46 protein-coding genes, 1 rRNA gene and 1 pseudogene are annotated in these 47,898 nt (G+C 74.4%); 35 read left to right on the forward strand and 13 right to left on the reverse strand.

Features of this window, described 5'->3' with window-relative positions; genetic code table 11:
• Window positions 1–2,393: trypsin-like peptidase domain-containing protein (locus BUB17_RS26990; RefSeq protein WP_175561422.1), on the reverse strand; the 2,393-nt coding region annotated here is incomplete at its 3' end.
• A gap of 61 nt (window positions 2,394–2,454) precedes the next feature.
• Window positions 2,455–2,874 carry a trypco2 family protein gene (locus BUB17_RS19370; RefSeq protein ID WP_072920327.1) on the reverse strand — a complete coding sequence of 140 codons (420 nt, stop codon included), beginning with the start codon at window positions 2,872–2,874 and terminating at the stop codon, window positions 2,455–2,457.
• A 418-nt stretch (window positions 2,875–3,292) separates the two neighbouring features.
• On the opposite strand from BUB17_RS19370, the gene BUB17_RS19375 reads away from it, so the two are divergent.
• Together BUB17_RS19375 and whiG are read left to right on the forward strand one after the other, a co-directional pair.
• Entirely contained in the window at window positions 3,293–4,228 is a 936-nt protein-coding gene (locus BUB17_RS19375) for a tyrosine recombinase XerC (protein ID WP_072920328.1), read from the forward strand.
• A 116-nt stretch (window positions 4,229–4,344) separates the two neighbouring features.
• The gene (gene whiG, locus BUB17_RS19380) at window positions 4,345–5,145 is read left to right on the forward strand and encodes an RNA polymerase sigma factor WhiG (protein WP_072920329.1); all 801 of its coding nucleotides are present in this window, start codon (window positions 4,345–4,347) and stop codon (window positions 5,143–5,145) included.
• A gap of 100 nt (window positions 5,146–5,245) precedes the next feature.
• Here whiG and BUB17_RS19385 read toward each other — a convergent pair whose 3' ends face one another.
• A complete protein-coding gene (locus BUB17_RS19385; protein WP_072920330.1) occupies window positions 5,246–5,755 on the reverse strand; it encodes a M23 family metallopeptidase in 510 nt (169 codons plus the stop codon).
• A 303-nt stretch (window positions 5,756–6,058) separates the two neighbouring features.
• On the opposite strand from BUB17_RS19385, the gene rpsB reads away from it, so the two are divergent.
• The 5 genes from rpsB to BUB17_RS19410 all read left to right on the forward strand — a co-directional run bounded on the left by rpsB (window position 6,059) and on the right by BUB17_RS19410 (window position 10,605).
• Window positions 6,059–7,033: a 30S ribosomal protein S2 gene (gene rpsB, locus BUB17_RS19390; protein ID WP_072920331.1), complete on the forward strand. Its 975-nt coding sequence runs from the start codon at window positions 6,059–6,061 to the stop codon at window positions 7,031–7,033.
• Between the two features lie 80 nt (window positions 7,034–7,113).
• Window positions 7,114–7,929, forward strand: coding sequence for a translation elongation factor Ts (gene tsf, locus BUB17_RS19395; protein ID WP_072920332.1), 816 nt, complete (start codon window positions 7,114–7,116; stop codon window positions 7,927–7,929).
• A gap of 200 nt (window positions 7,930–8,129) precedes the next feature.
• Entirely contained in the window at window positions 8,130–8,915 is a 786-nt protein-coding gene (gene pyrH / locus BUB17_RS19400) for a UMP kinase (RefSeq protein ID WP_072920333.1), read from the forward strand.
• A 71-nt stretch (window positions 8,916–8,986) separates the two neighbouring features.
• A complete protein-coding gene (gene frr, locus BUB17_RS19405) occupies window positions 8,987–9,544 on the forward strand; it encodes a ribosome recycling factor (RefSeq protein WP_072920334.1) in 558 nt (185 codons plus the stop codon).
• 20 nt (window positions 9,545–9,564) lie between these two features.
• Window positions 9,565–10,605 carry a phosphatidate cytidylyltransferase gene (locus tag BUB17_RS19410; RefSeq protein ID WP_175561423.1) on the forward strand — a complete coding sequence of 347 codons (1,041 nt, stop codon included), beginning with the start codon at window positions 9,565–9,567 and terminating at the stop codon, window positions 10,603–10,605.
• On the opposite strand, the gene BUB17_RS19415 is transcribed toward BUB17_RS19410, so the two are convergent.
• Genes BUB17_RS19415 through BUB17_RS19435 form a run of 5 tightly spaced genes read right to left on the reverse strand, consistent with a single transcriptional unit; the run spans window position 10,572 to window position 14,838 of the window.
• Complete coding sequence (locus tag BUB17_RS19415) at window positions 10,572–11,696, reverse strand: GNAT family N-acetyltransferase (protein ID WP_072920335.1); 1,125 nt, start codon at window positions 11,694–11,696, stop codon at window positions 10,572–10,574. The genes BUB17_RS19410 and BUB17_RS19415 overlap by 34 nt on opposite strands.
• Window positions 11,693–12,469: a polyphosphate kinase 2 family protein gene (locus tag BUB17_RS19420; protein ID WP_072920336.1), complete on the reverse strand. Its 777-nt coding sequence runs from the start codon at window positions 12,467–12,469 to the stop codon at window positions 11,693–11,695. Before BUB17_RS19420 ends, BUB17_RS19415 begins: the two co-directional genes overlap by 4 nt.
• A gap of 44 nt (window positions 12,470–12,513) precedes the next feature.
• Window positions 12,514–13,131: a dihydrofolate reductase family protein gene (locus BUB17_RS19425; protein WP_072920337.1), complete on the reverse strand. Its 618-nt coding sequence runs from the start codon at window positions 13,129–13,131 to the stop codon at window positions 12,514–12,516.
• 59 nt (window positions 13,132–13,190) lie between these two features.
• Entirely contained in the window at window positions 13,191–14,183 is a 993-nt protein-coding gene (locus BUB17_RS19430; RefSeq protein ID WP_072920338.1) for an RNA polymerase subunit sigma-70, read from the reverse strand.
• Window positions 14,184–14,202: 19 nt separating this feature from the next.
• Entirely contained in the window at window positions 14,203–14,838 is a 636-nt protein-coding gene (locus BUB17_RS19435; RefSeq protein ID WP_072920339.1) for a TrmH family RNA methyltransferase, read from the reverse strand.
• A gap of 175 nt (window positions 14,839–15,013) precedes the next feature.
• Between BUB17_RS19435 and BUB17_RS19440 the strand changes: the two genes are divergently transcribed.
• The 3 genes from BUB17_RS19440 to BUB17_RS19450 all read left to right on the forward strand — a co-directional run bounded on the left by BUB17_RS19440 (window position 15,014) and on the right by BUB17_RS19450 (window position 18,135).
• A complete protein-coding gene (locus BUB17_RS19440; RefSeq protein ID WP_072920340.1) occupies window positions 15,014–16,183 on the forward strand; it encodes a hypothetical protein in 1,170 nt (389 codons plus the stop codon).
• A gap of 63 nt (window positions 16,184–16,246) precedes the next feature.
• Window positions 16,247–17,422: a dual-specificity RNA methyltransferase RlmN gene (gene rlmN / locus BUB17_RS19445; protein ID WP_072920365.1), complete on the forward strand. Its 1,176-nt coding sequence runs from the start codon at window positions 16,247–16,249 to the stop codon at window positions 17,420–17,422.
• Window positions 17,419–18,135 carry a VIT1/CCC1 transporter family protein gene (locus BUB17_RS19450; protein WP_072920341.1) on the forward strand — a complete coding sequence of 239 codons (717 nt, stop codon included), beginning with the start codon at window positions 17,419–17,421 and terminating at the stop codon, window positions 18,133–18,135. The genes rlmN and BUB17_RS19450 overlap by 4 nt, the downstream gene beginning before the upstream one ends.
• Before the next feature lie 6 nt (window positions 18,136–18,141).
• Here the strand turns inward: BUB17_RS19450 and BUB17_RS19455 are convergent, their stop codons facing one another.
• The 3 genes from BUB17_RS19455 to BUB17_RS19465 form a co-directional block, all read right to left on the reverse strand.
• Window positions 18,142–19,119 carry an LCP family protein gene (locus BUB17_RS19455; RefSeq protein WP_072920342.1) on the reverse strand — a complete coding sequence of 326 codons (978 nt, stop codon included), beginning with the start codon at window positions 19,117–19,119 and terminating at the stop codon, window positions 18,142–18,144.
• Between the two features lie 2 nt (window positions 19,120–19,121).
• Window positions 19,122–20,075 (reverse strand): hypothetical protein, encoded by a 954-nt coding sequence (locus tag BUB17_RS19460; protein WP_072920343.1) that lies wholly within the window; start codon window positions 20,073–20,075, stop codon window positions 19,122–19,124.
• Window positions 20,076–20,442: 367 nt separating this feature from the next.
• Window positions 20,443–20,769 carry a DUF2631 domain-containing protein gene (locus BUB17_RS19465; protein WP_072920344.1) on the reverse strand — a complete coding sequence of 109 codons (327 nt, stop codon included), beginning with the start codon at window positions 20,767–20,769 and terminating at the stop codon, window positions 20,443–20,445.
• Between the two features lie 79 nt (window positions 20,770–20,848).
• On the opposite strand from BUB17_RS19465, the gene dxr reads away from it, so the two are divergent.
• The 5 genes from dxr to BUB17_RS19490 all read left to right on the forward strand — a co-directional run bounded on the left by dxr (window position 20,849) and on the right by BUB17_RS19490 (window position 27,660).
• Window positions 20,849–22,054 (forward strand): 1-deoxy-D-xylulose-5-phosphate reductoisomerase, encoded by a 1,206-nt coding sequence (gene dxr, locus BUB17_RS19470; RefSeq protein ID WP_072920345.1) that lies wholly within the window; start codon window positions 20,849–20,851, stop codon window positions 22,052–22,054.
• Window positions 22,055–22,064: 10 nt separating this feature from the next.
• Window positions 22,065–23,429 carry a M50 family metallopeptidase gene (locus BUB17_RS19475; RefSeq protein ID WP_072920346.1) on the forward strand — a complete coding sequence of 455 codons (1,365 nt, stop codon included), beginning with the start codon at window positions 22,065–22,067 and terminating at the stop codon, window positions 23,427–23,429.
• Window positions 23,430–23,493: 64 nt separating this feature from the next.
• A complete protein-coding gene (gene ispG / locus BUB17_RS19480; protein ID WP_072920347.1) occupies window positions 23,494–24,657 on the forward strand; it encodes a flavodoxin-dependent (E)-4-hydroxy-3-methylbut-2-enyl-diphosphate synthase in 1,164 nt (387 codons plus the stop codon).
• A 23-nt stretch (window positions 24,658–24,680) separates the two neighbouring features.
• The gene (locus tag BUB17_RS19485; protein ID WP_244277385.1) at window positions 24,681–25,598 is read left to right on the forward strand and encodes a GNAT family N-acetyltransferase; all 918 of its coding nucleotides are present in this window, start codon (window positions 24,681–24,683) and stop codon (window positions 25,596–25,598) included.
• A 163-nt stretch (window positions 25,599–25,761) separates the two neighbouring features.
• Entirely contained in the window at window positions 25,762–27,660 is a 1,899-nt protein-coding gene (locus BUB17_RS19490; RefSeq protein WP_072920348.1) for a penicillin-binding transpeptidase domain-containing protein, read from the forward strand.
• Between the two features lie 179 nt (window positions 27,661–27,839).
• Here the strand turns inward: BUB17_RS19490 and BUB17_RS19495 are convergent, their stop codons facing one another.
• Together BUB17_RS19495 and BUB17_RS19500 are read right to left on the reverse strand one after the other, a co-directional pair.
• Window positions 27,840–28,298 carry a ferritin-like domain-containing protein gene (locus BUB17_RS19495; protein WP_072920349.1) on the reverse strand — a complete coding sequence of 153 codons (459 nt, stop codon included), beginning with the start codon at window positions 28,296–28,298 and terminating at the stop codon, window positions 27,840–27,842.
• A gap of 15 nt (window positions 28,299–28,313) precedes the next feature.
• Window positions 28,314–28,835: a hypothetical protein gene (locus BUB17_RS19500; protein ID WP_072920350.1), complete on the reverse strand. Its 522-nt coding sequence runs from the start codon at window positions 28,833–28,835 to the stop codon at window positions 28,314–28,316.
• Between the two features lie 220 nt (window positions 28,836–29,055).
• Between BUB17_RS19500 and rimP the strand changes: the two genes are divergently transcribed.
• The 20 genes and pseudogenes from rimP to BUB17_RS19595 form a co-directional block, all read left to right on the forward strand.
• Complete coding sequence (gene rimP / locus BUB17_RS19505; protein WP_072920351.1) at window positions 29,056–29,643, forward strand: ribosome maturation factor RimP; 588 nt, start codon at window positions 29,056–29,058, stop codon at window positions 29,641–29,643.
• Window positions 29,640–30,785 carry a transcription termination factor NusA gene (gene nusA, locus BUB17_RS19510; RefSeq protein ID WP_072920352.1) on the forward strand — a complete coding sequence of 382 codons (1,146 nt, stop codon included), beginning with the start codon at window positions 29,640–29,642 and terminating at the stop codon, window positions 30,783–30,785. Before rimP ends, nusA begins: the two co-directional genes overlap by 4 nt.
• Window positions 30,786–30,826: 41 nt before the next feature.
• A complete protein-coding gene (locus BUB17_RS25650; RefSeq protein WP_208983501.1) occupies window positions 30,827–31,228 on the forward strand; it encodes a YlxR family protein in 402 nt (133 codons plus the stop codon).
• Window positions 31,229–31,295: 67 nt separating this feature from the next.
• Window positions 31,296–31,439: pseudogene (locus BUB17_RS28315) on the forward strand (translation initiation factor IF-2 N-terminal domain-containing protein); the annotation flags it as partial.
• Window positions 31,440–32,489: 1,050 nt separating this feature from the next.
• The gene (gene infB / locus BUB17_RS27970) at window positions 32,490–34,322 is read left to right on the forward strand and encodes a translation initiation factor IF-2 (RefSeq protein WP_244277387.1); all 1,833 of its coding nucleotides are present in this window, start codon (window positions 32,490–32,492) and stop codon (window positions 34,320–34,322) included.
• Between the two features lie 171 nt (window positions 34,323–34,493).
• A complete protein-coding gene (locus tag BUB17_RS19525) occupies window positions 34,494–34,790 on the forward strand; it encodes a DUF503 domain-containing protein (protein ID WP_072920354.1) in 297 nt (98 codons plus the stop codon).
• A 125-nt stretch (window positions 34,791–34,915) separates the two neighbouring features.
• Window positions 34,916–35,431 (forward strand): 30S ribosome-binding factor RbfA, encoded by a 516-nt coding sequence (gene rbfA, locus BUB17_RS19530; RefSeq protein WP_072920355.1) that lies wholly within the window; start codon window positions 34,916–34,918, stop codon window positions 35,429–35,431.
• Window positions 35,428–35,670 carry a hypothetical protein gene (locus BUB17_RS19535; RefSeq protein WP_072920356.1) on the forward strand — a complete coding sequence of 81 codons (243 nt, stop codon included), beginning with the start codon at window positions 35,428–35,430 and terminating at the stop codon, window positions 35,668–35,670. Before rbfA ends, BUB17_RS19535 begins: the two co-directional genes overlap by 4 nt.
• Entirely contained in the window at window positions 35,667–36,695 is a 1,029-nt protein-coding gene (locus BUB17_RS19540) for a DHH family phosphoesterase (RefSeq protein WP_072920357.1), read from the forward strand. The genes BUB17_RS19535 and BUB17_RS19540 overlap by 4 nt, the downstream gene beginning before the upstream one ends.
• 104 nt (window positions 36,696–36,799) lie before the next feature.
• A complete protein-coding gene (locus BUB17_RS19545) occupies window positions 36,800–38,083 on the forward strand; it encodes an MATE family efflux transporter (RefSeq protein ID WP_072920358.1) in 1,284 nt (427 codons plus the stop codon).
• Window positions 38,080–38,997 (forward strand): tRNA pseudouridine(55) synthase TruB, encoded by a 918-nt coding sequence (truB, locus tag BUB17_RS19550; RefSeq protein WP_141243105.1) that lies wholly within the window; start codon window positions 38,080–38,082, stop codon window positions 38,995–38,997. The genes BUB17_RS19545 and truB overlap by 4 nt, the downstream gene beginning before the upstream one ends.
• 98 nt (window positions 38,998–39,095) lie before the next feature.
• Window positions 39,096–39,452, forward strand: coding sequence for an antibiotic biosynthesis monooxygenase family protein (locus tag BUB17_RS19555; protein WP_244277386.1), 357 nt, complete (start codon window positions 39,096–39,098; stop codon window positions 39,450–39,452).
• Window positions 39,453–39,562: 110 nt separating this feature from the next.
• Window positions 39,563–40,702 carry a branched-chain amino acid aminotransferase gene (locus tag BUB17_RS19560; RefSeq protein ID WP_175561424.1) on the forward strand — a complete coding sequence of 380 codons (1,140 nt, stop codon included), beginning with the start codon at window positions 39,563–39,565 and terminating at the stop codon, window positions 40,700–40,702.
• A gap of 19 nt (window positions 40,703–40,721) precedes the next feature.
• Window positions 40,722–41,696 (forward strand): bifunctional riboflavin kinase/FAD synthetase, encoded by a 975-nt coding sequence (locus BUB17_RS19565; protein WP_072920359.1) that lies wholly within the window; start codon window positions 40,722–40,724, stop codon window positions 41,694–41,696.
• 193 nt (window positions 41,697–41,889) lie between these two features.
• Window positions 41,890–42,159, forward strand: coding sequence for a 30S ribosomal protein S15 (gene rpsO / locus BUB17_RS19570; RefSeq protein WP_072920360.1), 270 nt, complete (start codon window positions 41,890–41,892; stop codon window positions 42,157–42,159).
• Window positions 42,160–42,400: 241 nt separating this feature from the next.
• Window positions 42,401–44,689 (forward strand): polyribonucleotide nucleotidyltransferase, encoded by a 2,289-nt coding sequence (locus BUB17_RS19575; protein WP_072920361.1) that lies wholly within the window; start codon window positions 42,401–42,403, stop codon window positions 44,687–44,689.
• Window positions 44,686–46,065, forward strand: coding sequence for a M16 family metallopeptidase (locus tag BUB17_RS19580; RefSeq protein ID WP_072920362.1), 1,380 nt, complete (start codon window positions 44,686–44,688; stop codon window positions 46,063–46,065). Before BUB17_RS19575 ends, BUB17_RS19580 begins: the two co-directional genes overlap by 4 nt.
• Window positions 46,065–46,433, forward strand: a complete 369-nt coding sequence (locus tag BUB17_RS19585; RefSeq protein ID WP_072920363.1) for a VanZ family protein — start codon at window positions 46,065–46,067, stop codon at window positions 46,431–46,433. The genes BUB17_RS19580 and BUB17_RS19585 overlap by 1 nt, the downstream gene beginning before the upstream one ends.
• A gap of 48 nt (window positions 46,434–46,481) precedes the next feature.
• The gene (gene dapB, locus BUB17_RS19590) at window positions 46,482–47,288 is read left to right on the forward strand and encodes a 4-hydroxy-tetrahydrodipicolinate reductase (protein WP_208983499.1); all 807 of its coding nucleotides are present in this window, start codon (window positions 46,482–46,484) and stop codon (window positions 47,286–47,288) included.
• 402 nt (window positions 47,289–47,690) lie between these two features.
• Window positions 47,691–47,898: ribosomal RNA gene (locus tag BUB17_RS19595) — 16S ribosomal RNA — on the forward strand; the annotation flags it as partial.

Below are 47,898 nucleotides of genomic sequence, written 5' to 3' on the forward strand. Positions count from 1 at the left end.
CGGCCAAGTTGACTCAATACCGCACCCAGGTTGCTCAACGGCAGCAGAGCCTCGGGGTGGTCGGCGCCGAAGTCGCGTTCGGCGATGGCCAGGGCGCGGTGCGCGAGGGGGTGGGCACCCCCGGGCTGCCCGCTCGCCATCAGTGTGGTGGCCAGGATGTTGAGGCCTTCAATGAGGCGATCGGGCTTGGGCTGGGGTAATGCTTCGATGATTGCCAACAGACGGCGGTGGGTTCCCTGAGCAGCACCAAATTGCCCACTGTCCCTTTGATAGGCCCCAGCCAGCGCGAGCAGGTTATGCGCTGTGGTGGTGTCGTTGGGCACCGCGGCAACATGTTTTGCTGTCGCCAGTGCATGTGGAAGCAATCCCTGGTACACGGGCCAATGGTCGTGGCTCAGATTTGGCAGGGCTTCCTCGACGACACTGGCGGCCGCTCTAACTAGGGCATCGCGGTCAGTGGGGTTGTGGCTGGCGCGGACGACGGTCTGAACGAGTCGGTGCAGGGTGATCGTCTGGGGGGTGAGCTGGGCAAGGCTGTAGCTGTGCAGCACGGCGAGTGCCTCGTCGATGTCGAAGTCGTCCAAGCCCTCTAGTAATGCGAGGGGGTCCCCTAGACTCCTCGCGTGCTCCGGTCGCTCCGTTTCCGCGCTGAGCGGGTTGTCTTCGTGTTGGGCGGAGTTGGACTCCGCCTCGTCGGTAAGAAACAAAAACCTAGGAATGGCGTCGGGTGCGAAGTAGGCTAGGAGGTCGAGGAGGACGCCGGCAGTGGGATTGTCCCGGCGGACTTGGTCGATGGTAATGGCCCAGGTGGTGGCGACGGTCTCGGTGTCTTCGTCATCGTCATCGGCGGCTGCGGCGAGGAGGCGGGCGGAGTGGCGGGCGTCGTCCAGCAGTTGGGAGTAGCGACGGAGAGTTACGGCGCGGGTGGCGCAGTAGGCGGCCGCTTGCGCGAGCGCGAGCGGTAGACCGCCCAGCTTGTCCGCGACCCCCTGAGCCGCGGCCTGCTCGCCGATGTCTTCATGCCCGGCTCCGGCCGCCACGCCGTGGACGGGCTCGACTGCGGCTAGGCGATTGGTTCGAGAGTGCTGCCCACTGGTGAGCAAGTAGGTGGCGGAATCCTCTTTGTTCAGTGGCGCAAGAAATAGGCGCCGGTAGTGGGCTGGCCAGCGGGTGAGCCGGCTGGTGACAAGGATCCGGCCGCGGAAGGCGGCGGGGAGTAGGCGGCGAGTTTCGCGCTTGCTGGCCGAGTTGTCGACGTTGTCAATTAGTAGGAGCCATCCGGGATTGGTGGTCAACCAGCGGCGGACCGCTCCGAGCTTCACGTCGATGTCGCGGATATCGGCCTCGTGGAGGTCGAGTTCGGTGGCGAGCTGAGCGAGGTCGGCGGCGAGGACAGCGGGATTGTCCCCACGCACGGTCCAAACCAGGTTCAGCTCACGCCCGTGGCGGGTGGCGTACTCGACAGCGAGCTGGCTCTTGCCGACCCCCCCGAGCCCGGTCAGCACCAGCGGCGTGGGCGGCTCTGCCGTGAGCAGGGTGTGCATGCGCGCCAGTTCGGTGTCGCGGCCGGTGAAGTCTGGGCGGGCGGCGCGGCCGCGTAGTTCGACGATGCGGCGGGGGACCCGCACGACCACCGCCCCATCAGCCGCTTCGCCTTCGGCGAAAGGGGGGAGCGTGGGGAGGGTCGCGGGGTGAGTGACGCCTAGGGCGGTCCACAGCGCGGATGCGACCGCCGAGGGCAGGTCATCGATGGCGGTAATCGGTGTGACGCTGAGTGAGGCGCCGCCCTCGGCGAAGTTGTGCGCGCGAACCACGCCGAGGACCAGGCCGCCGGCAACGACCGCCGCACCTGACATCCCGCCCCACATCGAACCGGGCCGGTCGGCCAGCACGTTCAACCCAGTGGGGATGGCCGGGGCGCCCGGGGCACGGTCGCCGATTAAGGTCAGCAACCCGTAGCGCTCGGCGGAGCGGGCGTCGGTGTGTGCAGTGAGGTTTTCCCCGGTCGGAACGGTCCCGGTGACTTGGGCGGTGTAGCGGACGTCGGTCTTCTTCCAGCGCGGGAAGCCGACTGCCACGCAGTCAGCGACCTCGGCGACACGGCTTCGGTCCAGCCGGGCGAAGCTCAGCGGCTCCACCCCGGCCACCGAGTCGGCGAGCTCGAGGACCGCTAGGTCCACCCGCGACTCCGCGGTGCGTACTACCCGGACAACCGGCAGGTCCCAGCCCGGCCCGGAACAGCGGTGCCCGAAGCCCTGCGCGACGTGGTCGGCGGTCAGCACCGTGCGGGCGTCGACCAGCAGCCCGGACCCGACGAACTCCCGCACTTCGTCGTCGCTCGGTGGCGCCTGCTGGTACCGCACGAGGACTACCCGCCGGGTATCGACGCTCACTGCGATCCCGTGCCCAATCGTCCGCTGCTGCGCCGAGCTGTAAGTACCGCGCCGGACGCCGCTACTCTGGCTCCCCGGTAAATGGCGTGGACGAGCCGTCGGCCGGTCCTGGCTCGTCGTCAGCATCGCTGATCAGCTGCTCGGACTCCGGCAGCGGCCGGCCGTGGTCGTCGTGCAGCACCGGGGTCAGCCGCAAGGTGAGCGTCTGCGTAGTCGCGTTCTCCTTCGACCGCTCGCCGCCGAGGGAGAGCAGATGCCACTTGATCCCGGCCGAGCCCTTCCCGGTCCGGGTCACCCCGACGTGCACGGTCAGCTCCACCGGCTCCAGCTGAAACCGAACCCGCTGATTGACCCCGTCGTAGGCCGCGCGGACCAGCGCTGAGCGCAACGCCTCGATCGCCGCGGCCAGCTCCACCCCCGCCCCGTCCGCTGACTGAACGGAGTCCTCGGCCGCCTGCTGCTGAGCCCTATCGCCGAACACCGCGCCTCCCCGGTCCCCCCGCGGTCCAGGCGGACACAACGCCCGCTCACCACGCCGTGGCAGCACCCTAGAGTCACACCGTCACCGCGCACAGTGCTTTATGCGTTGCCAACCGGCGGCGAGGCCTTGCCGTTCCGGACAACAGGCGACGGCCTGGGTACGGGTCATGGGGGACCCAGCGTCCCCACGACTTGGGCCTCCGGCAGCCGGCTGCAATGTGCTGGACGTGCTGCGGGTGCTGCCCGCGCTGGAGCTCGCCGACCTGGTCGAGCGGACCGAGGCCGGGTGGCGGCTGACCCCGGCGCCGAAGCCGGCCGCCGGAGCGGACCGGGGGTGACGGCAGGGGAGGAGGCGGCGGGAGGAGGCGCGGTCGGCGCTTCGGCTTGACCCCCGGCAGGGTGCGACCGACCGTTTCACGGTGACTGCTCGCACCGCCGACGCTCGCGCCGTGCTGCCACCGGCGCTGGCGGAGGCACTGGCCGGGTACGAGGAGCACCTGCGCACCCAGCGGGACCTCTCCCAGCACACCGTCCGCGGTTACGTCGGCGACGCGGTCTGGTTGCTGGACCACCTGGTCCGCCGCGGCGGCACCCGGGTCGACGACCTGGACCTGGCGACGCTGCGCAGCTGGCTGGCCCAGGGCCGCACCCGCGGTGCCGGCCGGGCGACCACCGCCCGGCGCGCCGCCGCCGCCCGGTCGTTCACCGGCTGGCTGCGCCGGGCCGGCCTCACCCCCGAGGACGTCGGCCTGCGGCTGGTCAGCCCCAAGGCGCAGCGCACGCTGCCCGACGTGCTCGCCCCCGACCAGGCCCGGGTGGTCGTCGAGTCGGCGGCCGGCGCCGAGGAGCCGGTCGGCCTGCGCGACGCGGTGGTGCTCGAGCTGCTCTACGCCAGCGGGATCCGGGTCAGCGAGCTGGTCGGCCTGGACGTGGACGACGTCGACCGCGGCCGCCGCCTGCTGCGCGTGCTCGGCAAGGGCCGCAAGGAGCGCAGCGTCCCCTACGGCGCCCCGGCCGAACGGGCGCTGGACGCCTGGCTCACCCGCGGCCGGCCGGCGCTGGCCACGGAACGCTCGGGCCCCGCGCTGCTGCTCGGTGCGCGCGGTGGGCGGCTGGACGCCCGTGAGGTCCGCCGCACCGTCCACGCAGCCGTGGCCGCCGCGCCCGGTGCCCCCGACATCGGCCCGCACGGCCTGCGGCACTCCGCGGCCACCCACGTGCTCGAGGGCGGCGCGGACCTGCGCTCGGTGCAGGAGCTGCTCGGGCACGCGAGCCTCGCGACCACCCAGATCTACACGCACGTCACCGTCGAGCGGCTGCGCGCCGTCCACGCGCAGGCGCACCCGCGCGCCTGAGAGGACCGCCGCCCGTGGATGAGACAGTTGCCCTGGGCGCCGTCGGATCGCGCACCACCACCGTGCCCACCCCGAGGTGCTCCGCCAGAGGCCTCCAACAGTCGGGAGCGCAGACAGTGACCGAGGCCGCCATCGACCGGCTCGACGAGACCCCGGACGACGCCGACGCCGCGCTGGCCGAGCTGTGGGCCACCTACGTGTCCGGCCGGGCGCCGGAGCTCCGCGACCGGCTGATCCTGCACTACGCGCCGCTGGTGAAGTTCGTCGCCGGTCGCGTCGGCAGCGGCCTGCCCGCGCACGTCGAGCAGGCCGACCTGGTCTCCTACGGCACCTTCGGCCTCATCGACGCGATCACCCGCTACCAGCCCTCGCGCGAGGTCAAGTTCGAGAGCTATGCGATGGCCCGGATCCGCGGCGCGATCATCGACGAGCTGCGCAGCACCGACTGGATCCCGCGGTCGGTGCGGATGAGGGCCCGGCAGTTCGAGCGCACCGTGGCGGCGCTGGAGAGCCGGCTGCAGCGCAGCCCCACCGAGGAGGAGGTCGCCGCCGAGATGGACATGGACGTCGAGGACGTCCGCAAGTTCCTCGGCCAGCTCTCCTTGGTCAACGTCGTCGCCCTCGACGAGCTGCTCTCCGACGACGAGGGCGGCGCCCCGCGCCTGGTCGACACGCTGCAGGACACCAGCGCGCTGGACCCGCAGGCCATGGCCGAGCACAGCGAGGCCCGGCAGCTGCTGGCGCGCGCGGTGGAGCAGCTGCCCGAGCGGGAGAAGGTCGTCGTCAGCCTCTACTACTTCGAGGGCCTGACGCTGGCCGACATCGGTCGCGTCCTCGGCGTCACCGAGAGCCGCATCTGCCAGCTGCACACCAAGGCCGTGCTGCACCTGCGCACGAAGCTCGCCGACATCGCCTGAGCTGTGCCTGGAGCGGCCGGGCAGGCGCCCCGCTCGCCGGTCGGGAGCGCCTCGAGGACCACACCGCGACTCCCCGCCCACCAGGTCCGCCGGTCCGTCGTCAGCCCATCGGCAGCAGCCGGACCTCCGGCGGCTCCAGCAGCGACAGCGGGTCGAGGTAGACCTCGCCGCGGCGCAGGCCCCAGTGCAGGCAGGCCGCGACCGGGCAGCCGGCGTGGCCTCCGGCCAGCGTCCCCAGCGCCGCGCCACGAGCGACCGGCTGACCTGCGCCCACCACCGCGTCGACCGGCTCGTACGTCGTCCGCAGGCCGCCGGCGTGGTCGACGCTGACCACCGGCCGCCCGGCCACCATCCCGGCGAAGACGACGACGCCGTCCCCGGCGGCCAGGACCGGTGTCCCCGGCGCCCCGGCGAGGTCCGCGCCGCGGTGCCCGGCGCGGAACCTCTCCGGCGGCGGGTCGAAGGAGCGGGTCACCGCGCCGTCCACGGGTCGGGCCCACGGGCCGGCCCGGACGTCGGCCGGCGGGGCGGGCGCGGCGACGGCGGGCGCACCCGCGGAGACCAGCGAAGCCACCAGGAGCAGCAGGGGAGCGAGGACCCGTCGGCGCACGGGGAGAGCCTGCGTCCGCAGGGCGGTCCACCGGGTCCAGCCCCGCGGCCTGTGGACGGCCCGGCCGCCGGGGAGGGCCCTTCGAACCGGGGCGTATGCTCGGTGGCGCGACCCGTCTGCGACGGGTCGACTTCGCGCGTCCTCTCGCCCGCTGGCAGCAGCGGGACGGTCGCCACCCCGGTCTCCGCGGTCCACCGCGGGGTCGTGGCGGCCCGGACGCCAGGGCGAGCACCAGCCGGTGCCCGCGACAACCGAGGAGCGTGCGGCCCCGCGGCCGCGCGCGCAGACAGAGAGGCTGCGGCCATGGCAGTCGTCAGCATGAAGCAGCTGCTCGACAGCGGCGTCCACTTCGGGCACCAGACCCGTCGCTGGAACCCGAAGATGAAGCGGTTCATCTTCACCGAGCGCAACGGCATCTACATCATCGACCTGCAGCAGACGCTCGGGTACATCGACAACGCCTACGAGTTCGTCAAGCAGACGGTCGCGCACGGCGGTTCGATCCTGTTCGTCGGTACCAAGCGCCAGGCGCAGGAGGTCATCGCCGAGCAGGCGCAGCGGGTCGGCATGCCCTACGTCAACCAGCGCTGGCTGGGCGGCATGCTCACCAACTTCCAGACCGTGCACAAGAGGCTCCAGCGGCTCAAGGAGCTCGAGGACATGGAGCAGACCGGCGTGCTGGTCAGCCTGTCCAAGAAGGAGCAGCTCGGCCTGACCCGCGAGAAGGCCAAGCTGGAGCGCAGCCTCGGCGGTATCCGCGACATGCAGAAGGTGCCCAGCGCCGTCTGGATCGTGGACACCAAGAAGGAGCACATCGCCGTCGGTGAGGCGCGCAAGCTGAACATCCCGGTCGTCGCGATCCTCGACACCAACTGCGACCCCGACGAGGTCGACTACAAGATCCCCGGCAACGACGACGCCATCCGCAGCGCCGCGCTGCTGACCCGCGTCATCGCCGACGCCGTGGCCGAGGGCCTCATGGCCCGGTCGGCCTCGCAGGCCAACGCCGGCCGTGAGGACGGCGGCCAGCCGGCCATCGGCGGCGACGAGCCGCTGGCCGACTGGGAGCGCGAGCTGCTCACCGGCCAGCAGGGCGATGCCGCTCCGGAGGCCGCTCCGGAGGCCGCTCCGGAGGCCGCTCCCGACGCCGGGGCGACCCCGCTGCCGGAGACCCCGGCCCAGCCTCCGGCCGTGACCGCCGGCGAGATCGCCCCGGTCGAGGGTGTCCCCGCCACCGGCAGCACGGACACCGGCACCCAGGGCGCCCAGAACGCGTAAGGACCCCGCTGCCCCCCACCACTCGCGAGCTCGCGGCGGGACCCTGCAGCGGGGCCGCACTGACACAGAAGGAACGAGGCATGGCTGACTTCACCGCGGCCGACGTCAAGCGTCTCCGCGACGCCACCGGCGCCGGCATGATGGACTGCAAGAAGGCGCTCACCGAGGCCGACGGCGACTACGACAAGGCCGTCGAGCTGCTGCGAGTCAAGGGCGCCAAGGACGTCGGCAAGCGCCTGGAGCGCTCGACGACCAACGGCGTCGTCGTCAGCAAGGGCGGCGCGCTGCTCGAGCTGGACTGCGAGACCGACTTCGTCGCCAAGAACGCGGACTTCGTCAAGCTGGCCGAGCGCCTGCTCGACGTCGTCCTCGCGCAGCAGCCGGCCGACGTCGACGCGCTGCTCGGCACCGAGGTCGACGGCCAGACCGTCGCCGCGCTGGTCGAGGGCGAGTCGGCCCGCATCGGCGAGAAGCTGGTGCTCAGCCGGTTCGCGGTCTTCGACGGCCAGACCGCCACGTACCTGCACAAGCGGGCCACCGACCTCCCCCCGGCGATCGGTGTCGCGGTGCAGTACAGCGGCGGCAGCGAGGAGGCCGCGCGCAGCCTGGCGATGCACATCGCCGCGGCCCGCCCGCGCTACCTGTCCCGCGAGGAGGTCCCGGCCGAGGCGGTCGAGACCGAGCGCCGCGTGGCCGAGCAGACCGCCAAGGAGGAGGGCAAGCCCGAGCAGGCGATCACCAAGATCGTCGAGGGTCGGGTCAACGCCTACTACAAGGACTTCGTCCTACTCGAGCAGCCGTCGATCACCGAGCCCAAGCGCACGGTCAAGCAGATCGTCGACGAGGCCGGTCTGACCGTGGAGCGGTTCGCCCGCTTCGAGGTCGGCCAGGCCTAGCAGGACCTCCCTGCCCCCACCGCCCCCGGCTCGCGGCGGGCCCCTGCAGGGAGGCCGTTCCATCACCTCACCGGCCCCGTCCCGATCCTGGGACGGGGCCGGTGGCGTGTCCGGGCAGCGGTGCGGGAGACCCTGCCCGCGAGCTGCCGCACACCCCGTGCGGCAGGATCAGGGGAACGACGCCGAGCGAGGGAAGACCGTTGACCGACACCGCCGCGCCGCACCACACCGCGCCCCTGTCCGCACCCACCGCGTTCCAGCCCGCCGACGGCGCGGGCTACAAGCGGGTCCTGCTCAAGCTGTCCGGAGAGGCCTTCGGCGGCGGCAAGGTCGGTGTCGACTCGGGGATCGTGCAGGACATCGCCACCCAGCTGGCCGGGGTCGTGCACGGCGGCACCCAGGTCGCGGTGGTGGTCGGTGGCGGCAACTTCTTCCGCGGCGCCGAGCTGTCCCAGGCCGGGATGGACCGCCGGCACGCCGACTACATGGGCATGCTGGGCACGGTCATGAACTGCCTGGCGCTGCAGGCCTTCTGCGAGCAGGTGGGCCTGGAGACGCGCGTGCAGACGGCGATCGAGATGGGTCAGGTCGCCGAGCCCTACATCCCGCGCAAGGCCGTGCGGCACCTGCAGAAGGGCCGACTGGTCATCTTCGGCGCCGGCGCCGGCATGCCGTACTTCTCCACCGACACGGTGGCCGCCCAGCGCGCCCTGGAGATCGGCTGCCAGGTGCTGCTGATGGCCAAGAACGGTGTGGACGGCGTCTACGACGACGACCCCCGCACCAACTCCGACGCCGTGATGTACGAGGACCTGGACTACGCCACCGTGCTGGCCAAGCAGCTGAAGGTCGCCGACGCGACGGCCATCAGCCTGTGCATGGACAACAGCATGCCGATCGTCGTGTTCAACCTGCTGGAGCCCGGGAACATCGCCCGCGCCGTGGCAGGTGAGAGGATCGGCACGCTGATCAGCGACCCGGCCTGAGCGCCGCCGTCGCCCAGTCCGCAGACCCGCACCCGCGGCGGAGCGCTCCGCCGCACCAGGAGGAGAGACCCGTGATCGACGACACCCTGCTCGACGCCGAGGAGCGGATGGACAAGGCCCTGTCGGTCGCGCGCGAGGACCTCGGCTCGGTGCGCACCGGGCGCGCCGCGCCGTCGATGTTCAACAAGGTCCTGGTCGACTACTACGGCGCCCCGACGCCGGTGCCGCAGATGTCGTCGATCACCGTGCCCGAGGCGCGCATGGCGGTGATCAAGCCCTACGACACCGGCCAGCTGTCGGCCATCGAGAAGGCCATCCGCGACAGCGACCTCGGCGTCAACCCCACCAACGACGGCCAGATCATCCGCGTGGTGTTCCCCCAGCTGACCGAGGAGCGCCGCCGCGACCTGGTCAAGCAGGCCCGCGCCAAGGGTGAGGACGCCAAGGTCGCCATCCGCAACGTGCGTCGCCGCGCCAAGGAGGAGCTCGACCGCATCGCCAAGGACGGCGAAGCCGGCGAGGACGACGTGCGCCGCGCGGAGAAGGAGCTCGACGACCTGACCGCCAAGCACACGCACGGCATCGACGAGGCGGTCAAGAACAAGGAGTCCGAGCTGCTCGAGGTCTGACCCGACCGGACCCTCCCGACATGACCCCCGACCCCGACACCGGGCCGATCCCGCTGGTCGGCCGGCGCCCGGCACCGCCTCCGCAGCCCCCGCCGCGGACGCGGACCGAGCTGCGGACGGCGCCGCTGCCCGCGCAGCAGCCGGCGACCCCCGAGCCGTCGCCGCGCGAGCCGGGAACGGCGCAGGTCGAGGTCCCCACGTCGACGACCGAGTCCGTGGGTCCGGACCTGGTGCACCCGCCGGCGAAGAAGCCGGGGCGGGCCGGACGGGACATGGTGGCGGCGATCGGGGTCGGCGCGGGCCTCGGCGCGGTCATCCTGGTCTCGCTGCTGGTCTACCGGCCGGCGTTCCTGCTGGTCCTGCTGGCCGCCATCCTCGTCGGCGTCGTCGAGCTGACCCGGGCGCTGCGGGCCGGGGAGGTGCGCGCCCCGCTGGTGCCCGTGCTCGCCGGCGCCGTCGCGATGCTGGCCCTGGCCTGGACCCGCGGCGCATCGGGGCTGGTGGTGGGGTTCCTGCTCACCGTGCTCGCCGTCCTGCTGTGGCGGCTGGCCGACGGCCCGGACGGCTACCTGCGGGACGCCTCGGCCGGCGTCCTGGTGGCGCTGTACGTGCCGTTGCTCGCGGGGTTCTGCGTGCTGCTGCTGGTCCCCGACGACGGCGCGGCCCGGGTGCTCGCCTTCATCGCGACGGTCGTCGGCAACGACGTCGGCGGCTTCGCCGCCGGGGTGCTCTTCGGCAAGCACCCCATGGCGCCCTCGGTCAGCCCCAAGAAGTCGTGGGAGGGGATGGCCGGCTCCGTCCTCGGCTGCGTGCTGGTCGCCACCCCGATCGTGACCCTCGCCCTCGGCGGGCCGTGGTGGGGTGGGGTGCTGTTCGGCGTCGCCCTCGCGATCAGCGCGACCGCCGGCGACCTCGGCGAGTCGCTGATCAAGCGCGATCTCGGCATCAAGGACATGGGCAACCTGCTGCCCGGCCACGGCGGGATCATGGACCGGCTGGACTCGCTGCTGCCCTCGGCCGCGGTGGCCTACCTGCTGCTCTCGATGGTGGCGCCCGCCTGAGCCGAGACCTCCCAGGTGGCGCCCACCGGGACGAAGCCGCGCCGGGCGTACCAGTGCCGGGGCCAGTCGGTGGCGTCGGCCTCCAGCACCACGAGGCCACGACCGGCGTCCGCGGCGAGGTCCAGCGCGGCCGCCAGGACGGCGTCCCCGTGGCCGCGTCCCCGCGCGGCCGGGTCGGTGATCAGCGACTCGAACGCGGCGGTCGCGCCGTCGACGCGCAGCTGACCCGCTGACACCACCCGGCCGCCCTCCCGGACGGCGAGGTCGGTGACCGCCACCACCCGGTCGTTGCGGTGCTCCCGGCCGACCAGCTGCGCCACCACCTCGTCCAGGTCGGCCTCCCAGGCCGACAGATCGCGCCGCCACGAGCGCTCCCACAGGTCGTGCACCTCGCGCTGGTCGACGGCCTCCGCGCGGCGTCCCGGGGGCGGCGGCGTGGCCGGGCGGGCCATGACCACGAGTTGCTCGGCCCGCCAGCCGCGCCCGGTGAGCTCACGCGCCACGTCGTCCGCACCCGACCAGGCCAGCGTGGCAGCGAGGTGCGGCCAGCCCGCGTCGGCGGCGACCGCGGCCGCGGTCGCCGCGACGGTGCAGGCGTCCACCGGTTCCGTGAGCACCAGCCGGTTGTCGTCGCGCGAGTACCGGAAGTGCGGGTCCAGCACGGCCACGCCGCCGGGGACGTCGCGCACCTCGGCGGCGCGCCGCACCCGCACCGACCGGTGCAGCGCCAGGGCGCGGGCCAGGGCGTCGTCCGGCCGGGGGAGCAGCGGCGCGGCGGGCGGCCGGTAGGGGACCACGGCGACGACGGCGCTCGTCGGCAGCGGGCCGTGCAGGTGCGGGAAGCGCACGTCGGGTGGGTCGCCGGGCACGCCGGGGGCCCAGCGCACCGGATCGGGGAGTCGCGCGGGGTCGACGACGAGCAGCACCAGGTCCCGCCGTCCGGGGAACAGCCGGCCGGCCGGGAGGTGGACCTGCTCGGGGGTGGACAGGTGCACGAACCCCTGGTGGGCCAGGGACGGCGGGCGCAGCGCCCCGGTGTCGAGCGCCGCGCGCCAGGCCGCGGGCTCGACCAGGTGGACCAGCACCGTCATGCGGCGGCTGCCGGCAGGGCCGGGTCGGGGTCGATGCCGCGGGCCCGGAGCGCCGCCTCGACCGCCTCGCACACGGTGCGCACCACGGCCACCCGCGCCGACCGCTTGTCGTCGGCGGCCACGACGTGCCACCGGCCGGCGGGGGTGTCGGTGCGCTCGAGCATCTCCTCGACGGCGTCCTCGTAGGCCGGGCGCTTCTCGCGGTTGCGCCAGTCCTCGTCGGTGAGCTTCCACGCGCGGTAGGGGTCGTCGCGGCGGGACTCGAAGCGACGCAGCTGCTCCTCGGGGGAGACGTGCATCCAGAACTTCACCAGCACCGTGCCCTCGGCCGCCAGCGTCGTCTCCAGGTCGACGATCTCGCTGTAGGCCCGCTGCCACTGCTCCTCGGTGGCGAAGCCCTCGACCCGCTCGACCAGCACCCGGCCGTACCAGGTGCGGTCGAGCACGGCCATGCCGCCCCAGCCGGGCAGCACCGGCCAGAACCGCCACAGGAAGTGGTGCCGCTTCTCGTCGTAGGTGGGGGCGGCGAACTGGGCGACCCGCACGTGCCGGGGGTCGAGCTGCTCGACCAGCCGCTTGATCGCCCCGCCCTTGCCCGACGCGTCCCAGCCCTCGAAGAGCACGCACAGTGGCGGGCCCAGCTCACCGGAGCCGATCTGACCGCCGAGCAGCAGGCGCAGGTGCACCAGCCGCTCCTGGGCCTGCGCCAGCTGCTCCTTGGCCTCCTTCTTCGACAGTCGGACGGACAGGTCGACCTCGGCGAGACGGCTCATGCCCGGAGCCTGGCGCACCTGCCCGCGCCCGGCACCCGGACGCCTCACCCGTGCGCGACGGAGTAGTGCAGCAGGACGCTGTCCGAGCCGGGGCGCCGGGACGAGTCGCGCAGCCGGAGCTGCGCCGGGACGCCGTCCGGGAAGGCGCGCAGCCCCGCGCCCAGCAGGGCGGGGCCCACCAGGAGGAACAGCTCGTCGACCAGGCCGGCGGGGAGCAGGTCACCCCACAGCGTCCGGCTGCCGAACACCAGGACGTCCCCGCCGGCCTCCTCGCGCAGCGCGGCCACGGCCGAGTGGGCGTCGGCCCGCCGGACGATCGTGGTGGTGTCCGCCCAGGGGCCGGTGTCGGCCTGGGTCAGGGAGTCGGAGACGACCACCTTGGGCAGCTCGGCGTTGCGCCGCGCCGTCTCGCGGTGCAGCTCGGCGACCGACGGGTCGAGCTGCACCGCCGGGGACACCGTCGGGTCCTCGGCAACGGCCGGCCAGTACGCCACCATCCCGCGGTAGGTGGTGGCGCCCAGCAGCAGGGTGCCGGCGGCGCGCAGCCGCTCGAGGTTGAGGGCGTCGAACGAGCCGTCCATGGGCAGGCGTGAGATGTCGCCGCCGGTGCCGGCGACGTACCCGTCCAGGGACACGATGGTGCTGACGACGACAGTGCGCACGGGATCTCCTCGGGTCGTGGTGTCCGGTCGTCCGTACAGAGACACCCCGGCGGCCGGACTCATCGGTCGCCCGCGGATCCCGTTCCGAAGAGCCGGTGCAGCGCCGGGTCGACGAACCCGGCGATCCAACCCACCTGCCCGCTGCGCAGGCCCAGGACGGTCACCGACCCCGGGCGCCACCCGCCGTCGACGTACTGCTCGCACAGCAGGCCGACCGAGGCGTTGACCGGCACCGGCGTGAGCCGCCAGGGCGTCGCGAACACCCGGTCGGTGAGGAAGCGGCCGACGGCGGCCCGGCCGGCGAACCAGGCCGGAAGCGGCGGCATGGTGAAGCGGACGTCCTCGGTGAGCAGGTCCAGCAGAGCGGGGACGTCGGCCCGCTCCCACGCGACGACGAACCGGTCGACCAGCGCCGCTGTGCCGGCCGCCCCGAGCCCGGCCAGCTCGGCCTGCTGGCTGGACCGTGACGTCCGCGCGGCCACCGCGGCCCGGGCCCGCTGCAGCGCGCTGTTCACCGACGCCGGCGTGGTGTCCAGCAGCGCCGCGGTCTCGGCCGCGCTGTACCCGAGCACCTCGCGCAGGAGCAGCACCGCACGCTGGGTGGCCGGCAGGTGCTGCAGGGCGGCGACGAAGGCCAGCTCCACGCTCTCCCGGCGCAGGTAGGCCGTGGCCGGGTCCTCGTCGTCGACCAGGTCCCCGGGGAGCGGCTCCAGCCAGACCGGTCCCGGTACGGGCTCGCCGAGGTCGGCGACGTCGGTGCGCGGTGGTCCGGCGTCCGGGGACAGCAGCCGGGGGCGGCGGCGCGCCTGACGCAGGCAGACCGACGTCGCCACCCGGTACAGCCACGTGCGCAGGGAGCTGCGTCCCTCGAAACCGGGCAGGCCGCGCCAGGCGGCGAGCAGCGTCTCCTGGAGGGCGTCCTCGGCGTCCTGCGGGGAGCCGAGCATGCGGTAGCAGTGCGCGACCAGCTCACGGCGGTGCCGCGTGACCAGGCGGCCGAAGGCCTCCTCGTCCCCGGCCCGGGCGGCGGTCAGGTCGTCGTCGGTGTCCACGGTCAGGCCGGATCCACGGTCAGGCGAGGACCGCGTGCTGCCGGACCCAGGCGTGCATCGCGATGCCCGCCGCGACCCCGGCGTTGACGGACCGCGTCGAGCCGAACTGGGCGATCGACAGGACGCCGTCGGCGGCGTCGCGCGCCTCCGCCGACAGGCCGGTGCCCTCCTGGCCGAACAGCAGCACGCAGGCGCGGGGGAGCGGCTCGGTCTCCAGCGGGCGGGCGCCCGGCAGGTTGTCGACGGCGAGCAGGGGCAGCCCGTCGGACCGCGCCCACGCGACCAGCGCCGCGACGTCGGGGTGGTGGCGCACGTGCTGGTAGCGGTCGGTGACCATCGCACCCCGGCGGTTCCAGCGCCGCCGTCCGACGATGTGGACCTCGGCGGCCAGGAAGGCGTTGGCGGTGCGCACGACCGTCCCGATGTTGAGGTCGTGGCGCCAGTTCTCGATGGCGACGTGGAAGGGGTGCCGGCGGGTGTCGAGGTCGGCGACGATCGCCTCGACGGTCCAGTAGCGGTAGCGGTCGGCGACGTTGCGCCGGTCGCCGGCGGCCAGCAACTCGGGGTCGAAGCGGGGGTCCTCGGGCCACGGCCCCTCCCAGGGGCCCACCCCGACGGTGTCCAGCGGGATGGGGTCCGTCTCCGCCCGGGTCACCCGGCCGACGCTAGCTGGCTGCGCGTCCGCTCCGTCACCGGACCGCGTGCCGGTCCGGGCCGTGTGGGCAGCCTCGCGCCGGTCCCCGGTCGCGCCTGCGGGACCCGGCCGGACCCGTCCGGCACCATGGTCCCACTCCGTTGCGTGAGACGGCGGTGACGATGAGTGGCTGGAGGTGCGATGGCGGCACGGCAGGACGACGAGGGGGAGGTCGACCCCGGGCCGGCCGGCCGCCGGCGGGTGCCCGATCGAGCGGGCACCGGCGGAGGGGGTCCCGGCGTCACCGGCCGACGGCTGGGAGCAGGCCTGGCTGCCCGGGTGGCTGACCGAGCCCGAGGCGGACGCCGGGGACCCGCCGGCGGACGTCCCCGAGGGCGGGGACCCGGAGGGCGGCGGTCAGGAGGGCGACGCGGCGGGAGCCTCGGTGGGGCCCGTCGCGCCCGAGGACGGCGGCCCGGAGCGTCCTGCGCCCGAGGACGGCGGCCCGGAGCCGTTCCCCGCCGAGGGTTCGGACCCCGTCGTGGCGCCCCACCCCGTCGTGGCCGAGACCGTGCGCCCCCGGGTCGTCGTGGCCCCGCGCGCACGGCCCCGGCGCCGGGCGGCGGTCGCCGTGGTGGTCGCCCTGCTCACCGCCGGTGGCATCGCGGGTGCCACCGTGCTGGCCCGGTCCTCCGCCGGCCCGGTCCCGACCGCGGACGTGCAGTCCTCGCCGGGTGCGGTCGCCGCACCCGCTCCGGCCGCGCCCGTCACCCGGCCCCCCGGCACCGCGGACGCCGTCCCGGCCACCTCGACGACCAGCGCCGCGGTGCCGACGCTCCCGGCGTCGGACCTCCGCAGGGACCCGGCTCCGGTGCCGGTCCGCCCCGCCAGGGGCCCTGCTCCCTCTCCGGTGGCCGTCCCGGCCCCCGAGGCGTCGCTGTCCCTGGTCGTCGTGCCGGCGCTCCCCGAGGCGCCGGTCGGAGCCCCCGCGGACCTGCTCGGCGAGCCCGGTGCGGACCCGGTCCGGACCGGGGAGCCGGCACCTCCGGCGACGCCCGAGCCACCGTCGGTGGAGGTCCCCGTCGAGGACCCTGCACCCATTCCGACGGAGACACCCGGCCCGACGGAGACATCCGGCCCGGAGGAGCCGCCCACCCCGACCGACGTCCCCACGTCTGGCACCCCGACGTCCGACCCGGACGGCGACGACCCGGACGGCGACGACCCGGACGGCGACGACCCGGACGGCGACGGACCGGACGGCGGGGGACCGGACGGCGGGGAACCGGATGGTGACGTGCCGGACGCGCCACCATCTGGGGCCCCGGAGGCCTCCGCTCCGGACTCCGAGGGGCCGGTGCCCTGAGCGAGCGACCTCACCTGCGGAGCGGCACACGCGCCGGTGCGGGGTGGGACCATGGAGGGCGCCATGACTGCCCTCCCCCTGGTCTTCGACGCCCCTCGCCGGGGCAAGCCGCCGCGACACCTGGCCGACCTCACCCGTGAGGAGGCCCGCGCCGCGGTCACCGAGCTGGGCCAGCCCGCCTTCCGGGCCGACCAGCTCGCCCGGCACTTCTACCGGGGGGTGACCGATCCGGCGCAGATGACCGACCTGCCGGCCGCGGTCCGCGAGGAGCTCACCGGCGCGCTGCTGCCCGGGCTGCTCACGCCGGTGCGGACGTCGAGCGCCGACGGCGGCCGCACCCGCAAGACGCTGTGGCGGCTGCACGACGGCGCGCTGGTGGAGAGCGTGCTCATGCGCTATCCGGACCGTGCCACGGTCTGCATCTCCAGTCAGGCCGGCTGCGGCATGGCCTGCCCCTTCTGCGCCACCGGCCAGAACGGGCTGACCCGCAACCTCTCGGCCGCGGAGATCATCGGCCAGGCGGTCGCGGCCGCCGCGGCGATGGCGAACGGCGAGGTCCCCGGTGGGCCCGGGCGGTTGTCCAACGTCGTCTTCATGGGCATGGGCGAGCCGCTGGCCAACTACGCGCGGGTCCGCAAGACCCTCGACGCGCTGGTGACCCCGGCGCCGCACGGGTTGGGCCTGTCCCAGCGCTCGGTGACGGTCTCCACGGTCGGCGTCGTCCCGGCGGTCCGGCGGCTCACCGAGGAGGGGCTGCACGTCACCCTCGCGGTCAGCCTGCACGCGCCCGACGACGAGCTGCGCGACACCCTGGTGCCGATCAACACGCGCTGGAAGGTCGACGAGGTGGTGGCCGCGGCCGACGCCTACGCCGAGCGCACCGGCCGCCGGTACTCGGTGGAGTACGCGCTGATCCGCGACGTCAACGACCAGCCCGAGCGCGCCGACCTGCTCGGCCGGCTGCTCACCGACCGGCGGGCGCACGTCAACCTCATCCCGCTGAACCCGACGCCGGGCAGCAAGTGGGACGCCAGCCCGCTGCCCGCCCAGCGCGAGTTCGTCGCCCGGCTGCGCGCCCACGGCGTGCCGACGACGGTCCGCGACACCCGCGGACAGGACATCGACGGCGCCTGCGGGCAGCTGGCCGCGGCCGACCGGGTGGACGGCGTCCCGGCCGTGGCGCTGCCGCAGCCGTCCCTCGAGCCGCCGGTGGAGATGGGCGCCGAGGCGGACCAGTGAGCTCGGGGGCCCCGGCCGCCGAGGCGCACGAGCACAGCCACGCCGACGTCTCCGGCGGGTGGCTCCGGGCCGCGGTCTTCGGCGCCATGGACGGGCTGGTCACCAACACCGCGCTCGTCGCCGGCGTCGGCGGCGGTGGGGCCTCGTCCCGCACGATCGTGCTGTCCGGCGTGGCCAGCCTGGTCGCCGGTGCCATCTCGATGGCGCTGGGGGAGTACACCTCGGTGCGCACGCAGAACGAGCAGCTCGACCTCGAGGTGGAGAAGGAGCGCCGGGAGCTCGAGCGCAACCCCGGCGGTGAGCTCGCCGAGCTGGTGCAGATGCTGCGGGTCCGCGGCGTGGACGCCGACCTGGCCCAGCAGGTCGCCGTCCAGCTGCACCGCGACCCCGACACCGCGCTGCGGCTGCACGTGGTCGCCGAGCTGGGGCTCAACCCGGCCGACAAGCCCTCGCCGTGGACGGCGGCGGTCTCCTCGTTCCTCACCTTCGCCACCGGTGCGGTGATCCCGCTGCTGCCCTACCTGCTCGGCTTCTCACTGCTGTGGGCGGCGCTGCTGTGCGGCGGACTCGGTCTGGCGGCGGCGGGCGCCCTGTCCTCACGCTTCACGCCGCGGCCGTGGTGGTACGCCGCCCTGCGGCAGCTGCTCTTCGGCGCGGTCGCCGCCGGGGTCACCTACGCGATCGGACTGGCGATCGGCGTCGGCGTCTCCTGACGCCGGTCAACCGCCGCAGGTCAGACCGGCGGCCTCGATCGCGGCGCGCGTCCCGGCGGTCGGCAGAGCCACCGGGACGGCGCCGTCCCGGTGGTCGCTCGGCACCACCTCGACCGTCGAGAGGTCCGCGCCGGCGAGCGCGGCGAGATCGGTCACGGAGGTCCCCGGGTCGACGGTGAGCGCCCCGGTGGTCGCCCACCCCACGGCCTGCAGCCGCCAGGGCCGGACGAGCGATCCGCGGACGGCATCCACCAGCGCGCTCAGCACCGTGCCTGCGGCCGACGCCCGCCCGTCCGGGTCCACCGGCACCGGCGTCCACGCCCCGTCGACGAGGTGCTGCGGGTGCCGGGAGCGGACCAGGGCAAGCGCGGTGCGCCCGTCGACGTGCTGCACGCCGGCCCGCGGCAGCTCCAACCCGGCGCCCGGGTCGCGTACCGGGACCGGCACGTCGACCGTGAGCCCGCCGGCCGCGTCGACGACCTCGGCGAATCCCGCGAAGTCGACCGTGACCAGGTGGTCGGCGGCGATGCCGATGGAACAGAGGACGTCCACCGTCTCTCGGGGGCCGCCTTGCCAGGTGAGGGTCAGCCGGGTCCGCCGCTCGTCCCGGATCACCAGCAGGTCCCGGGGAAGCGACAGGACCCTGGTCCCGGCGTCGGTCTGGTGGACCACGACCACCGCGTCGGCCCGGGTGCCGGGGACGGCCTCGGGCGTGCCGAAGGCGGCGGGGTCCGCGCCGCCGGGCAGGCGGTCCCGCGAGTCCAGGCCGACCAGCACCCAGGTCCGGCCGTCGGAGTCGTCGGCGCCGAGTTCCACGGCCACCTCGTCGACGCGGCCGGCGAGCAGCGCGATGTCCACGGAGACCGCGACCAGCAGCAGGACGAGGACGGCGAGGCCGATCCGCGTCCACGCCCGCCGTCCCGGGAACGGCCGACGCCGGCCAGGGGAGCCCTGGCCGGCGTCGGGGTCGTGCGGTGCGGTCACGCTCAGGCCTGCGAGCCCTCCGCGGACCGGCGGCGGGCGGCGAACACCAGGCCGCCACCCAGCGCCAGGGCACCCACGCCCAGGCCCAGCGGGAGGGCGACGTCGGCGCCGGTGTAGGCCAGGTTCGAGGAGGCGTTCGAGGTCGCCGCGGCCGCCGCCACGGTGAAGGACTCCTGGAAGTAGGTGCCCATGTCGCCCTCGTAGACCAGGGTGTGGTCACCGGTGGGGGTGCCGGCCGGGACGGTGAACTCGACCGTCACGGTGCCGCTCTGGTCGGCGGTGAAGGTGCCCATGGTCTGCGGCGTGGAGTGCAGGGTCACCGTGACGACCTCGCCGGGCTTGAAGCCGGTGAGGACCTTGACGACCTTGCGACCCGGGGCCGCGGTGTCACCGGTGGCCGAGCCGCCATCCGGGCTCTTGACGCCCGGGGTGTTGGCCTGGCTGCCACGGATCTCGCCGGTCGGCTTGGCCTGCGGCGCCTCGGTGGAAGGGGTCCCGGTGTCGGTCCCGGTCCCGGTCTCGGTGGGGGTCGACGGCGTGGACGCCGGGGCGCCCTTGAGGGTCACCGTGGCGTTCGGGTACACGAACCGCGGGTCCTCGTTCAGGTAGTCGAGGCACGCGGTCTCGATGACGTAGTCCCCCGGCGCCGTCCCCTCAAGGAAGGAGAGGGTGGCCGACCAGCTCCCGTCCGTCTCCGGGTCGACGTAGTCCCAGTAACCGAGCTCGGTGCCGTCCTCGATGAACAGCTCGACGGAGGTGGGGTTCAGCGGGTCGGAGTCGGGCAGGCAGCCCTTGCCGGAGACGGTGAAGTCGTCGCCCACCGCGACCGTGGACGGCGTCACGACCGGGGCGGCGGCCGGCGCGGCGAACGCGGCGGGGGCGAGCAGGAGGCCGGTGACGACGGTGGTGGCGGTCAGGCCGGTCAGGCTTGCGGCGCGGGCTGTGGTGCGGGACATCGGCGGCTCTCCGCTCGGTCGGGAGTCCGGGCACTCCGGACTTCTCTCGCACTGTCTATCGACTGGTGACCGTCCGAGCTGTAGCTGACAGTCACCAAGATCAGACGCATCGTCGGCCATATCTGACGAACGTCGCCCCAGGAGGCCCACCTGTCGCGCCTGGCACACTTGCATGAGGAGGGTCCCGATGGGCGGAGCTCGAGGGCGATAGTTGACATCCGGTTCCGGTGGGTCTCGCACCACGTGGCCGGCTCGTCAGGTGTGGACGTTCCGCTCGCCCGAGGCGACGCGCGGCGATCGGTCCGTGACCCCCACGAACGACGAGAGGCCCGCCCCCGGCAGGGGACGGGCCTCTCGTGCGGTCGCGCTACTTGGCGCGCCAGGCGTTCCGGCGGCGCCGCCAGTCGACGATCATGATCAGGATCATCGTGCCGGCGATGCCGAGGACCCAGAGGTCCTCGATCCGGCCCTCGTGGTTGCCGATGAGGTAGGACAGCATGAACAGGATCGCGATCACCGCGCCGATGCGGCCCCACCGACCGGTCTCGCCGTGCCAGCCCCACTCCTCCGGGCGCTCGTGCTCCACGGGGTGGGAGTCGGCCCGGACGACGGCCTCCTCGCGACCGGGCTGGTTGACCCGCCCCGTTCCGGGGTGGTCCACGGAGATCCGCTCACGGTGGGTCTGCTCGCTCACACCGCCATCCTGCCAGCCCACCTGATGCGCCACCCGCCGAGGGAGGACGGCGCGTCGACCCGGGGGAGCGTCGGGGAGGATGCGCGCCGTGGACGGCGTGCGCGAGGTGACGGTGCTGGGCTCCACCGGATCGATCGGCCGGCAGGCCGTCGCGGTGGCCCAGCAGAACCCGGACCGGCTGCGGATCACCGGCCTGGCCGCCGGTGGCGGGGACGTCGCCCGGCTGGCCGAGCAGGCGCTCTCCCTCGGCGTCCGCACCGTCGCGGTGGCTAAGGCGACCGCCGCGCAGGACCTCCAGCTGGCCTTCTACGCCGCCGCCTCCCAGCGCGGCTGGTCCCGGGGGGAGTACGCGCTGCCGGAGATCCTCGCCGGCCCGCGGGCGGCCGAGGAGCTCGCCGCCCGCCCGGCCGACGTCGTCCTCAACGGCATCACCGGCTCGATCGGGCTGCGGCCCACGCTGGCCGCGCTGCAGGCCGGCCGCACCGTCGCGCTGGCCAACAAGGAGTCGCTGGTGGTCGGCGGGGAGCTGGTCACCGCGGCAGCCGCGCCCGGCCAGCTGGTGCCGGTCGACTCCGAGCACTCGGCCCTGGCGCAGTGCCTGCGCGGCGGGCACAGGAGCGAGGTGGCCCGCCTGGTGCTCACCGCCAGCGGCGGGCCGTTCCGCGGCCGCACCGCCGCCGAGCTGGCCGACGTCACGGTCGAGCAGGCGCTGGCGCACCCGACGTGGGCCATGGGCCCGGTCGTGACGATCAACTCCGCGACGCTCGTCAACAAGGGCCTGGAGCTCATCGAGGCGCACCTGCTCTTCGACGTCCCCTTCGCCGACATCGACGTCGTGGTGCACCCGCAGTCGATCGTGCACTCGATGGTGACCTTCGCCGACGGCGCGACCATCGCCCAGGCCAGCCCGCCGGACATGCGGTTGCCCATCGCGCTGGCCCTGGCCTGGCCCGATCGGCTGCCGCACGTGCAGCCGCCGCTGGACTGGTCGGCGGCGAGCACCTGGGAGTTCGCGCCGCTGGACGACGAGGCGTTCCCGGCCGTCGCGCTGGCCCGCTCCGCCGGCGAGACGGCGGGCGTGGCCCCGGCGGTCTACAACGCGGCCAACGAGGAGGCGGTGGCGGCGTTCCGGGCGGGTCGGCTGCCGTTCCGGGGCATCGTGGACCTCGTCGCGCGTACCCTCGACGACGCGCCGGACCTCGGCGCCCCCACCTGCGTCGAGGACGTCCTGGCGGCGGAGGGGTGGGCCCGGCGGCACGCCGGGAGTGTGATCGTCGGAGGCTGAGCTGAGCGGGTTGCTGCTGACCGTCCTCGGGATCGCCGCCTTCGCGGCCGGGCTCCTCTTCTCGATCGCCTTCCACGAGTACGGGCACTTCTTCTGGGCCCGGAAGTTCGGCATGCGGGTGCCGCAGTTCATGGTCGGCTTCGGCCCGACGCTCTTCTCCCGCACCCGCGGGGAGACCGAGTACGGGGTCAAGGCCGTCCCGCTCGGCGGCTACATCCGCATCGTCGGGATGATCCCGCCGGCCGAGGAGAACGAGAGCACGCGGGCCACCCGCATGCGCTCGTTCATCGCCGAGGTGCGCGGCGCCGCGCTCGACGACGTCCGCCCCGGCGACGAGGGCCGGGTCTTCTACGCCAAGCCCTGGTGGCAGCGGGTCATCGTCATGTTCGCCGGCCCCTTCCACAACCTGGTGCTGGCGGTGCTGCTCTTCACGGTGCTGCTGACCGTCGTCGGCACCAGCGTGCTGACCACGTCGGTCCGCAGCGTCCCGGCCTGCGTGCTCCCCACCACTGCCGCGGTCCAGGCCGGGACCGACCCCTGCACGGTGCCGGTCGACCCGGCGGGACAGACCTGCGAGGAGGGGACGCCGGGCTGCGCGCTGCCCCAGCAGAGCCCCGCCGCGGCCGCCGGTCTGCGTCCCGGCGACACGATCGTCGCCATCGACGGCCGGCCGCTGGACCCGACCGCGTACGACAGCTGGACGACGGTGCAGGAGGCGATCCGCACCAGCCCCGGTCAGCCGCTCGACCTCACCATCGAGCGGGACGGCGCGCGGCAGCGGCTCAGCGTCACGCCGATCCCCAACACGGTCTACGCCGATCCGACCGACCCCACCGAGGGGACGACGACCGCCGGCTACCTCGGGATCTCGCCGAGCGTCGAGCTGGCCCGGCAGGACGCCTCGGCGATCCCCGGCTACTTCGGGATGATCGTGACGAACGCCGTCGAGCGGCTGGTCGAGATCCCCGAGCGCATCCCGCAGCTGTTCCGCGCGGCGTTCCTGGGTGAGGAGCGCGACCCCAACGGGCCGATCGGCGTCGTGGGCGTCGGCCGCATCTCCGGCGAGGTGTTCTCCATCCCGGAGCTGACCACCATGGAGAAGGTCAGCACCTTCGTGCAGCTGCTGGCCAGCATCAACCTGGTGCTGTTCCTGTTCAACCTGCTGCCGATCTACCCGCTCGACGGCGGGCACGTCGCCGGCGCGCTGTACGAGAAGGCGCGCGCCGTCGTCGCCCGGCTGCGTGGCCGCCCCGACCCCGGCCCGTTCGACATCGCGCGGCTGATGCCGGTCGCCTACGTCGTGGCGGGCCTGTTCGTCGTGCTCTCGGGCTTGCTGCTGATCGCCGACGTCGTCAACCCGATCACCCTGCAGTAGCCCCGGCGGGTGTTCCACCCCACGTCACCGGCACCGACCTCCGTGGAGCGCGATACTGGGGTACATGGCGATCCCCGTCGGCCTCGGCATGCCCGCTGCACCCCCGCCCGTCCTCGCGCCCCGGCGCAAGACCCGCCAGCTCATGGTCGGCGACGTCGGTGTCGGCAGCGACCACCCGGTCAGCGTGCAGTCGATGACGACGACCAAGACCGCCGACATCAACGCCACGCTGCAGCAGATCGCCGAGCTCACCGCCTCGGGGTGCCAGATCGTGCGGGTCGCCGTCCCGGACACCGACGACGCCGAGGCGCTGCCGATCATCGCCAGGAAGTCGCAGATCCCGGTCATCGCCGACATCCACTTCCAGCCGCGCTACGTCTTCGCCGCGATCGACGCCGGCTGCGCCGCCGTCCGGGTCAACCCGGGCAACATCAAGAAGTTCGACGACAAGGTCGGCGAGATCGCCCGGGCGGCCCAGGGCGCCGGCATCCCCATCCGGATCGGCGTCAACGCCGGGTCGCTCGACAAGCGGCTGCTCGCCAAGTACGGCAAGGCCACCCCCGAGGCGCTGGTCGAGTCGGCGCTCTGGGAGTGCTCGCTGTTCGAGGAGCACGGCTTCCGCGACATCAAGATCTCGGTCAAGCACAACGACCCGGTGGTCATGGTGCGCGCCTACGAGCTGCTGGCCGCGCAGTGCGACTACCCGCTGCACCTCGGCGTCACCGAGGCCGGCCCCGCCTTCCAGGGCACCATCAAGTCCGCCGTCGCCTTCGGTGCGCTGCTGAGCCAGGGCATCGGCGACACCATCCGCGTCTCCCTCTCCGCCCCGCCGGCCGAGGAGGTCAAGGTCGGCACCCAGATCCTCGAGTCGCTGAACCTCAAGCAGCGCGGCCTGGAGATCGTCAGCTGCCCGTCCTGCGGGCGCGCCCAGGTCGACGTCTACACGCTGGCCGACGAGGTCACCGCAGGGCTCGACGGGCTCGAGGTGCCGCTGCGGGTGGCCGTCATGGGCTGCGTCGTCAACGGCCCGGGCGAGGCCCGCGAGGCCGACCTGGGCGTGGCCTCGGGCAACGGCAAGGGCCAGATCTTCGTCAAGGGCGAGGTCGTCAAGACCGTGCCGGAGTCGCAGATCGTGGAGACGCTGATCGAGGAGGCAATGCGCCTGGCGGACGGCATGACCGCCGCCGACGGCGCGCCGTCCGGCTCGCCCGTCGTCACCGTCGCCTGACCGTCCCGGTGCGGCGCACGCCGGTGTCCTCCGCCCACGCCACCACCCCGGTGCCTCCCACCCACCCCACCACCCCGGTGTCCTCCGCCCACGCCACCACCCCGACGGCGCGGGTCCTCGACGAGACCGACGAGCCCGCCGTCCGCGCCCTGCTCGCCAGCGACCCGGTGGCCGCGTGCGTCCTCGCTGGGCGGGTGGAGGCGGCCGGCACCGCCGCCGCGGCCCTCGGCGCACCGCTGTGGGGGCTGGGCAGCGGGCGCTCGCTGGACGCGGTCTGCCTGGCCGGGGCGAACCTGATCCCCTTCGCCCTGCCCGGCGCGGAGCCTGCGGCGGCGACGGCCTTCGCCGACCGCGCCCGCCGCGCGGGCCGGCGGTGCTCGACCATCGTCGGCCCGGCCGCGTCCGTGGACCCGCTGTGGGAGCTGCTGGCGCCCACCTGGGGTCCGCCCCGCGACCACCGGCCCCGGCAGCCGCTGCTGGCCATCGAGGGGCCGCCGGCGGTCGCCCCCGAGCCCCGGGTGCGCCCGGTGCGCCCGGTCGAGATCGACGTCCTGCTGCCGGCGGCGGTGGCGATGTTCACCGAGGAGGTCGGGGTCAGCCCGCTGCGGGTCGACGGCGGCGCCGGCTACCGCGCGCGCGTGGCCGACCTGGTCCGCGCCGGGCAGTCGCTGGCGTGGATCGAGCGCGGCGAGGTGCTGTTCAAGGCCGAGATCGGCGCGGTGTCCCGCAGCGTCAGCCAGGTGCAGGGCGTGTGGGTCGCCCCCGCCCACCGCGGCCGCGGCATCGGTACCGCGGGCATGGCAGCCGTCGTCGAGTACGCCCGCACCGCGATCGCGCCGGTGGTCAGCCTCTACGTCAACGACTTCAACGGCCCCGCCCGCGCGGCCTACGCGCGCGTCGGGTTCCGCGAGGTCGGGCGGTTCGCCAGCGTCCTCTTCTGACAGAGGACCACCCTTCCCCCACGCCTCGCGAGCTCAGGCGCGCGACCTCAGGCGGAGGGCCCTGACGGGTGGCCGATCCCGTACGTCACCGGGCTCGCGGCGAGCCCATCCGGGGGGCCTGCCTCCCGGGGATCGGCGCGAGCGTCTGGAACGCTGTCTCCCCGTGCGCACACGTCGGGGGACGGTCCTGGGGTCCACGTTGACGCTGCTCGCCGTGCCGGTGCTGGCCGCCTGCTCGGGGAACGCCGAGGACGACGTCCGGTCCGCAGCGGAGGCCTTCCTCGCCGACTGGGCGGCCGGGGACACCGCAGCCGCCGCCGGGGCGACCACCGACCCCGCCGCGGCGACCACGCTGCTGGAGCAGACCGCCACCGACCTGCCCGAGGCCACGCTGAGCCCCGAACTCGGCGAGGTGTCCGTCGAGGACGGCACGGCCAGCGTCGGCTGGACCGCCACCTGGGACCTGGCGGCCGCGCCCGACTGGAGCTACCCGGCCACCCTGCGGCTGCAGGAGGCCGACGAGGGCTGGGACGTCGTCGCCGAGCCCGCCCTCGTCCACCCGGAGCTGGGAGAGGGCCAGCGGCTGCTGCTCGAGCGGCGACTGCCCGAGCGCGCCGCCATCACCGACGCGGCCGGCCAGCCACTGTTCGCCCCCACCGAGATCGTCAACGTCGGCGTCGACCCGGCCCAGGTCACCGACCTGCCCGCGCTGGCCGCCGGGCTGTCGGCGGCCACCGGGATCGCCGCCGAGGAGATCGTCGCCGACGTCCGAGCCGCGCCGGCCGGCCAGTTCGTCCCGGTCATCGCGCTGCGCCGTCCGGACTTCGAGGCCATCCGCGCGCAGGTGTTCGACCTGCCCGGCGCGGTCTTCCCCACCGACACCCGGCTGCTCGCGCCCAGCCCCCGCTTCGCCTCCGCCCTGCTCGGCCGGGTCGGCCCGGCGACCGCCGAGGTGCTCGAGGAGACCGCCGAGGACGGCGCGCCGGTCTACGCCGCCGGCGACGACCTGGGCCTCTCCGGGCTGCAGCGCGCCCTCCAGGAACAGCTCACCGGCACCCCCGGCTTCACCGTCACCGTGGTCAGCGCCGACGAGACCACCGGCGACACCGGCCGGGAGATCGACGCGGTCCAGCCGGTGCCCGGCGAGCCGGTGCAGACGCCGCTGGTGCGCGCCGTGCAGACCGCCGCCGACGCCGCCGTCGCCACCCAGCAGCTGCCGACCCACCTGGTCGTCGTCCGGCCCGGCACGGGGGAGATCGTGGCGGTGTCCTCCAACGAGGCGGCCGCGGCGGGCAACGCGCTGACCGGCCGGTACCCGCCGGGATCGAGCATGAAGACGATCAGCGCCACCGCGCTGCTGGCCACCGGCACGCTCACCCCGCAGACGCCGGTCGCCTGCCCGGGCACCTTCGTCGTCGACGGCCGCGAGTTCGAGAACGCCGACCAGTTCGACCTGGGCACCGTGCCGTTCACCGAGGCCTTCGCGCAGTCCTGCAACACGACCTTCATGCAGCAGGGGCTGCAGCTGCCCGACGACGCCCTCGCCGCGGCCGCCGCGTCCTACGGCGTGGGCACCGACTGGCAGCTCCCGGTCGACGTCTTCAGCGGCGAGGTGCCCGCCGACAGCACCGGGACGACGAAGGCGGCCAACGCGATCGGCCAGGGCCAGGTGCTCATGAGCCCCGCGCAGCTGGCCCTCGTCGCGGCGGGGGTGGCCGGCGGCACTGCGGCGGTGCCGGTCGAGGTCGTCGGCGCCGAGCCGGCCGGCCCGACGCCGGCCGGTCCGGACGCCGCGGTGCTGGAGGCGCTGCGGCCGATGATGCGCCAGGTCGTGCTCTCCGGGACGGCGCGCGCGCTGACCGACCGCGGCGAGGTGTACGGCAAGACCGGCACCGCCGAGTACGGCAGCAACACCCCGCCGGACGCCCACGGCTGGTTCATGGGCTACCAGCTGGCCGGGCCGCAGGGTGATCTGGCGTTCGCGGTCCTGGTGGAGACCGGTCAGTCCAGCAGCGTGGCCGTCGACGTCACCGACGCCTTCCTCGGCGGGCTGGGCGGCTGAGGGGCTGCCGGGTCAGGGCCTCGGTGCCGGATTCGGTCCGGGTCCCCGGCCTCGGCGGGTCGTCGCCCACCTCCGGCGTGCCTCGCGACGACCATGGAGCTGTGGTGGTGACCCGCGGGGCTCCACCGCGTGTCGCCACCCGGACACCGTGATCGTCGACGAACGGGGGCGAGCGGGCCCTACCGGGGCAGGCCGGGGAACGCGTCGGTGACCGGGATCCGGCCGGCAGAGGTGCGCCAGCCGACGGCGCGCACCTCCGCGGCACCCAGCTCCTCGACCGCGAGCTCGCGCACGGCGGACTCCACGGCCTGGTCGAGCAGCCGCACCCACGCGGCGGACACCCCCTCCTCGAGGACGACGGCCAGCGTCGCGGCGTCCACCACCGACAGGACCGGGAAGGGGAGGCTGTAGCCCGCCCGGCGGGGCACCGGGTCGGCGCCGCGGGACTCCAGCAGCGCCACCAGCCGGTCGCGGGCGTCCCGGTGGGCGACCTCCGCGGCCGCCGCGGGCCCGCGGGCGTCCTCCGGCAGCGCCGCACCCACGGTGCCGTACCCCCACACGGCGGCGTGCTCGGCGGCGACCACCTCGTTCAGCGCCGCGGTCTCGGTGCCCTCGTCGAGGAGGCCGTCGTCAGCCACGCCCCTGCCCCTCTCTCACGCCAGTGCCGCCTCGTGCCCGCGCAGCCCCGCGGCGATCGACCCGAGCAGCGCCGCACGGGCGCCGGTCTGCCCGGCGCAGGCCCGCGCGTGGGCGCTCGCCGCGCCGGCCACCTGCTCGCGCAGCCAGGTGCGCACGTCCGCGCCGGCCGGGGGAACCGCGGGAGCGGAGGAGGACGCGGCCGGCGACGCGGTCGAGGACGCGGTCGAGGACGCGGTCGAGGACGCGGTCGAGGACGGCGCGGCCGCCCGCAGCCGGTCGAGCTGCTCGGTGGCCTGGGCGGCCAGGTCGCTCAGCGCGAGGGCGGGGTCGGCCGTCGTCGCCGCGGCGTAGGCGGCGACGACGGCCTCCTGGACGGCGACCTGCCCGGCCAGCCGGTCGGCCTCCTCGGTGCTCACCGCCGGAGCGTCCGCGGAGCCCGCCGTGCAGCCGGCGACGAGGAGGGCGAGCCCCGCCGAGCCCGCCAGGAAGGCGCGGCGGGTGGAGCCCGCGGGGACGGGGACGAGAACGGGGGGCATCGCCGCCATCCTCTCAGCCCCGCACCTGCCCGGCCGGGAGCACACCGCGGGCGGGTTCCTCCCGGCCGCCCGGTCTCGCGCCGGGCAGGAGGGCGGTAACCTGACCCTCCGCCCGGTACCAGGCCGGCGGTGTGTCCGGCGCTCCCCCGCCTGGCCGGGACGAGGGGCGCCGGCCCCACCGTGCGCGCGCCGCCGACCGAGCCAGGGAAGGGAGGGAGCCGTGTCCGCCGCCCCCCGCACCGACCCCGTCGCCACCCGCATGGCCGGACTCGTCGCGCCGGTCGTCGAGGCCGCCGGGTACGACCTGGAGGAACTGGTCGTCACCCCGGCCGGCCGGCGCAGCATCGTCCGGGTCGTGGTCGACCGGGACGCCGGGGTGACCCTCGACGACGTCGCCGAGGTCAGCCGCGCGGTGTCCACGGCCCTCGACGAACACGACGGCGAGTTCGGCAGCGCTCCCTACGTGCTGGAGGTCACCAGCCCCGGGGTCGACCGGCCGCTGACCGAGCCGCGGCACTGGCGGCGCAACACCGGGCGGCTGGTCACCGTTTCCGTGGGCCCCGAGAGCTCTCCCGAGCAGGTGATCGCCCGGGTGCTCGAGGTCGACGGCCACGGGGTGATCCTCGCGGTGGAAGCCGGGGGCAAGCCCGGGGCGAGGAAGCGGCCGCCCACCCGACGGCAGGTGCCGTGGCCGGAGCTGGGCGCCGGGCGGGTGCAGGTCGAGTTCGGCCGGCCGGGGGCCGGCGGGGACAGCGAGCCGCACGACGAGCCGGATCCCGCGGACGACGACGACGGAGGAGGACAGTGAACATCGACGTGACCGCCCTCAAGGCGGTCGAGCGGGAGAAGGGCATCCCGGCCGACACGGTCATCGAGGCCATCGAGACGGCCCTGGTGACCGCGTACCGGCACGCCGACGGCGCGAGCAAGCACGTGCGGGTGCACGTCGACCGCAAGACCGGCGAGGTCGCGGTGCTCGCCCAGGAGCTCGGGCCGGACGGCGAGGTCGTCCGCGAGTGGGACGACACCCCCTCGGACTTCGGCCGGATCGCGGCCAGCACCGCCAAGCAGGTCATCGTCCAGCGGCTGCGCGACGCCGAGCACGAGCAGACCTTCGGCGAGTACGCGGGCAAGGAGGGCGACATCGTCAGCGGCATCGTGCAGGCCGACCAGCGGCGCAACGCCAGCGGCACGGTGCTCGTCGACATCGGCAAGGTCGAGGCCGTGCTGCCCGCCGCCGAGCAGGTGCCGGGGGAGAGCTATCCGCACGGCAGCCGGCTCAAGGCCTACGTGGTGTCGGTCGCGCGCACCTACCGCGGCCCGCAGGTCACCGTCTCCCGCACCCACCCCAACCTGGTCCGCAAGCTCTTCGCGCTCGAGGTCCCCGAGATCGCCGACGGCAGCGTGGAGATCGTCGCGGTCGCGCGCGAGGCCGGGCACCGCTCGAAGATCGCCGTCCGCACCGCGGTGGCCGGGCTCAACGCCAAGGGCGCGTGCATCGGCCCGATGGGGCAGCGGGTGCGCAACGTCATGAGCGAGCTGCACGGCGAGAAGATCGACATCGTCGACTGGTCCGACGACCCCGCGACGTTCGTGGCCTCGGCGCTGAGCCCCGCGCGGGTGAACAGCGCGCAGCTGGTCGACCCCAAGGCCAAGGCGGTGCGGGTGGTGGTCCCCGACTTCCAGCTGTCGCTGGCCATCGGCAAGGAGGGGCAGAACGCCCGGCTCGCCGCGCGGCTGACCGGCTGCCGCATCGACATCCGCAGCGACGCCCAGCCCGACGACGCCGCGCCCTCGCCCGGAGTGGGGCGCGCCCCGTTGCGCTCGGGTGCGGCGGCCGCGCACGGCGGAGCACCTGGCGGCCGCCCGGGGAGGCCAGGTGGCGGCGCACGCCCCGGTCGGGTGCCCGGTGGCCGCAGCCCGGAACACCCGGGGCCCTCAGCGCGCTAGAGTGCAGGGTGGCCGAAACGTCGATCCCGGTGCGCACCTGTGTGGGCTGCCGGAAGCGCGCTCCGGTCACCGACCTGCTGCGCGTCGTCGCCCGCGACGGGACCCTCGTCCCCGACCCGCGACGGAGGCTCCCCGGCCGGGGCGCCTCGCTGCACCCCACACCGGAGTGCCTGCGCACAGCGGAGCGACGCCGGGCCTTCCTCCGGGCGCTGCGCCTCCCCGGAGGCGGCAGCACCCCGGTGGAGGCCGGTCCGCTCCGGGACCACGTCCTCGGCGCGCCGTCTCCGGCGCCGGCGGGGAACGGGGCCCGGACGGGCGACAGCACACGAACGAGCACCGCACGAACGACAACCGCACCAACACAGACGGACCCGCGCCCGGTGGGTCCGCACGTCGAGAGCAGGACGTCGTCGGATGAGCAAGCCGTGAAGTCCCCCAGATGACCAGCCACATGCAGTACTGACGACGAGGTCGCGCGGGCAAGCCGCCGGCCTCACAAAGAGGAGATCCGTGCCAGGCAAAGCCCGCGTACACGAACTCGCCAAGGAGTTCGGTGTCGACAGCAAGACCGTGCTCGCCAAGCTCAAGGAGCAGGGCGAGTTCGTGAAGTCCGCTTCCTCGACCGTCGAGGCCCCCGTGGCCCGGCGGCTCCGGGAGGCACTCGGCAGCAGCACCGGCAACGGCGGCGGCCAGGCGGCTCCCAGGCCCGCCCCGCGTCCGAGCGCGCCCGCTGCCCCGCAGGCCCCGGCCGCCGCGGCTCCGTCCGCGCCGTCCGTCCCTGCTGCCCCCGCCGCGCCGTCCGCTCCGGCTCCCGCGCCGCAGCCGCCGGTGACCCGCGCCCCCGGCGCGCCGACCCCGGGCCCGCGCCCGGGCGCGGGCCCGGGGTCGGGCGCGGCCCGTCCCGGTGCGCCCGTCCCCGGTCCGCGACCGACCGCGCCGGCGCCGGAGGCCCCTGCGGCCAGCGCGCCGACCCAGCAGCCGCCCGCGGCGCCCGGTGGCCCGCGTCCCGGTGCTCCGCGTCCCGGTTCAGCTGGCGGCGCCACCCCGGGAGCGCGTCCGGCCGCTCCGTCGCCCGGTCCCCGGCCGGGCCCGCGCGCGGCCCCGCGCCCGGGCAACAACCCCTTCAGCAGCGCTCCGCGGCCGGCTCCGTCCGGTGGTGCGCCGCGTCCCGGCCCCGCGGCCGGTGGCCCGCGTCCGGGCCCGGCGGCCGGTGGGCCGCGCCCCGGTCCGGCCGGCCCCGGCGGTTCCCGTCCGGGTCCCGGTGCCGGCGGTCCGCGCCCGGCGGCCGGTTCCCGTCCGGGTCCCGGTGCCGGCGGTCCGCGTCCCGCGGCCGGTCCCGGCGGTCCGCGCCCGAACCCGGGCATGATGCCGCAGCGTCCCTCCCCCGGCATGATGCCGCCGCGTCCGGCCGGCCGGCCCGGCGGTGGCCCCGGTGGCCCCGGCGGTGCCGGTGGCCGTGGCCGCCCGGGTGGTCCCGGCGGTGGTGGCGGCGGCGGTGGCTTCCGTCCCGGCGGCGGTGGCCCCGGTGGCGGTGGCGGTGGCGCTCCCGCCGGCGGTGGTTTCCGCGCTGGCGGCGGCGGCGGCCGTGGCCGTGGCCGTGGTGGCTCCGGTGCGGGCACCGCGGGCGCCTTCGGTCGTCCCGGCGGGCGTGGCCCGGTCCGCGGGCGCAAGTCCAAGAAGCAGCGGCGTCAGGAGTTCGACTCCATGGCGGCGCCCAGCATGGGCGGCGTCAGCCTGCCGCGTGGCAACGGGCAGACCGTCCGGCTGCCCCGTGGCGCCTCGCTGACCGACCTCGCCGAGAAGATCGGCGCACAGCCGGCCGCGCTGGTCACCGCCCTGTTCCACCTGGGCGAGATGGTCACCGCGACCCAGTCGGTCAACGACGAGACGCTGCAGCTGCTCGGTGCCGAGATCGACTGGGACATCCAGGTGGTCAGCCCCGAGGACGAGGACCGCGAGCTGCTCGAGACCTTCGACCTGACCTTCGGCGACGAGGGTGACGAGGAGGACTGGGAGGCCCGCCCGCCGGTGGTGACCGTCATGGGTCACGTCGACCACGGCAAGACCAAGCTGCTGGACGCCCTCCGCAACACCAACGTGGTGGCGCGGGAGGCCGGCGGCATCACCCAGCACATCGGCGCCTACCAGATCGTCACCGAGCTCGAGGACAACGAACGGCCCATCACGTTCATCGACACCCCGGGTCACGAGTCGTTCACCGCGATGCGTGCGCGTGGCGCGAAGGTGACCGACATCGTGGTCCTGGTCGTGGCGGCCGACGACGGCGTCATGCCGCAGACGGTCGAGGCGCTCAACCACGCCCAGGCCGCCGAGGTGCCGATCGTGGTCGCGGTCAACAAGATCGACAAAGAGGGGGCCAACCCCGCCAAGATCCGTCAGCAGCTCACCGAGTACGGGCTGGTGGCCGAGGAGTACGGCGGCGACACGATGTTCGTCGACGTCTCCGCGACCCAGCGCCTGGGCCTCGACGAGCTCCTCACGGCGATCCTGCTGACCGCCGACGCCTCGCTGGACCTGCGCGCCAACACCGAGCAGGACCCGCAGGGTGTGGTCATCGAGGGCAAGCTGGACAAGGGCCGCGGCCCCGTCGCCACGGTGCTCGTCCAGCGCGGCACCCTGCGCCAGGGCGACTCGATCGTGGCCGGCGACGCCTACGGTCGGGTCCGGTCGCTGCTCGACGAGCACGGCAACAAGCTGAAGGAGGCCCTGCCGGCCCGCCCCGTGCAGGTCGTGGGTCTCACCTCGGTGCCCCGTGCCGGCGACACCTTCCTGGTCGTCGAGGAGGACCGGGTGGCGCGGCAGATCGCCGACCGTCGCCAGGCCCGCATCCGCAACGCGCAGAACGCCTCCATGCGCAAGCGGATCAGCCTCGAGGACCTCGACGCGGCGCTCAAGGAGAACCGTCAGCTCAACCTGATCATCAAGGGCGACAACTCGGGCACCGTCGAGGCGCTCGAGGAGGCGCTGATGAAGATCGAGGTGAGCGACGACATCTCGCTGCGGGTCATCCACCGCGGCGTCGGTGGCATCACGAAGAGCGACATCGACCTGGCGCTGGCCGACGACGTGATCGTCCTGGGCTTCAACGTCCGGGCCGAGGGTCAGGCCACCGAGCTCGCCAACCGCGAGGGCGTGGACGTCCGGTACTACTCGGTCATCTACCAGGCGATCGAGGAGATCGAGGCGGCCCTCAAGGGCATGCTCAAGCCGGAGTACGAGGAGGTCTCGCTCGGCTCGGCGGAGGTCCGCGAGGTCTTCCGCGTGCCGCGCATCGGCAACGTCGCGGGCTCCATCGTCCGCAGCGGGACGATCACCCGGAACTCGAAGGCCCGGCTGGTCCGCGACGGTGTCGTCGTCGCCGACAACCTCACCGTCGAGTCACTGCGTCGCTTCAAGGACGACGTGACCGAGGTCCGCGACGGCTACGAGTGCGGTATCGGTCTCGGGTCGTTCAACGACATCAAGGTCGAGGACGTCATCGAGACCTTCGAGATGCGCGAGAAGCCGCGCGCGTGATCCGCGACGGCCGCGGCCGGGTACCCCCCGGCCGCGGCCGCGTGGCCTGCGCAGAGACAGGACCCCGTCCTCCCCGGGGAGGGCACCCTCGGCCCCCGCCGCTCGCGAGCTCGCGGCGGGACCCTGCACGGGGGCCGTCAGAGCTCGGGGCGGGGCCCGGGACGGAGTCGGGTGTTCACCGGGTCGCTGACCGCTGACCTGCTGCTGGGCGACGTCCACTCGCTCAAGGGCAAGCGCGCCGTCGTGCGGCCGATCGTGGCCGAGCTGCGGCGCCGGTACGCCGTGGCCGCCGCCGAGGTCGGCGACCAGGACCTGCACCGCCGCGTGCAGGTCGGGGTGGCCACCGTCGCCGGGGACGCCGGTCAGGTGAGCGACGTCCTCGACGCCTGCGAGCGGTTGCTGGCCGAGCGGCCGGAGGTGACGCTGCTCTCGACGCACCGGCAGCTGTTCAGCGACACCGATCAGTAGCTGGACCCCCTCGCCCCACGACTCGCGAGCTCGCCGTGGGCCCCTGCGAGGAGGCCGACCGCCGCGGCCCATGTCCCATCAACCCGGCGTCCACCTCGTGACGCCCCGACCCACGGAGGTCCGCCGTGGCCGACCCGGCCCGCGCCCGCAAGCTGGCGGTGCGCATCCGCCAGATCGTCTCCGCCGCGATCGAGATGCAGATCAAGGACCCGCGCCTGGGCATGGTGACCGTCACCGACGCGCGGGTGACCAGCGACCTGCGCGAGGCGACCGTCTTCTACACCGTCTACGGCGACGCCACCGAGGTCGAGGACTCCGCCAAGGCGCTCGCGTCGGCCACCGGCGTGCTGCGGTCGACGGTGGGGAGGCAGACGGGCATCAAGTTCGTGCCCACGCTCACCTTCGTCGCCGACCACGTGCCCGACACCGCCCGCGAGCTCGACGAGGCGCTCGAGCGGGTCCGGCACGCCGACGCCGAGCTGGCCCGCATCCGCGCGGGGGCCACCTACGCCGGCGATGCCGACCCCTACCGCCGTCCCCCCGAGGACGACGACGAGGACGACTCCGCCGAGGACCGGTCCTCCGGCGGGACTGCCGATGACACTGTCGCCGAGCCCACCCGGAGCAGGAGCGCCTCATGAGCGAGAACGACCCCGACCCGAACCTGCCGGACGAGGGACAGGGCCGCTCCGAGCTGGGTGGCCGTCCCGAGCCGGACGCGGGCGACCCGACGCGCGGCGGCAAGCGCGGCGAGATCGGCGAGGCGCCGAGCATCGCCTCCGACGAGCCCGACGACGGCCGGGGCTACCCGGTCGGTGGCGGGCTGGTGACCGAGGAGGCGAACGCGGCCCCGGTCGCCGACCCCGGCCCGGAGTCGTGACCGTCTCCCTCCCGCGAGGCGCCGACCCCCTCCCGCCGGACGCCCGCCCGACCGACCGGGCCGCCGCCGTCCTCGCCGAGGCGGCGGCGACCCGGGCCACCGTCGTCCTCTCCGGGCACGTGCAGCCCGACGCCGACGCGCTGGGCAGCACGCTCGCTCTCGCCGAGGGGCTGCGGCGCCGCGGTGCCCGCGTGCTGACCACCTTCCCGGACCCGTTCACCCTGCCGCCGTCGCTGGCCTGGCTGCCCGGCGCCGAGGGACTGGTGCCCTCGTCGGCGGTGCCGGCGTCCCCGGACGTGTTCGTGAGCCTCGACGCCGCATCGCCCGGCCGGCTGGGCGAGCTGGCCGGGCTCCTGACGGGCGCGGGCACGTCCGTGGTCGTCGACCACCACGCGAGCAACCCCGGCTTCGGCGACGTCCGCGTCGTCGACCCCTCAGCGCCGGCGACCGTCGTCCTCGTCGCCGACCTGCTCGACGGCCTCGGCGTCCCCCTCGACGAGCGGCTGGCCACCTGCCTCTACGCCGGGCTGACGGCCGACACCGGGTCCTTCCGGTTCGGCAGCACCCGCCCGGACACCCACGACCTCGCGGCCCGGCTGCTGGCCACCGGCATCGACCACGCCACGATCAGCCAGCGGCTGTTCGACACCGCGCCGTTCGCCTGGCTCGGGCTGCTCTCGGTCGTCGCCGGCCGCGCCGTGCTGGAGACCGAGGTCGGCGCCGGCCTGGTGTGGACCTGGTCGAGCACCGCGGAGGCCGCCGAGCACGGTCTGCCCGGTGAGCAGCTCGAGGCGCTGGTCGACGTCGTCCGCTCCACCCAGGAGGCCGACGTGGCCTGTGTGCTCAAGGGCCAGGACGACGGCACGTGGTCGGTGTCGCTGCGCTCCCGCGGCGCCACCGACGTCGCGCGCGTCGCCATGGCCCTGGGCGGCGGCGGCCACCGCGCCGCCGCCGGCTTCACCTCGCACGAGGACCGCGAGACGACGCTGGCCCGCATCCGCCAGGAGCTGGCCGCCGCTCGATGACCCGGTCGTCCCCCTTCCGTCGGGATCGCCGATCTCGCACGGATCCGACCCCTCAGCCGAGCGAGATCGCCGATCCCGCCACGCAGGGACGTCGCCCACCCGGAGTGCTGGCCCTCGCCGCGCCGGCGCTGGTCGTGCTGGCCGCCGAGCCGCTGTACCTGCTGGTCGACACCGCCGTCGTCGGGAACCTGGGCACGGTGGCGCTGGGCGGGCTCGCCGTCGGCGGCGGGCTGCTGGCCTGGGCCGCCGCGCTGCTGAACTTCCTCGCCTACGGCACCACCGCCCGCGCCGCCCGCCGCGCCGGTGCCGGGGACCGGGCGGGTGCGGTCGCCGAGGGGGTGCAGGCCACCTGGCTGGCGCTGGCGCTCGGCCTGGCGGTGCTCCTGCTGTTCCAGCTCCTCGCCGGCCCGCTCACCCGGCTGCTCGCCGGCGGCGACGGACCGGTCGCGGCAGCCGGGGAGGGCTGGCTGCGCGTGGCTTCCCTCGGTGCGCCGCTGCTGCTGGTCTCCCTGGCCGGCAACGGGTGGCTGCGCGGAGTGCAGGAGCTGCGCCGCCCCATGCGCTACGTGCTCGTCGGCAGCACGGCCAGCCTGGTCCTCTGCCCGCTGCTGGTGCACCCGGCGGGCCTCGGCCTGGTCGGCTCGGCCGTGGCCAACGTGGCCGGCCAGGCGCTCACCGCCGTGCTGTTCGTCCGCGCCGTCCTGCGCGAGGACGTCCCCTGGCGGCCCCGCCTCGCCGCGCTGCGGGCGCAGTTGGTCATCGGCCGCGACCTGCTGCTGCGCGCCGCCGTGCTGCAGGTCGCGTTCCTCGTCGCGACCGGGGTGGTCGCCCGCGCCGGCACCGCCGAGCTCGGCGCGCACCAGATCGCCGTCCAGCTGTTCTTCTTCCTCGCCCTGGTGCTCGACGCCTACGCCATCGCGGCGCAGACCCTCGTCGGCCAGGCCCTCGGCGCGGCCCGGCCCGATGCCGCCCGCGACACCGCCCGCCGGGTCACCCTCTGGGGCCTGGGCACGGGCGTGGTGGTCGCGGGAGTGCTGCTGGCGCTGCGCCCGGTGGTGCTGCCGCTGTTCACCGACGACCCCGCGGTCCTCGCGCAGGCCGTCGTCGCCTGGTGGTTCCTCGCCGCGGTGCAGCCGCTGGCCGGTGTCGTGTTCGCCCTGGACGGCGTGCTGATGGGCGCCGGCGACGTCGGCTACCTGCGGACGGTGACCATCGGAGCGGCCCTGGTCGGTTTCGTGCCGCTGTCGCTGCTCGCCGTGCCGCTGGGGTGGGGGCTGGCCGGCGTGTGGACCGGCCTGACCCTGTTCGTCGCGCTCCGGCTGGTCGGCGTGCTCGTCCGGGTGGCGGGGGATCGCTGGCTGCAGGCGCCTGGCACGGTGACGGCGTGAGCAGACGCCGTCCCGACGCCGATGTGCCCCCGGGCCTGCTGCTGGTCGACAAGCCCGGCGGCATGACCTCGCACGACGTCGTTGCCCGGGCCCGGCGGGTGCTCTCGGTCCGCCGGGTCGGGCACGCCGGCACGCTGGACCCGATGGCCACCGGCCTGCTGGTCCTGGGCGTGGGGACGGCGACCCGGCTGCTCGGGTACGTCGGCGGGCACGACAAGACCTACGAGGCGACCATCCGCCTCGGCCAGACCACCGTCACCGACGACCGCGAGGGCGAGGTCCTCGCCACCACCCCGGCGGGGCACCTGGACGGCGACGCCGTCACCGCCGCCCTGGCCGCGCAGACCGGCCCGCTGCTGCAGGTGCCCTCGTCGGTGAGCGCGGTGAAGGTCGCCGGCCGCCGCTCCTACGACCGGGTGCGCGCCGGCGAGGAAGTGGTCCTCGAGCCGCGGGCGGTGACCGTCCACCGGCTCGACGTCCACCGCGTCACCCGCCCCACGCCGGACCTGGTGGACGTCGACGTGACCGTCTCCTGCACCGCCGGCACCTACGTCCGCGCGATCGCGCGCGACGCCGGCGCTGCCCTGGGTGTGGGCGGGCACCTCATCGCGCTGCGCCGCACCACCTCCGGTCCGTTCTCGGTGGCCGGGGCCGCGCCGGTCGAGGAGGCCGGGCAGGCGCTGGCCGCCGGCGGGGGAGCGGGGGTGCTCGGTCTTCCCGACGCCGCCCGCGCCGTCTTCCCGGTGCGCACGCTGACCGACGAGGAGGCGCGCGCCCTCGGGCACGGGCAGCGGATCCCGGCCACCGGCGCCCCCGGCCTGCACGCCGCGGTGGACGGCGCGGACCGGCTGGTCGCCCTGGTCGAGGACGCCGGCGCCGCCGCTCGCGTCGCGGTCGGGTTCCCGCCCGGGTGAGGTGCTGGAACGGCTCCCGTGCCGGGCCGCGGCGCCGGTGCGGCATCGGTCATCGCGCCGTCGTCGCCCGCGGCCGACCGCTCCGCAGGGTCGCGGGATTGACCGGCCGCCCCGCCGGGCAGGGGGCGTTCATGAGCGTCGTCAAGATCAACGCGATCACCGTGCCCAAGGACAAGCAGGAGCGGTTCGAGGAACGGTTCAAGGGTCGCGCCGGTGCGGTGGAGAGCACCCCGGGCTTCGAGTGGTTCGAGCTGCTGCGCCCCCTGGAGGGCACCGACCAGTACCTCGTCTACACCCGGTGGGAGAGCGAGGACGCCTACCGGGCGTGGGAGTCCGGACAGGACTTCGCACGGGCCCACGAGGGTGGCGGGTCCTCGCTCGCACCGGCGGCCAGCGACTCGCACCACCTGTGGTCCTACGAGGTGATCGAGAGCGCGGCGCCCGACCGGCCGTGACCGCCCGCGACGGTCGCCGCCGGGTGCAGAGGCGGCGGAGCTAGGGTGGGCGGGCGGTCCGGCAGCTGCCGGACCGCCCCTCGGATCCGCGCACGCCGCAGGTGGGAGCCATGACCGACACGCTCGCCGACAGCCGTACCTCTCCCCGGGTCTTCACCGAGGGTGTGCCGGTGGTCGTGGAGGACGTGCGCCGTCGTCCCGCCGCGGAGCGGAACGCGCTGCTGGCCGACCCCGGTTTCGGCCGGTACTTCACCGACTCGATGTTCGTCGCGCGCTACCGCGCCGGAGAGGGCTGGTACGACGCCCGGCTGACGCAGTACGGGCCGCTGCAGGTCGACCCCGCGACCGCCGCGCTGCACTACGCGCAGTCGATCTTCGAGGGGCTCAAGGCCTACGCCCAGCCAGACGGCAGCGTGGCCACCTTCCGGCCCGAAGCCAATGCCGCCCGCTTCGTCCGCGGCGCCAAGCGGCTGGCCATGCCGCCGGTGCCCGAGGAGGCCTTCCTCGCCGCCGTGGACGCGCTCGTCGAGACCGACCGCGACTGGGTGCCCACCGGCCCGGACCAGACCCTGTACCTGCGCCCCTACCAGCTGGCGACCGAGCCGTTCCTCGGCGTCCGCCCGGCGCACGAGTACGTGTTCCTGGTGATCGCCAGCCCGGCCGGCGCCTACTTCCCGCGCGGCGTCCACCCGGTGTCGGTGTACCTGTCGGAGGACTACATCCGCGCCGCGCCCGGCGGCACCGGCGACGTCAAGTGCGCCGGCAACTACGCCGCCAGCCTGCTGGCCCAGGAGCAGGCGATCGACGCCGGCTGCGACCAGGTCGTCTGGCTCGACGCGGTGGAGAAGCGCTACGTCGAGGAGATGGGCGGGATGAACCTGTTCTTCGTCCTCGGCTCCGGGGACGACGCCGAGCTGGTCACCCCCGAGCTCACCGGCACCCTGCTGCCCGGCATCACCCGCGACTCGCTGATCACCGTCGCCCGCGAGATGGGCCACCGGGTGACCGAGCGGAAGTTCAGCGTGGAGGAGTGGCGCTCCGGCGTCGCCGACGGCACCGTCACCGAGACCTTCGCCTGCGGCACCGCGGCGGTCATCACCCCGGTCGGTGAGGTGAAGGCGCGCACCGGCGACTTCACCGTCGGCAACGGCGAGCCCGGCCCGATCACCATGCGGCTGCGGGAGCACCTGCTCGACATCCAGCACGGCCGGGTGCCCGACACCCACGGCTGGCTGCACCGGGTCGCCTGAGCGGCCCGGACGCATCGACGTGCGCCGGTGGCGGGGGCTGGAGGCGACCCCCGGGGACCTGGGACGCACGGTGGTCACCGTCGGCATGTACGACGGCGTCCACCGCGGGCACCAGCAGCTGATCGGCACGGCCGTGGCGCGGGCCCGGGCGCTGGGCCGCCCGTGCCTGCTGCTCACCTTCGACCCGCACCCCTCCGAGGTGGTGCGCCCGGGCTCGCACCCGGCGATCCTGACCTCGCTGGACCGCAAGGCCGAGCTGGTCGCCGGGCTCGGCGTCGACGAGATGTGCGTGCTCCCGTTCACGCCGGAGTTCATGCGGCTCTCCCCGGAGACGTTCACCCACACCGTGCTCGTCGAGCACCTGCACGCCGCCTCGGTGGTGGTGGGGGAGAACTTCACCTACGGCCACCGCGCGGCGGGCACGGTCGCGACGCTCGCCCAGGAGGGCCGCCGGTTCGGGTTCACCGTGGAGCCGGTCCCGCTGGCCGGGGACTCCTCGGCCGACGGGGAGATCACCATCTCCTCGACCTACGTCCGGGCCTGCGTCGCCGCCGGTGACCTGGTCTCCGCGGCACGGGCGCTGGGCCGACCGCACCGCATCGAGGGCGTCGTCGTCCGGGGGGACCGGCGCGGCCGCGAGCTGGGCTACCCGACGGCGAACGTGGAGTCCCCGCCGTTCACCGCGATCCCCGCCGACGGCGTCTACGCCGGCGGGCTGGTCATCCTGGACCCTCGCACCGGGGCCAGCGTGAGCACCTCGCCCGCGGCGATCTCGGTCGGCACGAACCCGACGTTCCAGGGCACCCGGCGCACCGTCGAGGCGCACCTGCTCGACTTCGACGGCGACCTCTACGGGGAGCACGTCGGCGTGGAGTTCGTGCAGCGGCTGCGCCCGATGGCCGCGTTCTCCGGCGTCGGCGAGCTGGTCGCCCAGATGGACCACGACGTCGCCCGGACCCGCGAGGTCATGGGGGTCGACCGGCGGTCGTCGTGACGAGCGGGGCCGCGGTGTCGGCCGACCAGCCGACCCCGCTCCCGGCCGGCGTCCCCCCGGGTATCCAGCTGTCACGGACGGTGCTCCTGCCCTCGCTGGTAGTCTGATCGACGGTCGGTGGACCCGACCTGTGTGCAGCCTGCCCCCGTGAGAGAGACCGGGGGCCACACGTGACCTGCCCCGGAGGCAATCCATGGCGCTCGACAGCGCGACGAAGCAGCAGATCATGACCGAGTACGCGACGGTCGAGAAGGACACCGGTTCGCCCGAGGTGCAGGTCGCGATGCTGACCCGCCGGATCAGCGACCTGACCGAGCACCTCAAGCAGCACAAGCACGACCACCACAGCCGGCGGGGCCTGCTCCTGCTGGTCGGTCGTCGTCGCCGGCTGCTGAACTACCTGGCCAAGACCGACATCAACCGGTACCGGTCGCTCATCGAGCGGCTCGGCCTGCGCCGGTGAACCAGAGGGGACCGTCCCGGCCGGGACGGTCCCCTCTCTCGTGCGGCACCCGCCGCACGGGATCCAGGCCCCGCGCCGGGGCCCGACGCTGGTCGGTCCTCGGTAGTGGCCCCCGGGCATGCCCCTCCGCGTGAGGGGGAACGACTCCCGTGGGCTTCGATCGAAGACCGGTCACCCGGGCGCAGCCAGGCGCGAGGCCACGAAGAGGACGTCGCCGCATGCGACGTAGGAAGAGGACAGCGTGTCCGCACCCACCACCCAGCACAGCACCGCTGCTGCGGAGTTCGACCCCGAGGACGGGGTCACCACCGCCACCGCGGTCATCGACAACGGCAGCTTCGGCAGCCGCACCATCACCTTCGAGACCGGCCGGCTGGCCAAGCAGGCCGCCGGCTCCGTCGTCGTCACCACGGGCGACACCATGCTGCTGTCGGCCACCACGGCCGGCCGCCAGCCCAAGGAGCACTTCGACTTCTTCCCGCTGACGGTCGACGTCGAGGAGCGCATGTACGCCGCCGGGCGCATCCCCGGCTCGTTCTTCCGCCGCGAGGGCCGTCCCTCCGAGGACGCGATCCTCACCTGCCGGCTGATCGACCGCCCGCTGCGCCCGACCTTCGCCAAGGGGCTGCGCAACGAGGTCCAGGTGGTCATCACCGTCCTGTCGCTGGACCCCGACCACCTCTACGACGTGCTGGCCATCAACGGCGCCTCGGCGTCCACCCAGCTCTCCGGCCTGCCGTTCTCCGGCCCGGTCGGTGGCACCCGCGTCGCGCTGGTCAACGGCCAGTGGGTGGGCTTCCCGACCCACGCCGAGCTCGAGGACGCCGTCTTCGACATGGTCGTGGCCGGCCGCCTCCTCCCGGACGGCGACGTCGCGATCATGATGGTCGAGGCCGAGGCCACCGAGAAGACGATCGAGCTGGTCGCCGGCGGCGCCACCGCGCCGACCGAGGAGGTCGTCGCCCAGGGCCTCGAGGCCGCGAAGCCCTTCATCAAGGCGCTGTGCGAGGCGCAGTCGGCGCTGGCCGGGAAGGCCGCCAAGCCGGTCGCGGACTTCCCGCGCTTCCTGGACTACCAGGACGACGTCTACGCCGCGGTGGAGTCGCACGCCGGCGCCCGGCTGGCCGAGGTCCAGGCCATCGGCGGCAAGCAGGAGCGCAACGACGCCACCGACGAGCTCAAGGACGAGACCCTCGCGGCGCTCGCCGGCCAGTTCGAGGGCCGCGAGAAGGAGGTCTCCGCCGCCTTCCGCGCCGTCACCAAGAAGGTCGTCCGGCAGCGCATCCTGCGGGACAAGGTGCGCATCGACGGCCGTGGCCTCACCGACATCCGCCCGCTCTCGGCCGAGGTCGAGGTCCTCCCGCGGGTGCACGGCTCGGCGCTGTTCGAGCGCGGCGAGACCCAGATCCTGGGCGTCACCACGCTGAACATGCTCCGCATGGAGCAGCAGCTGGACACGCTGTCGCCGGTCAACCGCAAGCGCTACATGCACAACTACAACTTCCCGCCCTACTCGACCGGTGAGACCGGCCGCGTGGGCTCGCCCAAGCGCCGGGAGATCGGCCACGGCGCGCTGGCCGAGCGGGCGCTGCTCCCGGTGCTGCCCGACCGCGAGGAGTTCCCCTACGCGATCCGGCAGGTGTCCGAGGCGCTGGGCTCCAACGGCTCGACGTCCATGGGCTCGGTCTGCGCCTCCACCCTGGCGCTGCTCAACGCCGGCGTGCCGCTGCGCGCCCCGGTCGCCGGCATCGCCATGGGCCTGGTCTCCGACGAGGTCGACGGCAAGACCCAGTACGTCGCGCTGACCGACATCCTCGGTGCCGAGGACGCCTTCGGTGACATGGACTTCAAGGTCGCGGGCACGCGGGACTTCGTCACCGCGCTGCAGCTGGACACCAAGCTCGACGGCATCCCGTCCGACGTGCTGGCCCAGGCGCTGACCCAGGCTCGCGCGGCCCGGCTGCACATCCTCGACGTGATGAACGAGGCCATCGACGCCCCCGACGAGATGAGCCCGTACGCGCCGCGGGTCACCACGGTGCGCATCCCGGTCGACAAGATCGGTGCGGTCATCGGCCCCAAGGGCCAGATGATCAACGCGATCCAGGACGAGACCGGCGCGGACATCACCATCGAGGACGACGGCACGATCTACGTCGGCGCCTCCGACGGCCCCTCGGCCCAGGCCGCGGTCGACCGGATCAACGCCATCGCCAACCCGCAGATGCCCAAGGTCGGCGAGCGCTTCCTCGGCACCGTCGTCAAGACCACGCCGTTCGGCGCCTTCGTCTCCCTGCTCCCGGGCAAGGACGGCCTGGTGCACATCAGCAAGCTGGGTGGCGGCAAGCGGGTCGGCAAGGTCGAGGACGTCGTCAACGTCGGCGACAAGCTGCAGGTCGAGATCACCGACATCGACGCCCGCGGCAAGATCAGCCTCGTGCCGGTGGCGGCCGAGGGGGACGGCGCCGCTGACGCCGCCCCGGCCGGCGACGCGGCCCCGGCGGCCGACGCCGCGCCCGCGGAGGCGTGACCACGTCCACGCAGCAGGCCCTGACCGGGGCCGGCACGGGCGCCACCGCGCCCGTGCCGGCCCCGGTCGGTGTCGGGGAGACGCTCGTCCTGGACGTCGACGAGGTCGGCGGCCGGGTCGAGCGCACGGAACTGCCCGGCGGCCTGCGGGTGCTCACCGAGACGATGCCCGGGGTGCTGTCGGCGACCGTCGGCATCTGGGTCGGCGTCGGCTCGCGGGACGAGACCGACGCGGTCGCCGGCTCCTCGCACTTCCTGGAGCACCTGCTGTTCAAGGGGACCAGCAGCCGCAGCGCGCTGGAGATCGCGACGGCCATGGACGCCGTCGGGGGTGAGATGAACGCCTTCACCGCCAAGGAGCACACCTGCTACTACGCGAACGTGCTCGCCAGCGACCTGCCGCTGGCCGTCACCCTGCTCGGCGACCTGGTCACCGACGCGCTCAACACCGCCGCGGATCTGGAGAGCGAGCGGACGGTGGTGCTCGAGGAGATCGCCATGCGCGACGACGAGCCCTCCGACCTGGTGCACGACCTGTTCGCCGAGACGCTGTTCGGCGGCACCGCCCTGGGCCGGTCGGTGCTCGGCACCGTCGAGTCCATCGAGGGCCTGACCCGGGACGACGTCGACGGCTGGTACCGCCGGCGCTACACCGTCCCCTCGATCGTGGTCACCGCCGCAGGCCGGGTCGAGCACCAGCAGGTGCTGGACCTGGTCACTGCCGCGTTCGGCGACCGGCTGTCCGGCCCGGGACGTCCGGCCCCGCTGCGGCGGGGCGAGGAGGGCGGATCGACCTCACCCGCCCGCCCGGCGGGCCTGATCCGGCGGCGCACGGAGCAGACCCACGTGCTGCTGGGCTCGGTCGGCCTCGGCCGGCTCGACGAGCGGCGATACGCGGCGGCGGTCCTGGAGACCGCGGTCGGCGGGGGGATGAGCTCGCGGCTGTTCCAGGAGATCCGGGAGAAGCGCGGGCTGGTGTACAGCGTCGGCTCGTCGCTGTCGCACTACGCCGGGACCGGGTCGTTCTCCGTCTACGCGGGGTGCTCGCCCAAACGGGTGCCCGAGGTGCTGCGCCTGGTGCGCGAGGAGCTCGCCCGCGTCGCCGCCGACGGGCTCACCGCCGAGGAGGTGGCGCGCGGCCGCGGCCAGCTCAAGGGCGGGCTGGTCCTCGGGCTCGAGGACACCGGCTCCCGCATGAGCCGCCTGGGCAAGAGCGAGCTGTCCCACGGCGAGTACCTGCCGGTACGCGAGGTGCTCGCCCGGCTGGACGGCGTCGACGAGGGCCAGGTCCGCGCGGTCGCCGCCGACCTGCTCACCCGCGACACCTGTCTGGCCGTGGTCGGCCCCTACCGCGAGTCCGAGCTCGACCGCCTCTGATGGCCCGCACGCACCCCGTCCTCGCCGTCCACGGCGCGCTCTCGCGCGGCGCGTTCGCGGTGGCCGTCCTGGTGTCGCTGGCGGTGCTGTTCGCCCCCGCGGACGACGTCCCCTCGTCGCCGCCGGGGGTGGACAAGCTGGTGCACCTGCTGCTGTTCGCCGCTCTCGCGGCCAGCGGCAGGTGGGCCGGCGTCCGGGCCGGTGTCCTCGCCGGGATACTGGTCGTCTACGCCGCGGTGAGCGAGGTCGTCCAGGGCGTCTCGGCGCTGGAGCGGTCGGCGTCCGTGGCCGACTGGGTCGCCGACGTCGTCGGCGTCCTGGCCGGTCTGCTGGCGTGGGCCTGGGCCGGACGGCGCACCCGCGCCTGACCGAGGGGCTGCCTTGCATCGCGGGCCGGTGCCGGGAAGCCTGACCGCGTGACCACGAGCTCCGCCGCGTCCGACCAGCACGGACCCACCGCTCCCGCCGGGGAGACCCTGCTCATCCCCGTCGGCGTCCTGGGCGCCCGCGGGCGGATGGGCACCGAGGTGGTCAAGGCCGTCAACGCCGCGGACGACCTCGAGCTCGTCGCGATGGTCGATGCGGGGGACTGGCTGTTCGACGTCGCGAACGCCGGCGCCCAGGTGGTCGTCGACTTCACCCGGCCGGACGTCGTCATGGACAACATCCGGTTCTGCATCGACAACAACATCCACTGCGTCGTCGGGACGACCGGGTTCGATGACGAGAAGCTCGCCACGGTGGCCGAGTGGCTCCGGCCCAAGCCCGAGGTCGGCGTCGTCATCGCCCCCAACTTCGGCATCGGGGCCGTGCTGCTCATGAGGTTCGCCCAGGAGGCGGCGCGATTCTTCCCCTCGACGGAGATCGTCGAGCTGCACCACCCGAACAAGGTCGACGCGCCGTCGGGCACCGCGGTCCGGACCGCCCGCCTGGTGGCCGCCGCCCGTCGGGCGGCCGGCCTGCCGCCCTCGCCGGACGCCACCACCGACGCCTTGCCCGGCGCGCGCGGCGCCGACGTCGAGGGCGTGGCGGTGCACGCCGTCCGGCTGACCGGTCTGGTCGCCCACCAAGAGGTGCTCATGGGGGCGGCAGGGGAGACCCTGACCCTCCGGCACGACTCCTACGACCGGGCGTCGTTCATGCCCGGAGTCCTCCTCGCCGTGCGCGAGATCGGCCGGCGACCGGGCCTCACGGTGGGCATCGAGAGCCTCCTCGGCCTGTGAGCGAGGATCCTGCAGCGGGGAGGCGCCGTCCTCCGCACCGTCCGCACCTCCTCACCCTCCGCGGATCAGGGCGAGGGTCGGGGCGGTGCCGCCTGTGACGGGGGGCGCCTCGACCGGACTTGCGCACGGACGCCGGGAGTCGTGTATGGTTCTCTACGCGCTGGACGGGCTCGGGAGGGCCGCGGAGGAGCACCCCCGGGTGCAGGACTCCGAGGACGGCGTACAGTAGGACAAGCCGCCAGAGACGAAGCCCGAGAGGGTCCAGTCGCTGCGCGTCCGCTCCTTGAGAACTCAACAGCGTGCCGAAAGTCAGTGCCAAGTTTGAACCCCTTTTGTGGGTTTCTTTGGGTTGATTGACATCAAGAGTGCTAGCTCTTGGTTCTCGGCTCGGTATCGAATTCATCTACGGAGAGTTTGATCCTGGCTCAGGACGAACGCTGGCGGCGTGCTTAACACATGCAAGTCGAACGCTGAACCCGCTTCGGTGGGGGATGAGTGGCGAACGGGTGAGTAACACGTGGGCAACCTGCCCCCGGCTCTGGGATAACTCCAAGAAATTGGGGCTAATACCGGATGTTCACTGCTGGCCGCATGGTCGGTGGTGGAAAGG

The organism is Geodermatophilus obscurus (assembly GCF_900143215.1).
GTDB classification, from domain to species: domain Bacteria; phylum Actinomycetota; class Actinomycetes; order Mycobacteriales; family Geodermatophilaceae; genus Geodermatophilus; species Geodermatophilus obscurus_A.

What these genes read in the sequence shown, in the direction of transcription:
- rpsB (WP_072920331.1), top strand. Translation starts at nt 6,059, where the DNA reads ATGGCAGTCGTCAGCATGAAGCAGCTGCTCGACAGCGGCGTCCACTTC.
- tsf (WP_072920332.1), top strand. Translation starts at nt 7,114, where the DNA reads ATGGCTGACTTCACCGCGGCCGACGTCAAGCGTCTCCGCGACGCCACC.
- BUB17_RS19410 (WP_175561423.1), top strand. Translation starts at nt 9,565, where the DNA reads ATGACCCCCGACCCCGACACCGGGCCGATCCCGCTGGTCGGCCGGCGC.
- BUB17_RS19415 (WP_072920335.1), bottom strand. Translation starts at nt 11,696, where the DNA reads ATGACGGTGCTGGTCCACCTGGTCGAGCCCGCGGCCTGGCGCGCGGCG.
- BUB17_RS19420 (WP_072920336.1), bottom strand. Translation starts at nt 12,469, where the DNA reads ATGAGCCGTCTCGCCGAGGTCGACCTGTCCGTCCGACTGTCGAAGAAG.
- rlmN (WP_072920365.1), top strand. Translation starts at nt 16,247, where the DNA reads ATGACTGCCCTCCCCCTGGTCTTCGACGCCCCTCGCCGGGGCAAGCCG.
- BUB17_RS19460 (WP_072920343.1), bottom strand. Translation starts at nt 20,075, where the DNA reads ATGTCCCGCACCACAGCCCGCGCCGCAAGCCTGACCGGCCTGACCGCC.
- dxr (WP_072920345.1), top strand. Translation starts at nt 20,849, where the DNA reads ATGCGCGCCGTGGACGGCGTGCGCGAGGTGACGGTGCTGGGCTCCACC.
- ispG (WP_072920347.1), top strand. Translation starts at nt 23,494, where the DNA reads ATGGCGATCCCCGTCGGCCTCGGCATGCCCGCTGCACCCCCGCCCGTC.
- BUB17_RS19500 (WP_072920350.1), bottom strand. Translation starts at nt 28,835, where the DNA reads ATGCCCCCCGTTCTCGTCCCCGTCCCCGCGGGCTCCACCCGCCGCGCC.
- infB (WP_244277387.1), top strand. Translation starts at nt 32,490, where the DNA reads ATGGCGGCGCCCAGCATGGGCGGCGTCAGCCTGCCGCGTGGCAACGGG.
- BUB17_RS19535 (WP_072920356.1), top strand. Translation starts at nt 35,428, where the DNA reads ATGAGCGAGAACGACCCCGACCCGAACCTGCCGGACGAGGGACAGGGC.
- BUB17_RS19560 (WP_175561424.1), top strand. Translation starts at nt 39,563, where the DNA reads ATGACCGACACGCTCGCCGACAGCCGTACCTCTCCCCGGGTCTTCACC.
- rpsO (WP_072920360.1), top strand. Translation starts at nt 41,890, where the DNA reads ATGGCGCTCGACAGCGCGACGAAGCAGCAGATCATGACCGAGTACGCG.
- BUB17_RS19585 (WP_072920363.1), top strand. Translation starts at nt 46,065, where the DNA reads ATGGCCCGCACGCACCCCGTCCTCGCCGTCCACGGCGCGCTCTCGCGC.